A 57,671-nucleotide genomic window follows, 5' to 3' on the forward strand; every position below is an offset into this window, starting at 1 on the left:
AGTGGGGCAACTTCGACGACTACGACGGTGACCTGAGCCGCGCCAATGTGATCGTGGACTACAAGTTCACCGACAACTTCGGCATCTTCGCCGGCTACGACTGGTTCAAGCTGGACGTGGACCAGAGCGGCCGCGATGGCACCATCGGCCTGAAGCAGGAGTTCAAGGGTCCGGTGGCGGGTATCAGCGTTTCGTTCTGACGCGAATACGTCAAGGTCAAACAAAAAACCCGGCTTTCGCCGGGTTTTTTAATGTGTCATGGCCAGCGGCCATGACTTACTTTTTCTTTGGAATGTACAGATCGGTGATGGTGCCGTCGTAGATTTCCGCGGCCATCGCCACCGACTCGCTGAGCGTCGGGTGGGCGTGGATGGTGTGGCCGATGTCTTCGGCTTCGGCACCCATCTCGATGGCCAAGCCGATCTCGGCAAGCAGGTCGCCGGCATGCACGCCGACGATCGCGCCGCCGATGATGCGGTGGGTTTCCTCGTCGAAGATCAGCTTGGTGAAGCCTTCGGTGCGGCCGATGCCGATCGCGCGGCCGCTGGCGGCCCACGGGAACTTGGCCACGCCGACCTTCAGGCCCTGCGCCTTGGCTTCGGTCTCGGTCACGCCGACCCAGGCGATTTCCGGGTTGGTGTAGGCCACCGACGGAATCACCCGCGCCACCCACTCCTTCTTCTCGCCCGAAGCGACTTCAGCCGCCAGCTTGCCTTCGTGCGTGGCCTTGTGGGCCAGCATCGGGTTGCCGACGATATCGCCGATGGCAAAGATGTGTGGCACGTTGGTGCGCATCTGGCGGTCGACCGGGATGAAACCGCGGTCGGTCACGCCCACGCCGGCCTTCTCCGCGCCGATCTTCCTGCCATTGGGCGAGCGGCCCACGGCGACCAGCACGCGGTCGAAGGTGCCCTGCTCCAGGCCCGGCTTCTCGCCTTCGGCTGCGGCTTCGAAGGTCACCGTGATGCCCTTCGCATCGGCGCTGACGCCCGATGCCTTGGTCTTCAGGTGGACCTCGACGCCCTGCTTCTTCAGGCGGTCCGCCAGCGGCTTGACCAGGTCCTTGTCGGCGCCCGGCATCAGCTGGTCCATGAACTCGACCACGGTCACCTTGCTGCCGAGTGCGGCATACACGGTGGCCATTTCCAGGCCGATGATGCCGCCACCGACGACCAGCAGCGAACCCGGCACGTCGGCCAGTTCCAGCGCGTCGGTGGAGTCCATCACGCGCGGGTCGTCCCACGGGAAGTTCGGCAGCTTCACCGCCTGCGAACCGGCGGCGATGATGCACTGCTGGAACCGCAGCAGCTGGGTCTTGCCGTCGTCGCCGACGATCTCCAGCTCATTGGCCGAGACGAACGTGGCCACGCCCTGCACGGTGCGCACCTTGCGCTGCTTGGCCATGCCGGCCAGGCCCTTGGTCAGCTGGGTGACCACCTTTTCCTTGTAGCCACGCAGCTTGTCCAGGGTGATGGTCGGCGCGCCGAACTCCACCCCGAAGTCGCCGGCGTGGGCCACTTCGTCGATCACCGCAGCGGCATGCAGCAGCGCCTTGGACGGGATGCAGCCCACGTTGAGGCAGACCCCGCCGAGGCTGGCGTAACGTTCGATCAGCACGGTGTCCACGCCCAGGTCGGCCGAGCGGAACGCAGCGGTGTAACCGCCCGGACCGGCGCCCAGCACCACCATCTGGCATTCGATGTCGGCCGGCTTGCCCGAGGACAACGCCGGCTGCGGCGCGGCCGGTTCGGCCGGGGCGCGGTGCGACGGGGTCACCGGCGGCTTGCTGGCCGGTGCGGCGGCCTTGGGCGCCTCGGCGGCCGGGGCAGCGGGTGCGGCAGCGGCGCCTTCGGCGTCCAGCACCACCACCACGTCGCCCTCGGACAGCGTGTCGCCGAGCTTGACCTTGATTTCCTTGACCACGCCGGCGGCCGAAGACGGCACTTCCAGGGTGGCCTTGTCCGATTCCAGCGTGACCAGGCCCTGGTCCTTCTTCACCGTGTCGCCCACCGCGACCAGCAGTTCGATCACCGGGACGGCGCTGTAATCGCCAATGTCGGGAACCTTGATTTCAATAGCGGCCATGCGTGTTCTCCTGGTACTCAGCCGGCCTTGCCGGCGAGCAGTTGCTGCAGTTCGTCGAGCGACTCGTCCAGATCCTGCCAGCGACGGTCGAGCTTCTTTTCCTTGGTGTCGCTGGCTTCGATCAGCAGCGCCACCTGTTTCATCATCAGCTTGCCGGCACCGCACTCCCAGCGCGGACCGCTGTAGCGTTCGCCGTCGACCTGGAACGACAGCACTTCGCCGTCGGTGATCGGCGCCTTGCGTTCGGCCGGAACGCCTGCGTCCAGTGCGCTGCGCCAGCTGCGCACCAGGCGCTGGGCCAGGGCGGCGGGGATGGCGACCTGGTACTGGTCCGGCTCCTGGTCCACGCGCAGCTCAACGCCACCACCGCGTGCACTGTTGTTCCAGGTGTACACGCGCTTGTCGGCCTTGCTGAAGCGCAGCGTCCACGCCTGGTCCTGGGTGCCGGGCAGCAGCGCCACGCCGGTTTCCACCCCGCCCTTGGGCAGGGTGACCAGCGACAGCATCGGCTGCGCCTTGCCCACGAACAGGGTTTCCACCGCCTGGCCGTAGTTGCCCACCGCCGGCGGCCAACCGCGCCCCAGCTCGGTGGTGCAGGCCGCATGGGCGGCCGGCACGAAGGCCAGGGCCATCACCAGGGCGTAGAGCTGGGCTCTGCCCCTCACAGCAGCACGCGCCGCATGTCGGCCAGCACCTGCGACAGGTAGGTGGTGAAGCGCGCAGCCAGCGCACCGTCGATGACGCGGTGGTCGTAGCTCAGCGACAGCGGCAGCATCAGCTTCGGGGCGAATTCCTTGCCGTTCCACACCGGCTGGATCGAGGACTTGGACACGCCCAGGATGGCCACTTCCGGCGCATTGACGATCGGGGTGAACGCCGTGCCGCCGATGCCGCCCAGCGAGCTGATCGAGAAGCAGCCACCGCTCATGTCGGCCGGGCCCAGCTTGCCGTCGCGCGCCTTTTTGGCCAGCTCGCCGGTTTCCTGCGCGATCTGCACCACGCCCTTCTTGTCGACGTCGCGGATCACCGGAACGACCAGGCCGTTCGGGGTGTCGGCGGCGAAGCCGATGTTGAAGTACTTCTTCAGGGTCAGGTTCTCACCGGCCGCATCCAGCGACGCGTTGAATTCCGGGAACTGCTTGAGCGCCGCGGCGCTGGCCTTGATCAGGAAGGCGAGCATGGTCAGCTTGATGCCGGCCTTCTCGTTTTCCTTGTTCAGCGCCACGCGCAGGCCTTCCAGGTCGGTGATGTCGGCCTGTTCGAACTGGGTGACGTGCGGAATCATCGCCCAGTTGCGCGCCAGGTTGGCACCGGAGATCTTCTTGATGCGCGACAGCGGCTGGGTTTCAACCTCGCCGAACTTGCTGAAGTCGACCTTCGGCCACGGCAGCAGGTTGAGCCCGCCGCCCGCAGCGACGGTGCCACCGCCCACGGCAGCGCCGCCGGTCAGGGCCGACTTGACGAACTTCTGCACGTCGCCCTTGGTGATGCGGCCGCCCTTCTCGGTACCGGTGAGCTGGTTGAGGTCCACGCCCAGCTCGCGGGCGAACACGCGCACCGCCGGAGAGGCATACGGCACCTTGGCCGGCAGCACGCTGTCGGCGTTGAACTGCACCGGCGGGCTGCTCGGGTTGCCGGCCGAGGGGGCGCTGGCGATTTCGCGGGCGGCCAGCTTGTCCGGCTGGGCCGGCACGGCGACCGGTTCCACCTTGGTGCCGGTTTCGGCGGCGGCCGGAGCCGCAGCAGCGGCGGCCTTGGTCGGGGCCGGTGCGGCAGCGCCGTCGGCTTCGATGATCGCCACGACCTTGCCCTGCGACAGGGTGTCGCCGATCTTGACCTTGATTTCCTTGACCACGCCGGCGACCGACGAGGGCACTTCCATCGTGGCCTTGTCCGATTCCAGCGTGACCAGGCCCTGGTCCTTCTTGACCGTGTCGCCCACGGCGACCAGCACTTCGATCACCGGAATGTCGGTGTAATCGCCGATGTCGGGGACGGTTGCTTCGACCGTGCCACCGGCGGCAGCCGGCGCAGCGGCCGGTGCGCTCTGGGTGGCCGGGGCCGGCGCGGCGGCCGCAGCGGCCTTGGCGGGAGCCGGAGGCGGGGCAGCAGCCGGTGCCGGTGCTGCAGCGGCGTCGGCCACTTCGATCAGCGCCACGACCTTGCCCTCGGACAGGTTGTCGCCGACCTTGACCTTGATTTCCTTGACCACGCCGGCAACCGAGGACGGCACTTCCATCGTGGCCTTGTCCGACTCCAGCGTGACCAGGCCCTGGTCCTTCTTGACGGTGTCACCAACGGCGACCAGCACCTCGATTACCGGGATATCGCTGTAGTCACCGATATCGGGGACAAGTGCTTCCTTGATTTCGGCCATGGGGATAACTCCGGCAATCTGGTGTAGGGAATCGCCTATTGTGAGGGCAGGAGGCGCCAGCGCCAACCGGCTTGGGCAACTTTCACCACCCCCGCTCCGGGACAGCCTGTTGCAGCCGCTTCCAGTCGGTACCGTATTGTCCCGCGGCTGTTCCGCTCAATGGGCCAGGACATCGGCCAGCGGTTGCCATGCCGCCTGCAGCCTGCCCAGCGGCCAACCGGCATTGGCCGGACTGGTCGAGGGCAACGACCACACCGGCAGCGCAGCTGCACGCGGGTCCAGCTGCGGTTGCACCCAGCGCACGAAGGAACGGTGTGCGGTGCCGCCATTGCAGGCAATCGCCGCCAGCCGTGGCAGGCCGGCGATCAGCGCTGGCAGCGGATTGGGGACCTCGCTGCCGCGCACGATCGCCGTGTCCAGGCTGCCCGCGCGCTCGCACTGGCCGATCACATCCCACAAACCGACGCCCGCCGACTGCAGCGCGCGCAGCCGCTCGCGGTACGGCGTGGTGGCATCGATGCCGGTGAGTGCCGCCATCAACGGCCAGAACCGATTGCGTGGGTGCGCGTAGTACTGCGCCGCCTGCAGCGACGCAACACCCGGCATGGACCCCAGCACCAGCACGCGACAATCGGTCGCGACCTGCGCAGGCAATCCGATGCAGTGCATGTAATTCGTCACAGTGTCTCCAGATCGATGAATGTTGCAGCGTGCTTGAACGTGCGACAACACAGGCTTTTCGCGCTGCACGCTGAACAGGACAAACTAAATTTTAACGTGCGTCGGATTCGATTCATGTTGCGGGGACTACGTTTGCCTCGCCCCAACGCATCGGGGCCCAGAACAAAAAAATACCCTGAGGAGATTCCCCCATGCGCTCCATCCGCACCCTGACCCTGGCTACCCTGACTGCCCTTGCCTTCGCACCTGCCGCGTTCGCGCAGGACACCGCTACCGACACTGCCTCGGGCAAGCATTTCGCCGTTGTCGGCGGCGTGGCGCTGCTGCAGCCGAAGAACGATCCGCTGGAAGGCATCAACAAGGTCGACGGTGGCCCGGCACCGACCCTGAGCTTCAGCTACTACATCAACGACAACTGGGCCGTGGAGCTGTGGGGCGCGGCCGACAAGTTCGACCACCGCGTGCGTGGCGCCAACAATGCCAAGCTGGGTACCGTTGAACAGCAGCCGATCGCACTGAGCGGCCAGTACCACTTCGGCCAGGCCGACAACGTGTTCCGTCCGTTCGTGGGCGTGGGCTACTACGAGTCGAACTTCAGCAACGAGAAGCTGGCCAGCGACGTCGGCCACATCGGCCTGGAAACCGCCAAGGGCGCCATCGGCACCGTCGGCGTGGACATGAACATCAACAGTACCTGGTTCGCCCGTGCCGATGCCCGTTACATGCATTCGCGCCCGGAGCTGACCGTGAACGGCAACGGCACCGGCGACGAAGCCAAGCTGGATCCGTGGACCGTGGGCTTTGGTATCGGCGCGCGCTTCTAAGCGGCACCGCAACACCCCCCTGCAACGGGCCCCTTCGGGGGCCCGTTGTCGTTTCTGGCCCGGGTCGTTTCATCCGACCTTGTCGCCTGCGTCTCGATATTCGGCAGACGCACGGCGGGAAGGGACGATGGACGACATCCGGGATGTGCTGGTCGTAGGCGGCGGAATCAACGGCGTTTCCATTGCGCGCGACGCGGCGGGGCGCGGCTGGTCGGTCACCCTGTGCGAACAGGATGACCTGGCCGCGCATACCTCCAGCGCCAGCACCAAGCTGATCCATGGCGGACTGCGCTACCTGCAGTTCGGCCATTTCGCACTGGTGCGCAAGGCGCTGCGCGAACGCAGCGTGCTGCAGCGCCTGGCGCCGCACCTGGTCACGCCCACCTCCTTCCTGCTGCCGCATGCGCGGCACCTGCGCCCGGCGTGGATGCTGCGCGCCGGACTCTGGTTGTACGACCACCTGGCCGACACCGGCCCGGCATTTCCACGCGCACGGCGGGTGGACCTGCGCCGTGACCCGCGCGGGGCGGCGCTGCAGCCGCGCTACCGCACAGCCTTCAGTTATGCCGACGCGCGCGTGGACGACGCACGCCTGGTGATCGCCACGGCAATGGACGCGCGCGAGCGCGGTGCGGATATCCAGGTGCGCACCCGCTGCGAACAGCTGATCCGCCACCGCGACCATTGGCTGGCAGTGCTGCGCCAGGCCGACGGCACGGTGCACCGCATGCGCGTTCGCGCGGTGGTCAATGCCACCGGTCCCTGGGCCGGCAACCTGCTGGAGCGGGCCGGCCTGGACGCGCCGATCGGCCTGCGCCTGGTGCAGGGCAGCCACATCGTGGTGCCGCGCCTGTATGCGCACGACAGCGCCTACCTGCTGCAGCAACCGGACCAGCGCGTGGTGTTCGTGATTCCCTTCGAGCAGGACTACAGCCTGATCGGCACCACCGACGTGGACTATGAGGGCGACCCGGGCCGGGTCCGGATCTCGCCCGCCGAAGTGCTCTACCTGTGCGCATCGGTGAACCAGTGGCTGCGCACGGCGGTGCAGCCCGACCACGTGGTGTGGCAGTTCAGCGGGGTGCGCCCGCTGCTGGCCGACCACCACCACGATGCTGCCCGCGTCACCCGCGACTACCGCCTGCACCTGGACCACCAGCAGGCACTGATGCTGAGCGTGCTCGGCGGCAAGCTCACCACCTGCCGGACCCTGGCCGAAGAAGCGGTCGACCAGCTGGCAACCGCGCTCGGCCGCAGCGACACCGCGTGGACCGCGGGCGGACCGCCGTTGCCCGGCGGTGACGGCGGCACGCTGGCCACGCTGCTGCCGGCGCTGCTGGCCGCCTATCCGCACTTGCCGGAGCCGCTGCTGCACGACATGGCACGTCGCCACGGCACGCGCGTGCGCGCGGTGCTGGGCGAAGCGCACACCGTTTCGCAGCTGGGCGAGCATTTCGGCGCCGGACTGTATGCACGCGAAGTGGACTACCTGGTGGAGCACGAGTGGGTCCGCGAACCCGAGGACCTGTTGTGGCGACGCACGCATTTCGGCCTGCGCCTCGATCCCGGGCAGCAGCAGTCTGTGGCCTCGTACCTGGTCAGCCGCGTAGTGCCGGCCGCCGGCCGGCTCCCCGAAATGCCGGCCACACCCACCTGACCCCGCCCGGCTCCGCGGTTATCCTGCCGAAGGTTCACCAAGGCCACCCCATGGACAAGCACTACGTACTCGCCATCGACCAGGGCACTACCAGCTCGCGCGCGATGCTGTTCGACCGCGGCGGACGCATGGTCGGGGTGGCCCAGCGCGAGTTCACCCAGCATTTCCCGCAACCGGGCTGGGTCGAACACGATCCCCGCGAAATCCTCACCAGCGTCTACACCACGCTGACCGAACTGCTCAACCGCGAACAGGTCGACCCGCGCCAGATCGCGGCGATCGGCATCACCAACCAGCGCGAAACCACCGTGGTCTGGGACAAGGCCACCGGCCAGCCGATCCACAATGCGGTGGTCTGGCAGTCGCGGCAGAGCCAGGCCATCTGCGAACGGCTGAAGGCCGACGGCCACGAACCGCTGATCCACGCGCGCACCGGGCTGCTGGTGGACGCCTATTTTTCCGCGACCAAGATCCGCTGGATCCTCGACCATGTGGAAGGCGCGCAGGCGCGCGCCGAGCGCGGCGAGCTGCTGTTCGGCACGATCGACAGCTGGCTGGTCTGGAACCTCACCGGCGGGGCCGCCCACGTCACCGACTACAGCAATGCGGCCCGCACCCTGCTGTTCAACATCCACACCCTGGCGTGGGACGACCAGTTGCTGGCGCTGCTGGACATCCCGCGCGCGATGCTGCCGGAGGTGCGCAGCTCCAGCGAGGTCTACGGCACCACCCAGGCGCAGTTCTTCTTCGACCAGCACATTCCCATTGCCGGGATCGCCGGCGACCAGCAGGCTGCGCTGTTCGGCCAGGCCTGCTTTGAACCGGGCATGGTCAAGAACACCTATGGCACCGGCTGTTTCATGCTGATGAACACCGGTACGCGCCCGGTGGATTCGCGCAACGGCCTGCTCACCACGATTGCCTGGGGCATCGACGGACGCGTGGAGTACGCGCTGGAAGGCTCGATCTTCGTGGCCGGCTCGGTGGTGCAGTGGCTGCGCGACGGGCTGCGCATGTTCGGCAAGTCCAGCGACTGCCAGGCCTATGCCGAACGGGCGCCGGACAACGGCGGCGTGTACATGGTGCCGGCCTTCGTCGGGCTGGGTGCGCCCTATTGGCGCAGCGACGTGCGCGGCGCGGTGTTCGGGCTCAGCCGCGGCACCACCAAGGAGCACTTCATCCGCGCGGCGGTGGAATCGATGGCCTACCAGACCCGCGACGTGCTGGCCGCGATGCAGGCCGACGCGGGGATCGAACTGACCGGACTACGTGCCGACGGCGGTGCCATCGCCAACGACTTCATGGCCCAGTTCCAGAGCGACCTGCTCGGCGTGCCGGTGCTGCGCCCGCAGGTGGCCGAAACCACTGCGCTGGGTGCAGCCTACCTGGCCGGGTTGGCCACCGGGTTCTGGCGCAGCCGCGCGGAAATTGCCGAGCAGTGGGCGGTGGACCGCCGCTTCACGCCGCAGATGTCAGCCGAACAGCGCGAGGCGCTGTATGCCGGCTGGCAGCAGGCGGTGGAAGCGACGATGGGGTTCCGGGTGGGGTGACCGCGGCCAGCCACGCAGGGCGTGGCTCTACCGGTCAGAACGCCGGCAGCACCGCGCCTTTGTATTTTTCCGCGATGACGGCTTTCACCTCGGGGCTGGTCAGGGCCTTGGCCAGCTGCTGGACGCGCGGGTCGTCCTTGTTATCCGGGCGCGCGACCAGGAAGTTCACGTACGGCGAATCCTTGCTTTCGATCGCCAGCGCGTCCTGGGTCGGGTTGAGCCCGGCGTCGAGCGCGTAATTGGTGTTGATCAGGGCCAGGTCGACCTGGTCGAGCACGCGCGGCAGCATGGCCGAATCCAGCTCACGGAACTTGAGCTGCTTGGGGTTGGCGATGATGTCGCGCTGGGTCGCCAGTGCGTTGCCGGGGTCCTTCAGCGTGATCACGCCGGCCTTGTGCAGCAGGATCAGCGCGCGGCTGTTGTTGCTCGGGTCGTTGGGAATCACGACGTCGGCGCCGACCGGCAGGTCGGCCAGCGACTTGAAGCGGCGCGAATAGGCGCCGAACGGTTCGATATGCACGCCGATGACCTTGGTCAGGTCGGTCTTGCGGTCGCGGTTGTAGGCATCCAGGTAGGGTTCGGTCTGGAAGTAGTTCACGTCCACCTGCTTCTGCACCAGCTGGTCGTTGGGCTGCACGTAGTCGTTGAAGACCTTGACGTCCAGCTCCAGGCCTTCCTTCTGCAGGATCGGCTTGACCACCGCCAGGATCTCGGCGTGCGGCACGGCCGTGGCGGCAACCACCAGCTTGCTGGAGTCGGCAGCGGGCTTGCCGCAGGCGGCCAAAGCCAGCGAAGCGGCCAGCAATGGGAGCAACAGGTACTTTTTCATGGCGGTCGAATCCGGGGGGATGCAGTAGCCCCCAACCATACCGCAGCCGCACGGGGTAGAGCCACGCCCTGCGTGGCTGAAGCCTCACCGGTAATTCGTAAGCGCCAGCTCCAGCAGCGCCTTGGCCTGCTCGCGCAGCATGGCCGGCTCGATGATTTCCGCGTCCGACCCATAGTGCAGCACGTCCATCAGCAGCTCGCGCGAGACGCTGTAAGGCACCTTGAGCTCGTAGCGGCCATCGGCCAGGAAGCGCCCCTGCTGCTTCGAATGCCAATGCTCGTCGGCCACCCAGCGCGCGGCCTTGGCGCTGAACACGATGGTGGCCCAGCCCTTGGGCGGGCCCGAGAAGATCCCGTAACTGGCCCCGAGCTGCTCGTCCAGCTCGCTGTCATCGACGTCGCGGGCGCTGGTGTCGACCACGCGCGCCTTGTAGATGCGGTCCACCGCAAAGCTGCGCAGGCCTTCGCGGCCGTGGTCCCAGGCGTCCAGGTACCAGTTGTCGCGGTAGTGGGTCATGCGCTGCGGCGAGACCGTGCGCTTGGTCGCCTCGTCGGTGGAGCGCGCCCGGTACTCGAACGCCAGCTGCTTGCGCTCCAGCACCGCCGAGGCCACCGCACGGAAGCTGGCTTCGTCGAACTTGCGGCCGCGGTGCGGAATGACCCGGACCCGATCCACTGGCCAGCTGGACACGCCGGCCTGCGCGGCCAGCAGGCCCTCGATGCGCTGCTGCAGCGGTGCCAGCACCGACGACAGCACGCCGCCGCCGGTGCGCGCCAGCAGGTGCTGGGAGGCCAGCAACGCGTGCAGCTCTTCGGAGCTGAGCCACAACCCGGGCAGCTCGAAGCGGGCGCTCTCGTCGTCCTGGTAGCGGAAACCGGCTTCGCCATCGCCCTCGACCGGGGCCATCAGCGCGTCGCGCAGGAAAGCCAGGTCGCGGTAGACGGTGGCGCGTGAACATGCCAGCTTTTCCTGCAGGGTCGCCACCGTGACCGGATAGCGGGCGGACTTCAGCAGACGATGCAGGGCGTTGATGCGTTCATATCGGTCCATGACCCGATTATGTCCGAGTCGCCGCCGTTGTGGCGGCCCCGGTCCGAACTTCCGCTATCGTGAACCCCCTCGCCCACCGTCCCCACCCTTGACCATGCGCCTGCTGCCCGCTGCTGCCGTGCTGTCCCTGCTGCTCTCTGCCTGCGGACAGTCGCCCACGCCCACTGCCCCGGCCCCCACCGCTGCGCCGTCGGTGCCGGCGGCCACCGACCCGGCCCAGGCGGTGCTGGCCGCGAGCCAGCGGTTCGGCCAGCTGCGCAGCTTCCACGCCACCCTGCACATGCAGGGGCCCCGCACGCTGGAGGCGACGATGGACTTCGTGGCCCCGGACCGTTACCGGCTGCAGACCGACGAAGGTGTGCAGACGATCATCGGCGACACCTTCTTCCTGCAGCGCGCCGGCGAACTCCGCCAGGTGCCGGTGCCGCCGGGTCTGCTGGCGCAATGGCGCAGCCCGCTGCCGGCCGATGCGGTGGCTGCCGACCTGGCCGTCGAGGACCTGGGCGATGACCGCGTCGGCGGCGAGACCGCACGCCGCTACCGCGTGCGCCACGCCCGTGCCGCGCCCGATGGCCTGCTGTACTGGATCGGCGCACAGGGCCTGCCGCTGCGGATCGAGCGGCAAGGCGAGACCCAGGGCCAGGCATTCAAGGCCACCGTGGATTACAGCCGCTTCAATGACGACACGCTGCGCATCGACCTCCCCTGAACAGGCGAAAAGTCCGAACGTCGCCTAAAGCACGGGCCTGGAAAGGAAAAACCGCGTGAAGGCATCAAGTATCATCACGCGTTGCTCCTTCCCCGCCTGATCCGGAGAACCGTTGATGTCTTTGCGCGTGACGTTGTTTGCTTCCCTGCTGCTCAGTGCCCCCGCGGCCTTCGCGCAGGACACCACCGACCTGGCCGCGATGACCTCGCCCTGGAGCGGAAGCGGCGGCGAACTCGGCTTCGCCTCGGCACGCGGCAACAGCAACACCGAAAGCGCCAACGGCCGCCTGCGCCTGCGCTACACCGATGACGACTGGGTGCACAGCATGGACCTGTTCGGCCTGCGTTCGCGTTCGGAATACACCGAAACCAACGATGTGGACGGCACCGTCACCAAGCGCAGCAATACCACCGCCAACCGTTACACCGGCAGCGCCGGCAGCGCGCTGCAGCTGGGTGAACACCGCCAGATCACTGCCACGGTGCGTTACGAGCGCGATGATTTCGCCACCTACGACCGCCAGAGCTCGTTCGGTCTGGGTTACGGCACCCGGCTGATGGACCGCGACCGCTTCTACATGGACGCGCAGATCGGCCCCGGTGTGCGCCGCACCCACAACACCGAGAACGATGAGACCCGTACCGGCCTGATCGGCCGCGGACTGTTCGACGTGAAGTACTCGCTGACCCCCAACACCGACCTGATCAACACCCTGCTGGTCGAGTCGGGCTCGTACAACACCTTCGGCCAGAACGACTTCGGCGTGTCGGTAAGCATGAACGAGCACCTGGCGCTCAAGGCCGCCTGGCAGGCCCGTTACAACAGCGACGTCGCCGAAGACAAGCGCAAGACCGACACGCTCACCACGATGAACGTGGTCTACAAGTTCAAGTAAGGCGTCAGCCGGCGAGCAGGTCGCCGGCGCCCCCATCCAGCAACCCCTGCGCCACGGCCTTGCCGAGCGCATCCGGGTTGCCAGCCGGGCCGCGCGCTTCCGCGCGGACCAGGCGGCCATCGGCGACCCCGCCGACCAGGCCCTGCAGGAACAGGTTCTCCCCTTCCCACTGCGCGTAACCGGCGACCGGCACATGGCAGCTGCCGTGCAGTGCGCGGTTCATCGCGCGCTCGGCTTCCACGCAGGCGCGCGTGCGCGCATCGTCCAGCGCTGCGAACAGGGCCATGACCCTGGCATCGTCGCCGTTGCATTCCACGGTGACCGCGCCCTGCGCCGGTGCCGGCAACCACTCGGGTGCGTTGAGCCGCGCCACGATCCGGTGGCCCAACCCCAGTCGCTCCAGGCCGGCCACGGCCAGCACGATGGCGTCGTAGCCGCCGTTGTCCAGCTTGGCCAGGCGCGTGTTGACGTTGCCGCGCAGGTCCTGCAGCTCCAGGTCCGGGCGCAGCGCGCGCAGCTGGGCCTGGCGGCGCAGCGAGGAGGTGCCCACCCGCGCGCCGATCGGCAGCGCATCGAGCGAGGCGTAGAGATTGGAAATGAAACCGTCGGCAGGATCATGCCGGGCCAGCATCGCCGGCAACGCGAACGGCGCATCCAGCTCCATCGGGACGTCCTTGAGCGAATGCACCGCGCAGTCCGCTTCGCCACGCAGCATGGCCAGCTCCAGTTCCTTGAGGAACAGGCCCTTGCCACCAATGGCCGCCAGCGAACGATCCAGCACTTCATCGCCCCGCGTGCTCATCGGCACCAGCACCACCTCCAACCCGGGATGGACCTGGCGCAGGCGGTCGGCAACGTGTTCGCTCTGCCAGAGGGCAAGCGGGCTCTTTCGGGTGGCGATGCGCAGGGTATCCATGCGGGCATTATCGCCTACAGATGCTTCAGATCCTGCTTCAGGCTGGCCACGCAGCGGCGGCTGACTTCCAGCGGCGCCTTGCCATGGCGCAGCACCGCCTGGACCTGGCCTGCGCCATTGCGTCGCAGTTCCACCAGCTCGTGGCGGGCGACCAGGCAGTTGCGGTGGATGCGCACGAAGCGGCTGGCGAATTCCTCTTCCAGCGACTTCAGCGATTCTTCGATCAAGTCTTCGCCACGCGCGTGGTGGACCACCACGTACTTTTCCTCGGCCTGCAGGTAATGGATGTCCTCGACCGGAATCAGGCGCAGGCTGCCACGCAGCCGCGCGCACAGCAGCGTGCGCGCCTGCTGGCTGGGCGCCGCCGGCTGGCCGTTGCGACCGGCCAGGAACATGCGCGCACGCTCGAGTGCGGCGGCCAGTCGCTCGCTGCGCACCGGCTTCATCAGGTAGTCGATCGCCGCCGCCTCGAACGCCGACAGCGCATGCGCGTCGTAGGCGGTGCAGAACACCACCGCCGGGCGCGGCTCGAACGTGGCCAGGTGACGCGCCGCCTCCAGCCCGTCCAATCCGGGCATGGCGATGTCCAGCAGCACCAGGTCCGGCTGCAGCTCGGCGCAGGCATGCAGGGCCTGCTCGCCGTTCTCGGCTTCGGCCACGACCTCGACCCCGGGCTGCTCCGCCAGCAGGCTGCGCAGGCGCTCGCGCGCAAGCGGTTCGTCGTCGGCGATGACCACTCTCAAGCAGGCTTCCTCACTGGACGGGCACGAAGATGTCGCAGGCATAGTAGCCGTCGGCCCATGCCCCCGTCATCCGCGCGGCCGGGCCGAAGCGCCAGGCCAGGCGGTGCGCGATGTTGCGCTGTGCATGGCCGGCGCCCTGCATCAGCGGCAGCGCACGCGCTTCGGGATCGGGCGCCGGATTGCGCACCTGCAGATGCAGCAGGTTGCCTTCGCAGGCCAGTGCGATGACGATCCTGCCACCGTCCGGCAGGCGCGAGATGCCATGCAGCACCGCATTCTCCACCAACGGCTGCAGGACCAGGCGTGGCATCGGCAGGGCCAACGGCAGCGCGTCTCCACGCTGCCATTCCACCTGCAGCCGATCGCCCAGGCGCAGCGATTCGATCGACAGGTAGGCCTCGGCCAGCTCGCACTCGGCCTGCAGCGTGGAATCTCCCTCGCCCGCACCCAGCGCGGCACGGAACAGGTCGGACAAGTCCAGCACCGCGCGCTCGGCCACTTCCGGATCACGCCGGACCAGGCTGGCGATGAGGTTCATGCTGTTGAACAGGAAGTGCGGGCGGATCCGCGCCTGCAGCGCGTCGGCCTGCGCGCGCGCATTGGCCACGGTCTGCGCGCTCCAGCGGTCGCTGACGTAGAAGTAGCGCAGTGCCAGCGCCACGATCAACGCGGTCACCGTCGCGCAGCCCAGGGTGAACCGCCAGAAGCCCACGTCACCGGCGAAGCCGGTCGCGCCGAGCGCGGCAAAGAGTGCGTGCACGATGCCGGTGCACACCGCTGCGATCAGCGCCGTCATCGCCACCGCCACCACTGCGCCCAGCGCTTCCGGCAACCGCGACAACAGCGTGCGCGCGGCGCACAGGCTGACCGTGACCGCCAGCGCCAGCCACAGCGACAGCGCACTGGCCGACAGGAAGTCGGACACGCTCCACTGCCGCGTGCCATCCGGCGCCAACGCCACCACCACAACCACCAGCTCGGCCAGGCCGAGCATCGCGCCCAGCCGCGGCAGGCGGCACAGCTCCGGCAACCACGGCTGCTGGCGCGGGTCGTTCATGGCTCAGGCCACGCCGAAGCGTGCGTCCAGCCAGTTGCCCAGCGCCTGGATTTCCTCGGCGCAGACCTGGTGGGCCATCGGGTAGGAATGCCATTCCATCGGAAAGCCCAGGCTCTTCAACATGCCGGCGCTCTCCACTGCGATGCCCTGCGGGATCACCGGGTCGTGCGCGCCGTGCGCCATGAACACCGGCGGACGGATGCCGTCCGCCACGCGTGCATCGGCGGCGGCCTTCGGGTCCGGCAGATAGGTGGACAGCGCGATCAGCCCGGCGATGGGCCGCGTCCAGCGCAGTGCGGCGCTCAGGATGACCGCCCCGCCCTGCGAGAAACCGGCCAGCAGGATGCGTTCGGCCGGGATGCCACGCGCGATTTCGGCTTCCACCAACGCATCCAGCGCCTGCACCGACGCGGTAACACCGGCCGCATCGGCGCGCGACGCGAAGTCCATGCTGACGATGTCGTACCACGCGCGCATCGGCACGCCGTTGTTGATGGTGATCGGCTGCACCGGTGCATGCGGAAACACGAAGCGGATCGCCGGCCAGCCCGGGCGCAGCAGCTCGGGCACGATCGGCGCGAAGTCGTGGCCATCGGCGCCCAGGCCGTGCAGCCAGATCACGGCCCATTGCGGGTTGGCGGCGGTTTCGTTGACTACGGTTTCCAGCGTGTGCGACATCAAGCGGCTCCAGAACGTTCTGGCCGCATTATGGGGCACGCGGAGCGCCGGATCAGTGTCCGGCGCGTTCGGCCGCCGCGCGGCGCAGTTCCGCAGCGCGTACCAGGATCGTCGGCGGGCTGGTCTCTTCGGGGATTTCCATCAGCCGCAGGCGGTGCAGCAGCTGGCCGGCACGACGGTCGGAGGTCAGCGCAACCACCGGGATCGCCAGCACCATGCCCACCACCACCGGCGCCATCCAGGCGGCCAGCGACGGCGACACCGCATAGGCCAGCACGCCCATGAACAGACCGAACACGCTCAAGCCGCCATAGCCCTTGATCAGCGCCGGCCAGGAAATGCCGCCATCGTCGCGCTGCTGCGCGTCCCAGCCCGAATCCTTGCCGGCCAGCACTTCGGCCACGCCGCGCGACTGCACGTACATCACCACCGGCGCCATCAGTGCGGCCAGCACGGTTTCCAGCAGCATCGACACGAATGCACGGATGCCGCCGCCGCAGCCCCGGCGTTCGGCCGGATCCAGCAGCATGGCGAAGTAGCCCAGCACCTTGGGCAGCAGCAGCACCGCCATGGTGATCGCGAACATGCGGATCACCTGGGTTTCGTCCTGCTGGCGCCAGTACACGCCGGGCGAAAGATGCAGCACTTCGCTGAAGTCGATGCCACCCTGGAACAGCGGAATGGCAATGCCGATCAGCATCAGCATCGCCCACATCGGCGCGGTGAAGTAATGCCCGATGCCGATCATCATGTGCATGCGGCTGACCCAGTGCAGGCCGCGCGAACCCACCACCTTGGCGTGCTGCAGGTTGCCCTGGCACCAGCGGCGGTCGCGCACCAGCATGTCGGTCAGGGTCGGCGGACCTTCTTCATAGCTGCCCTTGAGGTAGGGCACCATGTGCGTGGCCCAGCCGCCGCGACGCATCAGCGCCGCCTCCACGAAGTCATGGCTGAGCACGTGCCCGCCAAACGGCTGCCGACCCGGCAGCGGCGGCAGGCCCGCGTTTTCGGCAAAGGCCTCGGTGCGGATCACCGCGTTGTGGCCCCAGTAGTTGCTCTCGGCGCCGTGCCACCACGCCACGCCACGGCCGATCACCGGGCCATACACACGCCCGCCGAACTGCTGCATGCGTGCGAACAGGGTGCGCCCGCCGATCACCGCCGGCAGGGTCTGGATCAGGCCCACGTCCGGGTTGTGCTCCATGCCGGCGACCAGGCGCACGATGGTGTCGCCGGTCATCAGGCTGTCCGCGTCCAGGATCAGCATCTGCGGATAGCCGGCGCCGAAGCGGCGCACCCAGTCGGCGATGTTGCCGGCCTTGCGCCCGCTGTTGCTGCCGCGGCGGCGATAGAACAGGCGCTCGTGCCCGCCCACGGCCGCGCACAGCTCGGCGAAGGCCTCTTCCTCGGCCGCGCCGATGTCCTCGCGACGGGTGTCGCTGAGCACGTAGAAGTCGAACTGCTCCAGCTGCCCGGTGCTGGCCACCGACTCGTAGATGGCCTGCAGCCCGGCCAGCAGGCGGCGCGGGTCTTCGTTGTAGGTCGGCATCAGCAGCGCGGTGCGGGTATGCACCTGCGGCAGGGGCTCGTCGGGGTCGATGCCCAGCTTGTAGCCCCGGTCGAACACGGCGGTGAGGAAGCCGGCCAGTGCACCGGCGAACGACAGCGCGATCCAGGCGAACAGCGCCACGAACAGCACCAGCAGGCAGCCTTCCAGCACGGTGATGCCGTTGACCGCGAGCACCTTCCACATCATCGCGGTGGCGGCGACGGTCATCGCGGCGGTACCACCAAAGATGTAGAAGCGGCGCAGGGCGATCATGCGCGGCGCGGTGCGCTGGCGCGCTACCTGCAGGCGTCCGTCGACGAAGCTCTGTTCGGGCATGCCCAGCGGGGTTTCGGCAGGCAGCACGGACCGCCCCGCATCAAGGGCGGTATTGACGTCCTGCACACTCATGCGTGGCTATCCTGCGCGGCCGCGCGGCCGTGGGCGGCGGCGGGCTGATGTCTGTGACTGGCGGAACCCACGTACTCTCCAACGGCGCTGAGGCGAAAAATGCGGCCCAGCATAGGGGGGCAAATGTAAGCCGAGCGCGAAGGGCCTTTCGGTCGATTCCCCCCATTCAGCAAAGTGGAGAGGGATCAAAGCGGGTCAGTTGCGACAACGCGCTGCAACCCTTGCGGCACAAGGCTTTGCCTATTCAGGCGGATCGGGGGCGCGCGGCCAGCCGGTTCAAGCAGTGTCGGGGCCACCGCCGGGAACCGGTCGTCCTCGACCCCCGATTGCGCAGATCAAGCCCCCCAGGAGCCGGCTCAGGCCGTGGCAGCGTCAACGGCGACGTCGGTCGCCTGCTGCGGCTGCGCCAGTGCGCGCAGGCCGACATGGGAAAACTGCAGGTGGGCCAACAGGTGCTGCGCCTGGGTGGCAACCGGGCACGGCAGGATGCGCGGGCCGGCCTCGGGGCGCTCAGGGGACATCACTACGCTCGACATGGTCTGATTTTTCTCGGTGCATTCCAGTTCGCCGCAGGGCTCCGTGCCGCGCGGAATGCGCACCCTATATCAATTCATGGACGAATGTGTGACGGCACATCCGCCCGGCCTGGTCGGGCTACGCCGCATGGGCGACCGGCGCCGGGGCGGAGGCGCCCCCGACGGTGCGGAAGATCGCCACGGCGGTGCCCAGGTGCTGCGCCTGCTCTTCCATCGCACGCGCTGCAGCGGTGGCTTCTTCCACCAGCGCCGCGTTCTGCTGGGTGGTTTCGTCCATCTGGGTGATGGTCTGGTTGACCTGCTCGATGCCCGCCGACTGTTCCTTCGACGCGGCGGAGATCTCGGCCATGATGTCGTTGACCCGACTCACGCCGCTGACGATTTCTTCCATGGTGCGGCCGGCGGCCTGCACCAGCGCCGAGCCTTCGGTCACCTGTTCCACCGAGTCGTCGATCAGCTGCTTGATCTCCTTGGCCGCACCGGCCGAGCGCTGCGCCAGCGCGCGCACTTCCGAAGCGACCACCGCGAAGCCGCGGCCCTGCTCACCGGCGCGCGCGGCCTCGACGGCCGCATTGAGCGCCAGGATGTTGGTCTGGAACGCGATACCGTCAATGACCGAAATGATCTCGGCGATGCGCTTCGAGGCCGCTTCGATGCCGGCCATCGTGGTCACCACCTGGCCGACCACCTGCCCACCCTGCGCGGCCACCTCGGCAGCGCCGGCCGCCAGCCGGTTGGCCTGCACCGCATGGTCCGCGTTCTGGCGCACGGTCGAGGTGAGTTCCTCCATGGACGCGGCGGTTTCTTCCAGGCTCGCCGCCTGCTGCTCTGTGCGTCGCGACAGGTCGCTGTTGCCCGAGGCGATTTCACCGGCGGCCAGGTTGATGCTGCCGGTGGCCTGCTGGATACGGCCCACGATGTCGGTCAACTGGCTGACCGTGGTATCGGCGTCGTCGCGCATCTGCGCGAACACCCCATGGAATTCGCCGTGCATGCGCGCGGTCAGGTCGCCGACCGCGATCGCGCGCAGCAGCGTGGAAATCTGCTGCAGGTTGTGGTCGCTGACCTGCATCATGGTGTTGAGGTTTTCGACCATGGCGCGGAAGTCGTGCTTGAAGCGCACCGCATCGCCACGCTGGCTGAAATCGCCCCGCGCAGCGGCACCGGCCAGGTCGCCGATCTGGGAATTGATCGCACGCAGGTTGGCCTTGGTGGTATCCATCGCCTCGGTGAAGGCCGCCTGCTCGCCAGGCAGACGGTCCATGTCCGGCGAGAGATCGCCCACTGCGTAACGCTGCATCACGTCAACCAGTCGACGGGTCACTGCGATGTTCGCCCCCACCAGCTGGTTGGTGTCGGCAACCATGCGCCCGTACTCACCCGGGAACGCATCTGCGTCCATGCGGAAACCGAGCTCGCCCCCCTCGTGGCGGCGTGCCATCTCACCCTGCGCGGCCATCACCGCGCGCAGCTGGCCGCGCATGCGCTGCATCGATTCGAGCAGGCGCCCCACTTCGTCGTCGCGCGCAGCCGGCAGCGCACTGTCCAGCCTGCCGTCGGCAATGTCGGCAGACAACCGCACTGCGTCGGCCAACGGTCGGATCGCCTGCCGGCGCAGCAGCAGGTACACGCTCGCACTGAGCACCAGCGCCGCCCCCAGGCCAACACCCAGGATGATCCACAGCAGCGCTCGCGCCTGCGCCGTGATCAGGGCATACGGAACGATCACGCCCAGCGCGAAGCGCTCCTGGCTGCTGCCCACGCGAAGCGGCACATAGGCCTTCACGTTGCCGGCGGCATCGGGCTCGAAGGCTTCGAAGCGCTTGTCGCTGGCAACTGCCGCCAGGATCCCGGCAGTCAATGCGTCGTCCCGACGCTGCCCGATCTGCTTGGCGTCCCGTGCCGCCAGCACGATGCCGCCCGGCGAAATCAGCTCCACATGACCCTGCCCCATGGGACGCAGCGCCGCCAGTCGCTCCTGGAGCGCGGCAAGCCCGACGTCCACGGTCACCACGCCGAGGAATCCGCCCTGATCCAGCACCGGGGTCGACAAGGTGCTCATCAGCACCTGTTTCCCCCCGATCTCGTACTGGTACGGTTCGCTCACGGTCTGCCGCTTCAGTTCGCGCGGGCGCAGGTACCAGTCACCGTCCCCGGGCACGTCATAGCCCTTCAGCACGTCCTGCACCGGCGTACCGTCCTGCCAGGCCCAGTAGCTCATGAAGCGGCCGGTGGCGTCGTGCGCCTCGGCACCGACGAAATCGGCATCCTTTCCATCAAACGCCTGCGGCTCCCAGAGCATGCCCATGCCGGCCCATTCCGGGTGCGACTGCACCTGCTGGCGCAGCACCTGCGCGGCGGTGGACCGGGTCAGGCCGCCCGCCTGGTGCTGCACGACCAGGCTGTCGGCCAGCGCCTGGCTGGTGGCAAAGGCAGCGGCCAGGTCGGCGCCGACCCGGCGCGATTCCGCTTCCGCCTCGCTTTCCATGGTCCGCTGCGAAGACGCCAGCAGTGCCTGGCTGGCCTCGTGGTAGCTCAGCGCGGCGGTAACGCCGAAGCAGAGCATGGCGATCAGGGCGGTACCCAGCATCAGACGGTTGGCGATGCTGCCGGGGCGCTTGGAGGCAACGGAAGGAGACGCGGACATGCGGGGGAAATCCAGGGGAGTCATCCCCCGGTAACGGCGCTGTGCTACCGATGTTGAGGGCCGAATCCTGACCCGGTTCAGTGACCGCCGGGGGCAGCACCCTCTGACTGCGGCCGGCCCAGGCGCTCCACCAGGGTCTGGCTGGCCGCGTTGAGACCCACCACCTCCACCTGCGCACCGTGCGCGCGCAGCTTGGCCGTGACCCGGTCCAGCGCGCCCACCGCGCTCAGGTCCCAGAAGTGGGCATGGGTCAGGTCGATCACCACCCGCGCCGGGACGTGCTGGTAGTCGATGCTTTCGGCGAACTGGCCGGCCGAGGCGAAGAACACCTGGCCGCTGACCCGGTAGATGCGCACGCCGTCGGCGTCCACCTCATCGGCTACCACCAGCAGCCGGCCCACCTTGCGCGCGAAGAACAGCGCCGAGAGCAGCACGCCGGTCAATACGCCCTTGGCCAGGTCGTGGGTGGCCACCGTCACCACCACCGTGGCCACCATCACCACCGAGGAGCTCTTCGGGTGCAGGCGGAATTCGGCGAACGAGCGCCAGTGGAAGGTGCCGATGCTGACCATGATCATCACCGCGACCAGCGCCGCCATCGGAATCTGCCGCACCCACTCCGCGCCGTACACCACCAGCAGCAGCAACAGCACCCCGGCCCACAGGCACGACAGGCGACCACGCCCGCCGGAGGACACGTTGATGACCGACTGGCCGATCATCGCGCAGCCGCCCATGCCGCCGAACAAACCGGCGGTGATGTTGGCCAGGCCCTGCCCCGCGCACTCCCGGTTGCGCTGGCTGGGCGTGTCGGTCATGTCTTCGACGATCTGCGCGGTCATCATCGATTCGAGCAGGCCCACCACCGCCAGCGTGGCCGACACCGGCAGCAGCAGCTTCAAGGTGTCCCAGGTCAGCGGCACGTCCGGGAACAGGAACACCGGCAGGCTGTCGGGCAGCGCGCCCATGTCGCCCACCGTGCGCACGTCCCAGTGCAGCCCGATCGACAACGCGGTCAGCACCACGATCGCGACCAGCGCCGAGGGCACTGCCCGGGTCAGGCGCGGCAGCAGGTAAATGATCGCCAGGCCGGCGGCGCACACCGCCCAGACCTGCCAGGAGCGGCCGATCAGCTCGGGCATCTGCGCCAGGAAGATCAGGATGGCCAAGGCGTTGACGAAGCCGGTGATGACCGAGCGCGACACGAAGCGCATCAGCGCACCGAGTTTCAACGCGCCCGCGATGATCTGCAGCAGACCGGCCAGGATCGTCGCCGCCAGCAGGTACTGCAGCCCGTGGTCCTTGACCAGGTCGACCATCACCAGCGCCATGGCGCCGGTCGCGGCCGAGATCATGCCCGGCCGGCCACCGGCGATGGCGGTGACCACCGCGATGCAGAACGAGGCGTACAGGCCGACCTTGGGGTCGACCCCGGCAATGATGGAAAAGGCGATCGCCTCGGGGATCAGCGCAAGCGCGACCACGGTGCCGGACAGCAGGTCACCGCGGATGTTGCCGAGCCATTGCTGGCGCAGCGGGTAGGAAACGGACATGAGGGGGCCGGGACGACGTCAGAAGGGCGCCATCATACCGACCCGAACATGCTCCTCACGCTGCGCAGCAGGTCGTGCACGCTGAACGGCTTGGGCAGCAGCGACATGCCCTCGCCCAGGAATTCGTGCCGGACCGCGGCGCTTTCGGTGTAGCCGGTGATGAACAGCACCGGCAGGGCCGGGCGCAGAGCGCGGGCGGCGTCAGCCAGCTCGCGGCCGTTCATGCCGGGCAGGCCGACGTCGGACAGCAGCAGCTGCACCTCCCGTCCGGAGTGCAGCTCCAGCAGCGCCTGCTGGGCGTTGGTGGCCTCCACCACCTGGTAGCCGGATTCGACCAGCATCTCGCGCACCATCATCCGCACCGACTCGGTGTCATCCACCAGCAGGATGCGCTCGGCGTGGCCGCGCTGTACCGGCGCCGGCGCGGCCGGCGCTTCTGCTGCTGCCTCACGGCCTTCCGGCAGCAGCAGTTCGATCTCGGTACCCTCGCCGGGCTCGCTGGCGATGCGGGCGCTGCCGCCGGACTGGCGGGCGAAACCGTAGGTCATCGACAGGCCCAGGCCGGTGCCCTCGCCCTGCGGCTTGGTGGTGAAGAAGGGCTCGAACACCTTGCCGCGCAGCTCCAGCGGAATGCCAGTGCCGTTGTCGATCACCTTGACGCTGATGTAGTCGCCGGGGGACAGCTCGTGGTCGCGGTCGATGTGGGTTCGACTGGCACGCAGCCGTATCAGGCCCTGCCCCGCCAACGCGTCGCGCGCATTGATCACCAGGTTGAGCATGACATTCTCGAACTGGTTGGCGTCGGCCACCGCCACCAGCGGATCGGCGCCCAGCTCCAGTTCCAGCTCGATGTTCTCGCCGATCGAACGGCGCAGCATGTCTTCCAGCGAGCGGACCCGGGCGACCACGTCGAAGGGCTGGGGGTCCAGCGGCTGCTTGCGCGCGAAGGCAAGCATGCGCTGGGTCAGCCCCGCAGCGCGGTGCGCCGAAGCGGTAGCGATATCCACGTAGCGGCTGGCCTTGTCCCACTTGCCGCTGCTGGCCGCGATCTCGATCATGTCCAGGCCGGAAATGATGGTGGTCAGCAGGTTGTTGAAGTCGTGCGCGATGCCGCCGGTAAGCTGGCCCAGCGAGTCCATCTTCTGCGCCTGCATCAGCTCCATTTCGGTGCGCTCACGCTCGGCGATCTGGAAGGCCAGCTCGCTGTTGGCGCTCTCCAGCTCCTGGCGCTGTTCCAGCTCGCGCACATGGCGTTCGGTGATGTCTTCCACCAGCACCAGGCCCAGGCCCGGCGCGCTGTAGGGCGTGACCCGCCATTCGGTCATGCGACGGCTGCCGAGCAACGGCAGCGCGAACGTGCCCTGCCAGCGTTCGCCCTCGGCCAGTGCGACCTTCAACGCGCTCATCGCGCCGACCTGGTGATCCAGCAACGATTCGATCTCGCCTTCACCGAGGTGCCCCCCCAGCAGGCGCTTGAACGCATCGTTGGATTCTTGCACCTGCAAGTGACCATCGAGCACCGCGATCGGCGTGCTGACCTGGCGGAAAATCTCACCGAAACGTGCCTCGGCCTCACGCAGCGCGTCTTCGGCGCGACGGGCACGCAGCAGGCTGCGCAGCGTGGCCAGCAGCACGTCCGGATCGACCGGGTGGATCAGGTAAGCATCAGCGCCTGCGTTCAGACCGGTAATCAGGTCACCGGTGGCGATCGACGCCGCCGACACGTGCACCACCGGCAGCAACTGCAGGCGCGGGTCGGCGCGCAGTTCGCGCACCACGTCGAAACCACTCATATCGGGCAGGTTGACGTCCAGCACCAGCGCGCCGAAATCCTGCTCCCTGAGCTGGACCAGGCCTTCACCGCCGGTCCCCGCTTCTTCCACGCGGAAGCCGTGATGCTCCAGCACCCGGCGCACGGAATAGCGGGTCACCGCGTTGTCGTCGACAATCAGGATCCGGTCACGCGTTGGCATCGGCAGTGTCCTCGGCGGCCAGCTTGATCGGCAGCGTGACATGGAACTCCGAGCCTACGCCCAGCTCGCTGGTCACGCCCACCGTGCCCCCCAGCAGCTCGGCAAAGCGCTTGCACAGCGACAGGCCCAGACCGGTACCGCGCAGGCGCTTCTGCAGCGGCGAGTCGACCTGCACGAAATCCTCGAACAAGGTGGGCAACAGGTCCTGCGGAATGCCGATACCGGTATCGCGAACGCTGAAGCACAGCGAGTGCGCGTCGACCAGCTTCGCCGACACGATCACCTGCCCGTTGGGCGTGAACTTGAGCGCATTCGAAATGAAATTGCGCAGGATCTGCGCCAGCTTCTTGTCGTCGGTGTACAGCATCGGCAGTGCGGGCGGATCTTCGAATACCAGATCCACCTGGTTGCCTTCGATCAGTGGCCGGAACATGCCGCGCAATGCCGAGAACAGGTCCATCAGCTCGAACCATGCCGGCGAAATGGTGATCCGCCCCGCCTCGATCTTGGCCAGGTCCAGCAGGTCGTCGACCATCTCGCGCAGTTCGCCGGCCGAGCCGCTGATGAAGCGCACCTGGCGGCGCTGCTCGTCTGTCAGCGGGCCGTCCATGCCGTCTTCCAGCAGCCGGGTCATGCTCAGGATCGAGCCCAGTGGCGTGCGGAACTCATGGCTCATGTAGGACAGGAACCGGCTCTTCAGCTCGGACACTTCGCGCAGCTGCTCGGCCTGCTGGTCCAGTTCGGCATACAGGGCGAGCACGCCCTGGTTGGTTTCTTCCAGTTCGGCGCGCAGGGCGTCGGCCTCGGCACGCAGCTGGCTGAGTTCCACTTCCGTCGAAGGCGCGTTCAATGCAGGTCTCCAAGCCGCAGGGCGATGATGCCGGTATCGTCGCGGCCCCGATCGAAGTCGCGCTGCAGCACCGCCACGACCAGGGCCGGGTGGCGGTGCAGCAAGCCGGGGTAGTCGCGCAGGTTCCAGCGGGCCTGCAGTCCATCACTGTGCATGAGCAACAGCGTGCCTGCGGGCGCGTGAAAGTGGAATGGTTGCGCCTTGCGGAACTGCACGCCGACGATGCCCGGGTGCGAGGCCATGCCGCGGGTCGCGGTCGGCTCGTGCAGGGCGGCGGCGATGTTGCCGATACCGGCAAACTGCACAGCGCCAGTAGCCACCTCCACGCTGGCCACGGCCACGGCGCCGCCGCGCGTACCGGACATGCCCGCATGCATGGCAGCGATCACTTCTACCGGTGCGGCATTGCCACGCTGGGCGGCGGCGGCCACGCCGGCCTGGGCGGCATCTGAGGCCGACAGGCCGTGGCCAAGGCCGTCGACCAGGGTCACGCCCACCGACTGCGCATCCGCGCGCAGGTGCCAGGCGTCGCCGCAGGCCAGCTCATGCCGCATCGCCAGGCGCAGCGCGCCGTACGGAAGGTCCACGTCGCGCTGCGCGCGGCTGGCGTAGATGCGCGCCACCACCACGCTGCCCTTGTCGTCCGACCAGGCGTCAAGAACGGTGGCCTGGCGCTTGATCGCCCCGAGGCCCTGGCCCTGCGTGCCGCCGGTGGAGTAGCCGTCCGGCAGCGACTGGGCCAGCGAGAAGCCGGGACCTGCATCGAGCGTATGCAGCTCCACCCCGTCGCCCCCGCGACCGCACACCACCGACAGGTACATGCGGCCGCCGCGCGCGTGCTTGATCAGGTTGGTGGCCAGCTCGGTGGCGGCAAGCGCCACGCGGCCGGCGTCGACCTCGTCGAACCCGATGGCGTCAGCCAGCGACTGGGCGGTGCGGCGCGCCTGCCCCACCTGCGAGACTTCCTCCACCACCACGACCTCGGTGACGCGACCGGAGAAGTTCAGATCCATTTGGTGATGGCAATGCGCGTGCCCTTGCCCGGCGCACTGTCCAGTTCGAACACGTCCACCAGACGGCGCGAGCCGGACAGGCCCAGGCCCATGCCGCTGCCCGACGACCAGCCATCGGTGAGTGCCTGGGCGATATCGGGAATGCCCGGTCCGTTGTCCGAGAACACCAGCTTGAGGCCGCGGCGCAGGCCTGACTCGTCGATCGACCAGTCCATGCTGCCGCCACCGCCGTAGATCACGGCGTTGCGGGCCAGCTCGCTGGCCGCGGTGACCAGCTTGGTCTGGTTGATCAGGCTCATCTTGTTTGCAACCGCAAACTGGCGAACCGCCTGGCGGGCCAGCACCACGTCCTGTTCGACGCGGATCGGCAAGGATCCACTGGTGCCGCTCATGAAGCGTCTTCGGTGGTCTGCCGCAGCAGTGCCATGCCGCGCTCGACATTGAGCGCTGTACGCACGCCGTCGAGCGTCAGGCCCAGCTCCACCAGCGTGATCGCCACCGCCGGCTGCATGCCCACCACGACCGTGGAGGCATCCATGACCTTGGCCATCGCGGAGATGTTGGCAATCATGCGGCCAATGAACGAATCGACGATATCCAGCGCAGAGATGTCGATCAGCACGCCGTGGGCGGATTCGCGCTGGATGCGCTCGCTCAGATCGTCCTGCAGGGTCAACGCCAGCTGGTCATGCATGTCCACCTGGATGGTGACCAGCAGCAGCTTTCCCATCTGCAGGATAGGGATACGGTCCATTTCAGTGGGCCGCCTTGGTGACCACCTGCCCGGTGCGCTTGAGCGCCAGCGCCAACGCGTCGGCCAGGTTGGCCTTGGTGACGATGCCCTGCAGGTCCAGGCCCAGGTGCACGATGGTCTGCGCGATCTGCGGACGGATACCGCTGATGATCGCGTCGGCGCCCATCAGGCGGATCGCAGTGACGGTCTTGAGCAGGTGCTGGGCGACCAGGGTGTCCACGGTGGGCACGCCGGTGATGTCGATGATGGCGATTTCAGAGCCGGTCTCGACGATCCGCTGCAGCAGCGACTCCATCACCACCTGGGTGCGCTGGGAATCGAGCGTGCCGATCATCGGCAGCGCAAGGACGCCTTCCCACAACTTCACCACCGGGGTGGATAGTTCCAGCATTTCTTCCTGCTGGCGCTGGATCACTTCCTCGCGGGTCTTCTGGAACGCCTTCACGCTGTGCAGGCCGAGGTCGTCAATCAGCTCCGAGACCGCCCAGAGCTGCTCGCCGAGGACCCCGGCGTCTTCGGCAAAGCTGTTCTGGAGCAGTTCGAAGACGGGCCGCTTCAAGGAGAAGAGGAAGCTGGCCGTTTCCGAAGAGCTGAAGCCTTTCAACACGCGATCGCGCGACAACTGCTCCAGAAAGTGACGGATCTCCTGCCACTCCTTTCCGCCCACGCCACCGGCGCTGGAGGTGGACAACGCAGCCTGGAACAGGCGCCAGAATTCCCGGGTCTGGCTCTCAAGCTCGCGGGCGCCGATCCGGCCATCCTGGGTTTGGGCGGCCAGCTGCCCGGCCCACTGTGCCAGGACCGCTTCCTGATGTCCGCGAAGGAGGTCGATGGTGCGTTGCTGCAATGCCGCCATGGGGGGTAGTTCCTCGAGGGAAAGTGAGAAAGCCCCGACGCGAAGGCGCGTCAGGGCTCGAGTTCGCCCGAGCTTAAATGAATTCAGGTAGAGGCACCATCAAGAACACCGGGAATGCGTGAAGGGTTACTGCACGAGACTGACTGATTCAGCTATTCCGGGGTCTCACTCCGGCGCTATCCCTAGTGGCAGCAGGCCCGCGCCGATCACCTCACGTTCCAAAGCGCGCAGGAAACTGCTGAATCCCTGCTCGGCACGGGCGGTCCGCCGCGCACTGGTGGCCACTGCGGGCCGGGCGAGCCAGGCAATGCGTGCACCGCTGCGAGCGATTGCATCCACCAGCGCTACGTCTTCGCCGGTGTGCAGGTCCGGGAAACCACCCGCCGCTACATAGGCGGCGGCACTCATGCCGAGGTTGGCGCCGTGGATATGCCGATGCCCGTCCCTCGCCGCTTCCCGTTCGGCAAACGCGCTGCGCACCCGTTCCGGGTAGTCCAGCCAGTCCGCGACGCCGACTACCCCGCAGAACGCGTCCGCACCGCAGGTGACCTGCCTGGACAGCCAGTCTGCTGGCACCACGGTGTCGGCGTCGGTGCTGGCGATCCAGCGCGCACCGCGCGCCAGCGCGAAGGTAGCCGCCGCCGCACGGGCACTCCCTACGCAGCGGGCTTCGACCGCTACCGTCGCCACGCCGTGCTCCAGGCAGACCGCCGCAGTGCCATCACGGCAGTCGTCCAACGCCACCACGACGACGACCTCTTCTCCCTTCAGACGTGGATCGGCCGCCGCAGCGGCGATCGATGACAGGCAATGGCCAATGGCCAGTGCTTCGTCATGGGCGGGCACGATCACCCCGATCATCGCAGGCCTTCCGACTGCGCCACGCTCGCCAGCCCGGTGCCCCAGCCCTGCATCAGCAGATCGGCATCCTGGTAGCAGAACGCTTCCTCCAGCCCTCGCGCAAATGCGCGGTGGACCTGCACGGCCGAGCTGCGTGCTTCGTTGAAGGGATGCAGCCAATGGCAGGCCAGCAGCAGACCGTCGTCGGTGAGGTTGCCGCGGAGTTTCGCCGCCATCTCCACCACCGCCTGCGGCGGCAGGTAGTAGCCCACCTCGCTCACCACGATCAGATCGAAGCGGCCTTCCGGCCACTCCTCCGGGTGACGGGCCTGCGCAAGGCGTACGTTGGGTCGGTCGCAAGTGCTCGCCGCCGCTTCGACCAGCGTCGCCGCGTTGAGATCGGTGGCCAGGAGTGCGTCGCAACGCCCGGCCAGCTCGGCGGTAAGCACGCCGTTGGAACAGCCAAGTTCCCACGCATTGCGATACCGATGCCGGGGCAGGCAGGCGAGGGTCAGCGCGCGTTTGCGCGCCTCGTACCAGCGATTGCGGTACTGGAACGGGTCCGGTTCCTGGTAGATCTGCTCGAAGTATTCGGCAACGCTCATCCGATCAGTACCTCGTAGGGGCGGCGGAAACGCGCCAGGACGTGTTCGGGCAGGATCGGCTCGCACTCCAGGTCGCCCACCGTGCCGGTCTGCGTGGCGAAAGCCGCCATCGCGCGTTGCTTGCGCGCCTGTGAATCGGCGCACAGGGAAATGCGCTGCGCGCTGGGCCAGGGCGCTGCTGCGGGCGCAGGGTCCAGCCAGTGCCAAGCCCACACCGGGTACTGCAGCGCACGCGCGCCGCAACTGCCCGCCGCTGCCAGCGCCGCCCGTCCCACCGCTTCATGGTCCGGATGCGCATCGCGCACCCATGGCGCTACCACCACATCACCCGGCAGCAAGCGACCCGCCAGATGCGCGGCGAGGTCGGGTTCGTGCAGTGCAACCGTGCCATCGGGAATGCCGAGCGCGCTGACATGGGTTGCGTCCATGCCCAGCGCCTGCATCGCGCTGGCCAATTCGCGGCGGCGGGCATCGCGCAGCCGGGCCTGCGTCCAGCGCGGGTGGTCCGGATAGCAGGCCTCGCCGTCGGTCACCGACACCACCAGCACATGGCATCCCTCAGCCAGTGCCGCCTGCATCAACCCACCGCAGGCCAGAACCTCATCGTCAGGGTGTGGTGACACCACGATCAACCGCCGCGCTCCAAGCAGCACCGTATCGGCCTGCACCGACGGCAGTGCCTTCAGCCAGGCGCAGGTTTCCCAGTCGGACTCGGGTGTGCCCCGTCCCTCGATACGCGTCGCTACAGCGTCCACGGTTCCTCCTGGCGCTGCACCGCCCTGCCCAGCTCGGCCCAATCGCGATCCGCATGGCTCTGGCGGATGAACACCGTGAGGTCGGCCCAACGCTGGGCGTGGTCCGGATCCAGGCACATCGGCGCCGGTCCCAAGGCGCGACCGACAACGTCCAGCACCTGGGTGCAGGTCCGCTCGACCACGCTGCGCACGCGGATGACGTCTGGCTGGTGCGGCCGGGCAGGCATCGCATCGATCCACGCGGCAAGCTCACGCAGCAGCGCGGCAGAAGACTGCAGTGCCATGTCGATCTGCCCGAGCAGTGCCGCCGTCTGTGCATCGCCCTCGACCCGCGGCGAGCGCTGCAGCGGCGACGCCAGGGCTACTGCAGCGCCATACCAGCATGCGGCGATCCCGGCGCCGCCATGCCAGAAGCCCGGCCGCGCCAGGTACGCACCCTGCGCACCGACCGGTTCGGCATGCACGTGGTCGAACTGCACGGTGCCACTGGGAATCCCGCCCATGCCGGTGGCATGCCAGCTCTGCGGCTGCAGCAGTACGCCCGGCGCGTCGGTACGGATGCACACCAGCCGGGAACCCTCGCCGTGGCGCGCGGTCACGAGTGCGACATCCACCAGACCCGCACCCGAGCACCACGGTTTGCTGCCCATGACCGTACCGGTGTCCTCATCGAAACGAAGCGTTGCCTGCGGTCCCTCTGCGGCCCACACCGCCGCCAGCGTGCCGTCGCCCAGCAACGAGGCATCCAGGTCCGCCAGGATTGCCTGTGCGTCGTAATGCGCTTCCAGCACCTTGGCAATACACAGGTCGCGCCCGGCCAACGCGGCCAGCAATCTCCAGCGCTCCAGCGTGTGGCCGCGGCCGGGCAGCGGCAGCGAAGGCTGGCGGGTCAATACCTCCCGCGCAGCGGCTTCAAGCGCGGGGGCAGCGTGGTCGGAGAGCCTGTCCATGCCCAAGGGATACCCTCCCCTGCGTCTCGGGTCGGTGACCGGTGTGTGTGGGTGTCGTGCAATCGGTACGGACGCTGCCCTCACCCTCACAGGGTTGAAGCCGCCGATATGAGAAGCTAAGGGGTGGCTTCTTGATTACGGTACCCGGCGGGGGTTGAACGAATGTCGTCCTGGAATGTGAGTGACCGCGCGCTGGATGTGTCCGGCTGCGCCCGAGAGCCGATCCGCACACCAGGTGCCATCCAACCCTACGGCCTGATCCTTGTCCTCTGCCCGCAGACGCTCGTGGTCAAGGAGCGCGCGATAGCACGTGCGGACCTGCTGGAGGCATTCGGCGATCCACTGGGACGCCCGATCGACGAGATACTGGGTGGCGCCCTGGCCCGCTGCAGGCCGTCGCTGGAATCCATCAAGCCCGACACCACGCAGTTCCTCGGCGCGCACCCCATCGGTCCCCATGGCGGGCACCAGACCCTGGCCCACCGGCTCGGCGATGACCTGATTGTTGAACTGGAAGCACCCGTGCCGGGCGAACCGGGTTCGCTGGAAGACCTGTACCCGGCCATCCGCCGCTTCATGGAAGCGATCGAGCGGGTGGAGACCACCCGCGAGCTGTGCGAGCTGGCCTCGGTGCAGATCCGCGAGCTGACCGGGTTCGACCGCACCTTGGTCTACCAGTTCGACAAGGACTGGAACGGTGCGGTGGTGGCCGAAGACGGCAACGGCGTGCTGCCCAGCTACCTGGACCTGCGCTTTCCCGAGTCGGACATCCCGGCACAGGCGCGTGCGCTGTACCGGCAGAACCGCGTGCGCCTGATTGCCGACAGCAACTACCAGTCGGTGGCTCTGGTGCGCAGCGCCGACCACACCGCTACGGGGCCGACCGATCTCAGCCCGGCGATGCTGCGCAGTGTGTCGCCGGTGCACCTGCAGTACATGCGCAACATGGGCACCGGCGCCTCGATGTCGGTGTCGCTGCTGCGCGAAGGCGAGTTGTGGGGTTTGATTTCCTGCCACAACGCGCAGCCCAAGCGCGTGCCTTACCACGTACGCACGGCCTGCGAGTTCATCGGACAGATCCTGTCGCTGCAGATTTCACTGAAGGAACGCGCTGCGGTGGTAGAGGCAAGGATCGCGCGCCGCGCCATCCAGGTCCGCCTGCTGGGCCGCATGGCGGGCGACACCGACTTCATGTCCGCGCTGGGCCGCGACCAGCACAACCTGCTCGCGCTGACCCACTCCAGCGGTGCCGCCATCGTGCACCGGGGCGAATGCCTGCTGCACGGGGAATGCCCCAGCCGCGCACAGGTCCTGGAGCTGGTGCAGTGGCTGAGCGTGCAGCAGCACGAAGGCGACCTGTACTGCACCGACCGGTTGCCGCTGCTCTGGAAACCTGCCGAAGCCTTCGCCGACGTCGCCAGCGGCGTGCTTGCCATTTCAATTTCGCAGATCCACGACAGCTTCGTACTGTGGTTCCGCCCGGAAGTGGTCCGCACCGTGCGCTGGGGCGGTGACCCGCGCAAGGAAGAGACGGGCCTGCCGCTCTCGCCACGCACCTCGTTCGAGGGCTGGAAGGAAACCGTGCAGCTGCAGTCGCTGCCCTGGGATGATGTCGACCGCGATGCCGCGCTGGAACTGCGCACCGCCATCGTCGACATCGTGCTGCGCAAGGCCGAGGAGATGGCCGCATTGAACGAACAGCTCCTGCGCAGCAACAAGGAGCTGGAGGCATTCTCGTATTCGGTCAGCCATGACCTGCGCGCGCCGTTCCGCCACATCGTCGGCTACTCGGAACTACTCGGGTCCTCGGCCGGCGAAAGACTGAACGAGTCAGAAAAGAGATTTCTCGCCACCATCGTGGAGTCCGCACAATCGGCCGGAACGCTGGTGGACGACCTGCTCAGCTTCTCGCAGATGGGCAGGTCCACGATGGGTCAGATCTCGATGGACATGACCGCGCTCGTCGAAGACGTGCGGCACAAGCTGGACATGGAATATGCCGGGCGCTCGATCCGCTGGCAGCTCCCCCATCTGCCGCGCGTTCAGGCAGATCCGGGCATGCTGCGCCTGGTCTGGCAGAACCTGCTGTCCAACGCGATCAAATTCACCCGCGACAGTGCCGAGCCCACCATTGAAGTGGGCCACCAGCGCGGCGAGACGGAAGACGTGTTCTTTGTGAAGGACAACGGCTGCGGTTTCGACATGCGTTACGTGGACAAGCTGTTCGGCGTGTTCCAGCGCCTGCACCATGCCGACGAGTACGAAGGCACCGGCATCGGCCTGGCCAACGTGCACCGCATCGTCACCCGCCACGGCGGCCGCACCTGGGCCGAAGGCCAGGTCGGCGAAGGCGCCACTTTCTTCTTCACGATTCCCTTTGTTACTGGAGACAACGCATGAGAGACCTGCGGCCGATTCTGCTCGTGGAAGACAATCCGAAGGACGCTGAGCTGACGATGGCCGCCCTGGCCCGTTGCCAGCTCCTGAACGATGTCACCCATGTGCGGGACGGCGTCGAGGCGCTGGAGTACCTGCGCGGCCAGGGTCGTTACGAGGGTGCCCAGCATGGCGGCCCGGTGGTGGTGCTGCTGGACCTGAAGCTGCCCAAGCTCAATGGGCTGGAAGTGCTGAAGGAAATCCGCAGCGATTCGTCGATCAGCAGCACCCCGGTGGTGATGCTCACCTCCTCGCGCGAGGAACCGGACCTGGTGCGCAGCTACGAACTGGGCGTGAACGCGTTCGTGGTCAAACCGGTGGACTTCAAGGAGTTCCTGGAAGCCATCCAGGGCCTGGGCATGTTCTGGGGCATCACCAACCAGCCACCGCCGCACGGCACCCTGTTCGGCGCCAAGAGTCATCGCGATGTCTGAACGGTTGAACGGCGCCTCGATCCGCATCCTGATGGTCGAGGACAGCGCGCTGGATGCGGAGTTGATCACGCTGCAGCTGCGCCGCGCCGGTATTGCGTTCACCGCTGACCGCACCTGGTCCGAGCAGGGCATGCGCGACGCGTTGGCCACCGACGCGTTCGACGTGATCCTGGCCGACCACGTGCTGCCCGGTTTCAGTGGCGACGCCGCCCTGGTGCTGGCGTGCGAGCTGGCACCGGAGGTGCCCTTCATCTTCGTTTCCGGCACCCTGACCGAAGAACTGGCGGTCGAAGCGTTGAAGCGTGGCGCGCGCGACTACGTGGTCAAGGCGCGCCTGCAGCGCCTGCCCGAGGCGGTGATACGTGCCATCAAGGAAGCGCAGGAGCGACGCCATCTGCAGCAGGTGGAAAGCGACCTGCGCGACAGCCAGCAGCGACTGCACATGTATGCGATGGCCCGCGACATCGGCGAACTCAAGCAGGCCCAGGCGCAGCTGACCGCCAGCAATGAATCGCTGGAGCGCCAGGTCAGTGAGCGCACCTCGGCCCTGCACCGCAGCGAAAGCCGGCTGCAGGCGCTGTTCGAGTCCAGCTTCCAGCACCAGATCCTGCTGACCCTGGATGGCCGCATCATCGACACCAACTCCGCCGCGCTGGACGCGATCCTGGCCGGCAAGGACGACGTACGCGACGCGATCTACTGCGAGTCGGCCTGGTTCGCCGATACCGACGGCGTACCGGCGATCGTGTCCGGCGCGGTGCACGACGCCGCCGCCGGCACCGCCTCGCGGCACGAGCTGGACCTGCGCCTGCCCACCGGCAAGCGCAGTTTCGAATTCTCATTCCGGCCGCTGCTCGACCACCAGGGCAGCGTGACTGCCGTGGTCGCCGAAGCGGTCGAGACCACCGCCCGCCGCCAGGCGGAGGAAGCCCTGCGCCAGAGCCAGAAGATCGAAGCGGTGGGCCAGCTCACCGGCGGCATCGCGCACGACTTCAACAACATCCTGACCGTCATCGCCGGCAACGTGGAGTACGCCAAGCTGCTTACCGACCGTCTCGGCGACGCCGCCGGTGGCCCGGCACGCGCCCTGGACAACGCACTCAAGGGCGTGATGCGCGCGGCCAACGTGACCCAGCGCCTGCTCGCGTTCTCGCGCCGGCAGCCCCTGCGCAACATGCCGGTGGACCTCAATGCGCAGGTGCGCGACATGGAAGACATGCTGCACCGCTCGCTGGGCGAACTGGTGCAGCTGGAAATGGTGCACCACCCCGACATCTGGTGCGTGGAGGTCGACCCCAGCCAGCTCGAAGCCTCCGTGCTCAACCTGGCGGTCAACGCGCGCGATGCGATGCCCGACGGTGGCCGCCTGGTCATTGAAGTGGACAACGCCCACCTGGATGACGACTTCACCGCGCAGAACCCCGACGTGCCGCCCGGCCGCTACGCCATGCTGCGGGTCCGCGATACCGGCCACGGCATGACCGCGGAAACGCTGACCCGGGTGTTCGAGCCGTTCTTCACCACCAAGGAGGTCGGGCGCGGCACCGGCCTGGGTCTGTCGATGGTGTACGGCTTCGTCAAACAGTCCGGCGGCCACGTACTGGTGGATTCCACGCCGGGCAGCGGCACCGCGATCACCCTGCTGTTCCCGCGCTCGGATGCGCCCCTGCCGCAGACCGGGCAGGCCGAACAACGCGGCCTGGGCGGCTATGAGATGCAGGACGAAGCGACGGTACTCGTGGCCGAAGACAACGACGACGTACGCGCCTACACCGTGGACACCCTGCGCCAGCTCGGCTACCGCGTCCTGGAAGCGCACGACGGCCCTTCCGCCATGCGCCTGCTGGAACGCACCGACGTCAGCGTGGACCTGCTGTTCTCGGACATCGTGATGCCCGGCATGTCCGGCTGGGAACTGGCCAAGCGCGCGTTGTCGCACAAGCCGGCGCTGCGCGTGCTGTTCACCTCGGGCTATCCGCGCGACATCGACGCCAGTGGCACAGTGGGGCGCAGCATTCCCATCCTGGCCAAGCCGTTCACCCGCACCGACCTGGCCGGCGCGATCAAGGGTTCGCTGCAGGACGCGGTAGAGCAGTCACTTCATTGATTTCGTAGCGGGTGCTACGACCGCCTCCCGGGAGGCGGCGCAGGCAGCCCTTCTCCACCAGATCGGCCAGGTGGCGCGACGCCGTGGCGCGTGAGACCCCGGCCACGGCGCGGTACTGGCTGGCACTGATTCCGGCTTCGAAGGCGCGCTCGCCGCCATCCAGCAGCCGGTTCAGCACTTTCACCTGCTCGGCGGCCAGCGCGTACTGCGGATGCTGCCGCCAGAAGCGTGCCTTGGCCAGCACCGAATCGATCCGCGTGGTGGCCTGGAGCAGGCTGTGCAGGAGCGTTTCCAGGAACCACTGCAGCCACGCGGTGATGTCCATCCCCCCCTTCTGGCTCTCTTCCAGCACCCGGTAGTAACCCGCGCGGTCATGCAGGATGCTGGCTGACATCGCATGGAAGCGGATCACGTGGGGCTGCTCCTGCGCCAGCGCCAGGTCGGTCACCGCCCGCGTCAGGCGACCGTTGCCGTCGTCGAACGGATGCAGGGTGATCAACCAGAAGTGTGCGACACCGGCTCGCAGCAAGGGGTCCAGGTGCGGGTCATGGCGGGTGGCGGAAAACCAGTCGAAGAACGCGTCCAGCTGAGCCTCAAGCCCATTACGGGGTGGCGCCTCGAAATGCACCGTGGGCCGGTCGACACGCCCCGAGACCACCTGCATGGGTTCGTCGCCGCGCAGGGCACCCACCCGGATCCGGGAGGGAAGAAAGCTGTCGTCGGCGGGGAACAGCCACTTGTGCCACTGGAGCATGCGCTGCAGGTCCAGCGGGCGCTCAATCTGCGTAACGGCGTCCAGGGTCAGGTCGGCCAGCCCCTCGCTACGGGCGCTGATGGCGACCTGCGCGTCCATGCCCAGCCGCCGTGCAAGGGAGGAGCGCACCGACGCCACGTTCAAGCGCTCGCCTTCGATCGCCGACGAAGTGATCACGTTGGCCAGCAGGGCATCGAGCGCGTCTTCGGCGCGCTCGGCGTCGTTCTCGGCGTCCACCATCCCGGTCAATTGTCCTTGGGCCTGGGCACACGCCCGCAGCAGCGGCGCCAGCTCAGCCTGCTGCCACTGGAACGAAGGCCAGTCGGGGTTCTGCCATATCCAGCGGGAAGCCATGACGTTTCCTCAGAAGGGCGGTGAGCCGAATAACACCTCTATTCGCCTCATGTAATGAGGCGAATACTACCGCTATTCGCCTCACGATGTGCTCTGCGTCCCGTAAGTGAGACAAAAACGAAAGATACGTTGCAGTACTGTTTACGTTCTGTTAATTCTTTGTGCAGCGCACCAGCCCCTCTGGCACGCAAGGAGAACCAACCGGATGAGTACCTACGAGAACGACTAAACCCACAATCTGACTGCAAGGTGCATGCATGGACTACCGCATTGGCAAGTGTGTTCACGCTCCGAAAGCAATTTCGCCATTGGCATCTGCAGTAAAGGCGGCACTGGCCGCCGCGCTGCTGGTCACCAGCTCCATCGCGGTGGCACAGGACAGCAGCCCTCCGGGCACCCCTGAAACATCCACCCTGGACACGGTCTCGGTCCTCGGCAGCCGTACCAAACCCCGTACCGTTTCATCGTCCGCGGTCCCGATCGACATCATCAGCGGGGAAGAATTCCGCAACCAGGGTGCCACCGACGCACTCGACCAGCTCCGCGTACTGGTTCCCTCGTTCAACGTCAGCACCATTCCCATCGACGACGCCGCCAGCCTGATCCGCCCGGCGAACCTGCGTGGCCTGCCGCCGGACAACACCCTGCTGCTGGTCAACGGCAAGCGCTTCCACCGCGCAGCCGTCATCACCTTCCTGGGCCATGGGCTTTCCGACGGTGCGCAGGGCCCCGACCTCTCGGTGTTCCCCTCCCTCGCGCTGGAGCAGGTAGACGTGCTGCGCGACGGCGCTGCTGCGCAGTACGGCTCGGATGCGATTGCAGGCGTAATCAACTTCGGCCTGAAGAAGATCCGCGAAGGCGGCACTGCCGAAGTGTTCGCCGGTCAGTTCTACAAGGGCGACGGACTCACCACCCAGTACTCGGCGCAGATCGGTCTGCCCCTCACCGAACGCGGCTTTGCCACCCTCACCGCCGAGTGGCGCAAGGCTGACGACACCTCGCGCAGCGTGCAGCGCGACGACGCCGCTGCCGCCATCGCCGCCGGCTACCCGGGCGTAGGCGATCCGGCCCAGGTATGGGGCTCCCCGAAGATCGACGACGACCTGAAGCTGGTCGCCAACCTGGGCCTGAGTACGGATGCGGTGGACTTCTACCTGTTCGGCAACTACGCCAAGCGCGACGTGGACGGCGGGTTCTACTACCGCGACCCCACCTCGCGCTCCGGCGTGTATTCCAACGATGGCGGCGAGACCCTGCTGATCGGCAACCTCACCGGTGCAGGTGCGTGCCCAACCATCGCGCTGCGCGACGGTGCCGGCAACCTGCTGCCGTACAGCACGGTCAGCGGCGCGGTAGCCGCGCTGCCGGCCAACTGCTACACCTTCCTGTCCGGCCTGCCCGGCGGCTTCACCCCGCGCTTTGGCGGAAAGCTGGAAGACAGCTCGATCTTCGCCGGCGCCAAGGGCAACTGGGGCGACTGGTACTGGGACGTGAGCGGCTCCTGGGGCCGCAACGACATCGAGTTCATCATCTATAACACCGTCAACGCATCGTTGGGCCCGGACCAGCCCGAAGGCTTGTACTTCCGCCCCGGCGGCAACACCCAGACCGAAAAAAGCGTCAACGTGGACGTGACCCGCGACTTTGAAACAAGCTTCACCTTCCAGCCCCTGCGCCTGGCCGCCGGTGCCGAATGGCGCGAAGAGAGCTTCAAGATCAGCCCCGGCGACGGCCCCTCCACCGCCATTGGTCCACTGACCGAACAGGGCTTCGCGCTGGGCTCGAACGGCTTCAACGGGTTCAGCACGCGTACCGCCGGCACCTTCGACCGTCGCAACTGGGCGGCCTATGCGGACCTGGAAGCGCAGGTCACCGAACGCTTCCTGCTGGCCGGTGCACTGCGCTTTGAAGACTACGACTCCTTCGGCAGCACCACCACCGGCAAGATCACCGGGCGTTTCGACTTCAACGAACGCTTCGCCCTGCGTGGTGCGTACAACACCGGCTTCCGCGCGCCCACGCCCGGCCAAGCCAACATCAGCCAGATCAGCACCGTGTTCGGCGGCACCGCACTGGAAGACATCGCCACCCTGCCGCCGACCAACCCCATCGCACAGCTCAAGGGCGCGCGGCCGCTGACCCCGGAGGAGTCGAAGAACGTGTCGCTGGGTGCGGTCTGGACCGAGGGCGACTGGCTGTTCACCCTGGATGGTTACCAGATCAAGGTCGAAGACCGCATCGCGCTGAGTACCAGCTTCGCGGTAACCCCGGAAGAACGCGCAGCGCTGGTGGCAGGCGGCAATCCCGAAGCTGCTTCGATCTCACAGGTGACCTATTTCGGCAATGCCTTCGACACCACCACCACCGGCGTGGACCTGGTCACCAGCTATCGCAGCGATCACTTCGGTGGCACTACCACCTACTCGCTGGCGGCGAACTGGAACAAGACCGAAGTCGACCGCTTCGACACCGATTTCATCGACGAAGCCCGCGTCTACAAGCTGGAGAAATCGCTGCCCAAGACCAAGGGCTACTTCAGCGTCCATCACCAGCGGCAGATCTTCAACGCCAACCTGCGCTTCAACTACTACGGTTCCTTCTACGAAGACCATCTGGACAGCGGCGTGATTTCGGCGGCCGACGGCGGCCTGCCGATCTACGGCGGAAGTGCGCTGATCGTGGATGCCGAAGTAGGCTGGAAGTTCGACTCCGGCCTGTACTTCAGCCTCGGCGCGCAGAACCTGTTCGACCGCGTACCGGGCAAAAACCCCTGGTCCGGCGTAGCCGGCGCGGAGTACCCCGTGCACACCCCGTACGGCTTCAACGGCGGGTTCTATTACGCGCGGGTGGGTTGGAAGTTCTGACCCACGCACAGAAAACCACCCCGCCGTTGCCGGCGGGGTGGCTGCGCGTTCGGTGATCACGTGCGCTTGCGTGAAATCAGGCAACAAGCAGTTCTTTCTGCTCGATCTGATTGTAGTAAGGGTCATTAGCCTTTACTTGGTTTTGCGCCGATTTCGTCGGTCGCCTCTCGGGCTGTCCACATTGACTGCTCGCCACGTCGAAACCAGTGCAGCCCCTTCAGCTGGGCTCCATGCGGGTGCACAGGTGGTGGAGCTGGCGGGAATCGAACCCGCGTCCGCAACGCATCCTCTCTGCTTCATACAGCCATAACCCGTTGCCAACGACTGCATTCGGGGGTTCTCGCCACACACGGCGATGGCGTATTGAAACGCGGTGCGCTGCCACCCGCTTTCAGGAATCGCTCACCGCTGGCCGACTGCGTCGACGCCCGAGCCATTTCGCCGCCTCGCGTGCCGGCACCAGCAGCGCGATGCCCAACACGATGCCGCTCAGTCGCGCCCAGCCCGGGGCGCTGGCGAGCTGATGGATGTCATCGGGGACAACCACCACCAGCAGGACGACCGCGAACTGGGTGCCGATGTACGCGAAGGACTTGCCGCTGTTCTCGATATGGCGGCCCGCCCAGACCCCCAGGCACAGCAGCGCCACCGCCAACGGCAGGTGATGATGTGAGACCACAAGTGCACCTGCGGCGGCCAGCGCGCCCAGTGCACAGCCGGCAAACCGGTGTGCGATACGCGTGCCCACCGCGTTGCCCTCCCCGTCGAGCGACAACAACGGCACCGTCATGACCGCCATGATCGTGATCGCAGCCTGCACCAACGCGCTTGCACCCAGCAGCGGCGACAACAACGGCAGCACGCCCAGCACGACCCCGGCCAGCAGCGCATGCGCGGCCGCCGCCTTCTGCCATCCCGGTGGTGCGTTCTCCACTCTATCCGCGAACAGGTGCTGGGCGCCCTGGATGCGCGGCCGCACCGTCCAGGCAGACGCCAGGTTGACCAGGATGCCAGCCGAGGTTCCTGCAGCCACCTCCAGTACCCGGGTCAACGCGAACGCATGCACCGCGACCTGCGGCTGCTTGAGGCTGTCCAGCGCGACCATTGCGAAGGTGAGGCCGGTAAACAGCCACGCATGGCTGTGCCGGCGGGTGATCGCCGCGTACAGCGTAACCGTGCCCACGAAAAGCAGCGCCAGCGCCACCACCACCGGCGTATCTGCCACGCGCGTTATCAAGGCCCAGCCCATCGCGGCGCCCACCGCCGTACCCAACATCCGAAGCACGCCGCGTGACAACGTCTCGGCCAGCTGCGTGCGCATCACCATGAAACCGGTGAACGCGGCCCAGCCGATGTTGGTCGCACCGATGGCATGTGCAATCACGATGGCGAGCAGCACCGAAAGCAGTGCTTCCACCTCGTCCAGTCCACGCTGGCGCCAGCGCACGCGCGAGCCCAGCTCACGCGCCATGGCCCCCAGCAGTGACGCGGCGCTATGCGCGACCCTGGCGGTGCGCATGGCGACAGGCCATCACAACAAGGTGGACGCGGAACCAGTGCATACCGATCAGCCTGCCTGCAGGGGTCGTGTGCCGTGCCCCCAGTATCGCGCAACGCACGGCGCCCCGGTGGCCCGGCGCCATTGCTGCCTGATCGGCAACACCGTGTGCCCCCTCGCGGATCTACTGCCCGCTGCCCGGCTTTCCTACGCTGATCCTGCACGGCCACCCTACCGCGCCTGCACGGCGACTCCCCCCTGCCCGGCACGCCTCGTCCTGCCCGCGCAGCGCCAGCCACGCATTCCTGCCAGCCCGCCCCTATCCAGGAGATTCCCTCATGTTCAGTCTTGATGAAACCGTTGCACCACCGGCTCCCGCGCTCGACGAACTGGTTCCGTCGCGTTACGCACTCAAGGTCGGCGACATCGACGTACTGGTGGTCAGCGACGGCGTGCTGCCGCTGCCTACCCAGATGCTGGGCCACAACGTTTCGGCCGCCGAGCGCGCGCCGTGGTTCAAGGACATGTACCTGCCGCCGGATGCGCTGGACTGGGCCTTGAACGTGATGGTGGTACGCAGCGGCGACCGCAACATCCTGATCGACGCCGGCCTCGGCATGGACCCCGACCTGAACCTGCCACGTGCCGGCCAGCTGATCCGCCGACTGGGCGCGTCCGGCATCGACCTGCGCGAGATCACCGACGTGGTGATCACCCACCTGCACATGGACCATATCGGTGGCCTGCTGGTGGACGGCGTAAACGCGCAGCTGCGCCCCGACCTTCGCATCCACGTGGCCGCTTCCGAAGTGGAATTCTGGAAGGCGCCCGACTTCACCCAAACCAACATGCCGCCGGGCTTCCCGGATGCGCTACGCGCCACGGCCACGCACTTCCTGGCCGAGTACGGCAGCCAGGTGCGCACCTTCGAAGATGTGCAGGAGATTGCACCGGGCGTCACCGCGCGTCGCACCGGCGGCCATACCCCCGGCCACAGCGTGGTGCGGCTGAGCTCGAAGGGCGAAGCGCTCACCTTTGCCGGCGACGCGATCTTCGCGGTCGGCTTCGAGCAGCCCAACTGGTACAACGGCTTCGAGCATGACCCCGCAGAGGCCGCAACGGTGCGCATCGCCCTGCTCAACGAACTGGCCGGCACCGGCGAAATGCTGGTCGCCACCCACCTGCCGTTCCCCTCGGTGGGCCGCGTCTCCGCTGACGGCGACGCCTTCCGTTGGGTGCCGGTGTTCTGGGACTTCTGAGTCCTCCCCCACGTCGTTCCCCTTCCCTTTGCAGGAGATAGTCCGATGAACACGATCACCCGCACCCTCGCCGCTACCGCTCTGGCCATGGCTGTCCAGGCTGGCAGCTCCGCTGACGCCGCCAACCCGACGCGCCCGGCGCCGGTTGCCACCGCGTACACCCCCAGCACCATCACCACCGCCGATGGCGTGCAGCTGTACTACAAGGACTGGGGCCCGAAAGACGGTCCGGTGGTGACCTTCAGCCACGGCTGGCCGCTGGACTCGGACAGCTGGGACCCGCAGATGATGTTCCTGGCCAGCAAGGGCTACCGCGTGGTCGCCCACGACCGCCGCGGCCACGGCCGCTCCAGCCAGCCGTGGGACGGCAACGACATGGACCACTACGCCGACGATCTGGCCACGGTGATCAATACGCTGGGCCTGAAGGACGTCACTTTGGTGGGCTTCTCCACTGGCGGCGGTGAAGTGGCGCGCTACATCGGTCGCTACGGCACCGACCGCGTCAAGAAGGCCGTGCTGATCAGCGCCGTGCCGCCCTTCATGCTCAAGACCGCAGACAATCCGGGCGGCGTACCGATCGATGTCTTCGACGGCATGCGCAAGGGCCAGCTGGAGAACCGCTCGCAGCTGTTCAAGGACGTTCCCAGCGGCCCGTTCTACGGCTACAACCGGCCTGGCGCGAAACCGAACCAGGCCTTGATCGATGCCTGGTGGGCGCAGGGTATGGCCGGCGGTTTGAAGAACACCTACGACTCGGTTGCCGCGTTCTCCGCCACCGACTTCCGCGATGACCTGAAGCGCTTCAACGTGCCCACCCTGATCATCCATGGCGACGACGACCAGGTGGTGCCGATCGACGTGGGTGGCCGGCAGTCGGCCAAGCTGATCAAGGGTGCGAGGCTGATCGAGTATCCCGGCGCACCGCATGGTTTGACTGAGACGCACAAGGACAAGGTCAATCAGGATTTGCTGGCATTCCTGCAGGAAAAGTGATCCTTCATCGGATCAAACAATCCCTCACGCGCGGACCCGGGTAGCGTGCCCGGGTCCGCCCAGTTCGCAGAGAGCGAGGCGATGTTCGCACGCAACTTCTAACTCCTGCTGCTATTGCTGCACAGCGCCCGCCGCGCCCTGCTGGTCTTGGTGTACATGGAAACTTGCGGTGGGTGGTCAGGCCGGTGCTCCCAATGGGCCGGCTTCTGACAAGCATTCATCCGCAGGCACCGCCTGACGTTGACTCGATGTAGTCCACTACGAGCTCTGCCCTGCTTGCACGGACGAGAGCAGCAGGCGTCTGATCGGCGAACTCTTGGAGTGGCTCATTCAAGAACCAGAACATCGCGCGGCTTCGGTCACCACCGGCCGCGATTTCGGCAGCCACCAAGACCCGCTCCACCTGTTCAGTGTAGTGCTGGCGGCCGCCATCCCCGGATAGCGCCGGCGAGAACGGGACGACAGCACCAGAATCATGTTCCTGCACGTAACGCACCTCCAACCATGGCGCCGCACTCGCTTGTCGAGATTGCTCCAAGGTCAACCATGGGCCTCAACGAAGCCCGCAGTGTACGGGCTTCGTCGTGCTCAGGAACCGCTAATGCACGCATTCCGAAGCGGCCTTGATCGCTTCAGCCACCGGGTCCGGCGTCAGAGGAATGGCAGCCGTATCAACGATCGAGATCAGCCCGAGCAGATTTCGCACGCTCAGATCCTCCACCGAGCCCGGGCAGCGGTCCAGGATGTCGACAAGCGCCAGCAGCTCAACCACGCTCAGGTCGAATACTCTCAGTAGTCGCCGGATGACGCTGAACAGTTCCTTCCTCGAGACGTCGTCGGGTCCAAGCAGGCGGTTCACGAAGGTGCCGGGCAACTCGGGGTGAACATCGCGGGTGGCGGAAATGGCACGCAGCACCGCACCCATCGTGAGTGACTCAAAGGGCTCCTGGATGGCGTTGAGGTGCTTCTCAAGCGTGCACCACTGAGGGCTTCCCCAGTCCAGCGTACCGGCGATGTAGCTGAAGTAGGAGACGAAGTTGACGGTGGTGCGCTCTGGCGCGCCTAGGGATTCGTGGGACATTGGGCGTTCCTCAGTTGGACTTGGGTCCAGCGCCCTACGGCAGTTCCGACGGACGCTGGTGCGCCTCACTTGTCGGGCTGCAAATCCCGGTCGCCGACTGTACGGCGACAGCGGGATCTTCTGCGGTACGTGCCGTGGTCGTCAAAGGGTCAACAGTCGTTCTGCACACTGGGTCCCGGAAAGGCGCTCGAACTGTGAGTTGGACCACGTTAGCCGAAGCCAAACGCGACAAAGACAATGTCTCACTGCGAATCCAGAGGCAGCAGATATAGGTCGCAATCGGCCCGCGAGGCCGAATTCGAACTCCAGTGACCATGCCCGCGACAAAGGTTACCTTGCGTCAATCATCGCTACACCCAGACGCACGTCACACGTCGGTCCAGATCCGACCTCCAACATCCACCAGCCAATAAACCCCTGAACGAAGTAACGCTTTAGGAGCTCACGATGGTTGACCCGGACGGGGGAGCGACCGTAAGTTTTCCGCGCCGGGAGCATTCCACCTACGAGACTCTAACGATTCTCTGGATTCCAGAGCGCTAGTTGCAGCAGGCCGGCGGGTGATGACAAGCCCCTCATAACCTTAGAATCAGCCCTCGGCAGCTTGCTGCCGGGGGCATTGTCTTTCCATGTAGGTCCTCCCATGAGAGTTCCCGTCGATCCGCCAAAGCTGGGCCAAGTGTTCGAGGAAGTCGCACGGGCCGGCATGCTCATGGATGTCTACATGGGCAACTTCTCGTCCGAAGTTCAGGATGATTACATTCACTGGGACAAGCTCCGGCACAAAACACCACCGAAGGGGCTGACGCCGCGCACTTGGTGGGCAGCAATCAAGTTCGCGAGGCTTGCTCTCAGGCAAGAGCTTGCCCTTCAGGACAAGCACGGCCAGAGCTTCTCGGTGTCCATCAGTACCAGGCTACTGAAGAGTCTCCACTACATCGACCTCGAAGCTTCAGGCGCGACTCGGAAGAGTAAGGGCCTTGGAAAGTCCGGACGGCGCTTCATTCGCTCACTGATCGAAGAATCGATTGCGTCATCCCAGTTGGAGGGCGCCACCACAAGTTGCGCGGTAGCAAAGGAAATGCTGATCACCGGTCGACCTCCGCGCGATCAAAGCGAACGGATGATCTACAGCAACTACCTGGCCATGAAGCTGGTGAGGGAGAGGGGGAAGCGGCGCTTCACCGTTGATGAAATCCTGGAGCTGCACGCGTTAATCACCGCCGGGACCATGGAGTCAGAGGGCGACTGTGGACGGTTGCGCGATGCCGATGACAACGTCCTGATCTTCGACCGTGGCTCAGACACCATGTTGCATACGCCCCCACCCGCCAGGGAAGTCAGGGAGCGGCTGGAAAGGCTGTGCGAGTTCGCCAACGGTCAGAACGAAGACCCGTTCATTCATCCAGTGGTTCGAGCAATCGCCATCCACTTCCAGATCGGCTACGACCACCCGTTCTGCGACGGTAACGGGCGCACTGCCCGAGTGCTGTTCTACTGGTCGATGATGAATTCCGGCTACTGGCTTACCGAGTACCTGTCCATCTCAAGTGTTCTGAGGAAGTCGCAAGGCAACTACATGCGCGCCTACCTCTACACCGAGCATGACGATTCGGACATGACCTACTTCATCTCTCAGCAGCTCGATGCGATTGAGCAATCGATTGCGGGATTGCACGCCTATATAAAGAGCAAGAGCGACCAGAAGCGCCAAGTGCACCGCACACTGGGTACCTCACGGGTTGCCGGGATCGAGCTTAACCACCGGCAGCGTGCGCTTCTCGCGAACGCACTGAACGATCCAGATCGCGGCTACACCGTGGCCACCCACCGTGCTGCCCATCAGATTTCTTACCCGACGGCTCTCGGCGACCTGACGGCCTTGGTGCATGCAGGGCTGTTCGAGACGCAAAAGGCAGGAAGGGCGTACGAGTACTTGCCAGCTTCAGACTTCGCAGACCGTCTTAGAACGTAGGCAACCCCACGCAGGTGAGGCGACCCACCTCCCGACCCACACTAGGGACCGGATCTTGCCAGTCCCTGGCGCCCTATTTTTAGACCCGTCTAGCGCGCAGGGTTCTGCAAGGTGGGTCCCCCAAAGCGGAGGGCCACCAGCGTTAACAGGGACGCCACGGGGCGCTACCGCAGTGGTGCACAAATGGGGGGGGGGCCGAAGAGCGCAGGCAGGGCGGAGAGAAGACTGAGCGGGCGAGGTCCGGACAGGCGACGCACGTCCGTATTTTCGCATATTCGCGCAGCATGCGATTGTGCAGGCCTGAGGACATCGGTCAGAATGCGCATCTCTAAGGAACGGGGATGGCGAGATGGGAATTCTGGAATGGGTACAGTTCGGCAAGGTATCGGCGGAGAGAGATGAAAACCTGTCTTCGTACTTCTATGACAACGGCGCCCTCACTGGGGCAATAAGCAATTCCACGGCGTTCTTGGTCCTCGGTCGCAAAGGCGCAGGAAAAACGGCTCTGTTCAAGCACTTGAACTCAAACAAGGCCGACTTCCTTCAGGACGACGACATCCTCCTGTCGCAATCTTTCGAAGACTATAACTGGAATATCCACGCAGTCTTGGCCGACGAGACCAAAGCTGCCTCGATGGTCTACAAGCAGTCCTGGAAGTTCGTGATCTACGCCGAGTCGGTGCAGTCAATTGCCAAGCACTACGCCGATAAAGGAGAGAAGGCTCCTAAGGATATCGCGGCTGCGGCGAGGCTCCTTGAAAGGCTGTTTGATACACCAGCACCCTCGGTCATGCAGTTGATAGGACGCAAGATGCTTCAGCTATCAAAGCTGAAGCTGCCATCTGCCGGCGTTGATGTAACGGCTGGTGAGATAGGTGACCTCAGCGCGGATGCAGGTGAGATAACGTTTGACAACGTTAGAGATGACTCTTCCCTTCGGCACCGGCTTACGGAGAACGTTGCGAACATCACTGATCTTCTTGAGAAGGCACTCAAAGCCGATACAAGTTGGCCAAGAACATTCGTCTGTTTTGATCGCGTCGATGAGGCTTGGGACAGCTCTTCGATTAGTTCTTCGATGCCTGTCGTGGCTGGCTTGGTCGCTGCCGCAGAATCGATTAACGCGGATTTCGGTGGCAGGTTACGGCCACTGGTGTTTCTGAGAGAGGATATCTTTGAGACATTGAGCATCAATGATCTCAATAAGTTGAGGTCGGATTGCGGAGCGCTTCTGCACTGGAGCAAGGAGGGACTTAGCGCAATGATCCTACGACGGATTAATTTCTTCGCAGCGGCCAAAGGTGTTGCATCCGTCGCGTCACTGGATTCGCTGTTCGATAAGAGTGAAATGCGCCAGCGGCAGAAGCCCTTCGCATACATTCTTCGGCGAACCATGATGAGGCCCCGCGACCTTATTGCCATTCTGTCGAAGACTGCCGAGGTAATGAAGGAGAAGGAGAACGACCCCTTCGCGGACGAAGCTAGGAGCTTTGAAAAGCTCGAGTGCGAGAGCGTGTACGACGCCGAGCCGGGATACTCCGAGTGGCTCAAGAATGAGATCCTCGATGAGTGGCGCGTTCAAAAGCCAATCATCGATAAGCTATTCCAGGGAATCCAGAACATCGGATCAACAAATATTACCAAGGAAAAATTCTTCGAAAGCGTACAGCTTCTTGAGCCGTCTACGGATGAGGGAGCGATCGTTGGTCACTTGAAGTTCCTGTTCGACAACTCCATCATCGGCTTCAAGTTGGGCGACTCAACGCAGTGGCGATTCAAGTGCTTCTACCCTTCTCAAGGCTTTGTCGAGTCTGATGAGTATCGGGTACACGATGGACTGGTGCGGGTGCTCAACCTCAGAGAGCCTAGGTCTTAACGCGACGAGATCGCTTCGCCCTCCCGAGCCTCCACATTCGACTAGGGCGGCTCGATCGTTCGCACCCCAAGCCTGTCTGAGGGCGGGCTTGGGATCCCGCGTGGGCCGAGATCTGCACGCTGAATGATGCTCACAGCCTGCAGGAAGGCGCCCTCGGGGAGCGAAGCAAAGGTTGCCCCGACTCGGTAACGAATGGCATGAAGCTATGATGGCCGCCTAGGGAAAACCACCCGCGCCGCAGCGCTGTATAGAATCGGAAGGGGCGAAGCTTCGCTGTACCCATTCGGCCGGATAGCCGCATGCTGCCAGTGAAGCGGACCGACAACCTAATGGCAAACTCAACCTTGGAGAGCTTCTGACAGCGCTTCATCACGACGGGATTGTGCGAGGGTGTCATCGAAAAGCGGGGCCGCTTTTCGCTTCATGGCCAGAAGCATCCTTAGCATTGCCGACAATGCAGGCAATCGCGTCGACAAGCGTGATGCAGCCGGGCATCAGTCGCATGTAAAGGCGTATCGCCACGACCACCAAACTCGGCGGTTGGCCCGCCCCGAAAGCGGCAGCCAATGAACGAACTTCAAGCACTACCTTTGGTCGCAAAGCAACACGTAGCCTCAAGCCAGTCTTTCGGAAATTCTTCATACGGGGCATCGTAAAGATCAGCGAGTGCGTGTGCGCTCTCCTTCCACAACGATACCTGCGCACTTATCCACCATTCGAGCGACTGAAATTCACAAGCAACTCGACCGAAACTCTGCTCACTGACGCGAAACACACTCTGGCCTGGCTCACCTTCTTTCACTGCTATTTGGAACGACCAAGTTCCGTCCATCAAGGCCCAAGCTGTCAAACGCTGCTCGGCCAGCGAACGCTTGATCACCAATGCGTCAATGATGACGGCGACATGGATCGACCTATGGATGGAAGGAACAAGATTGGAAGGCTCAAACGACAGGGTGAATGGGTACGCGGGCAACCACGACTCATCAGGGCTAAGAACATAAATAACCGTGCCATGCCCGGCTACTCTCCCGATTAGCGCATCGACTCTCGACAGATCTTCTGCGAATTGATCGTTAAATGCCACGTAGGTTAGCCCTACCTCTGGATGCCGAACCGCGCAGCCGCCGGCCAAGGCGTCGCGCATGCATTCATTCATTGATGCCGAATGCTCTATCTGGCTTGGCGTGATTTCGACTCGCCGAACGTACCGCATCCCGCGAAAGGAATGCGCGCAGTCATCCTTTAAAAACTGAGCAATTTCCTGCATACCAGAGATTTGCCGTTCCATTCGAGCGTTCGAATTTTCTGACGATTTCATCTCGACGATTAGGGGCTCCTGACCGGCGAGCGCGCATAGATCGCCGTGCCTTATTACGTTTGTAATATCGGAAAGGACGACTGGCACGCTCATATCGATCCCCTTCCTCAAGAGCTTGTACTCTTTGCGGAAGCCAGTCTTACCCGAGATGAACCCCGGCCCTTGCTTAGGCCTGTAATCGCTGTCGTAGAACAGATGCTTGAGTGAGTACTTCGACTGATATATGAAGGGAATTCCATCGCCAAGACAGCGCCACAGAAAAATCCTGTGGTGCAGGAATTTAATCCTCTCATCAATTGCGATGATCAGGTCCTTGACCGCCCTGGCTTTCTCTTTGCTCACTCGGTTACGCGACAGATATCTTTTGCAGCGCGCTCGCGCTTTCCGCAAGCGCGGCACACGCTTCTCACATTGGGCAATGCTCCGGATGAGGTAGCGTTGTAGAGCAAGGACCAAGTCCAATCGGCCGCTGTCACGTTTAACCGACCAAAGAAGCTCGGCTGCCTCCGCGTAGTCACCGCGCGCTTGCCGCTGACGGCTGCTCATTCCCAGCTTGCTCCCTTCCCTAGTCTCCCACTTGTAGGCAGTGTCCACTGCAAATCAACAAGCTGCAAACCCGTGGAGGCATGCGGTCGCATCGCAAATTTTCCGGAAAATTTTACGGCGCTGCGAAGAGATGCCCGGCAAACCGGCTAAGTGCCTGATTTGATTGGTGGGCCCAGAAGGATTCGAACCTTCAACCAAAGGATTATGAGTCCTCTGCTCTAACCGTTGAGCTATAGGCCCTGCGCGGGTGCACAGTGTAGTGGACGCCTGCGGGGCCTTGCCACTCATGAAGAAGCCTGCACGATCGCCGCCGCCCGCCAGGCATTCCGCTTGGCCATGGCGCGCAGGGCCTTCGAGCGCAGCAGGCCGGAAGCCGCCACCCGGTTCCAGTAGTCCATTGCCAGCGGGGCGGCCCAGCGGAGAGGGTCGCAGCTGCCTCTAAAGGCAGGCGAGATGGGCGCGATCGGTGCGAGCGCAGGCAGCGCGCCGCTACGGCACGGGGCCAGCGAGCTGGGCAGCATGTCGTACACCGGCACCAAGGGCAGCGGGCCGCAGTCGAGCAGCTGGAAGCCGAGGTTGCCTTGGTGCATGTGGTCGTTGCCGATCAGCCGCCCGAAGGCATGGAGCTGTTCCATGCGAAGGGCTGTGTCGGCCGTGATCCAGCCCAGCGCCTGCAGGTGTTCACCCGCCGCGCCCCAGTCACTAGGGGTCTCGCGGGCCAATGCTGATAGCGACATCAATGACACGAAGCCGCGGCGACCGGGGACCACGGGGGTCCGGTCGAAGCGGTCCACCTCGAGAAAGGTGTAGCCGCGACTCTGGATGAGCTGGGAGCTGCAGGCCGCCACGCCGGCGTCGCGCAGGCATTGCAGGGCGAGGTGCTCGCATACCAGCAGGTCCGCCCAGCGTTCGGCCGCCGGGCCGTCACCGGCCTTGGCGAACTTCACCAGCACGGCCCTGCGCTGTTCGTCAGCTGCGATGGTGGCGGTGAATTTGGGCTGCTCGCCGCCTGGTCCTGAGGAGATCCCTTTGCCGATTGCCAGGTTTTGGGCGCTCTCCGGGTAGGCGCGGTTGCGGTCCGCTTCGTGCACGTGGTCAGGCGAGCATTCGAGCGCAGTCAGTGCGGCGTGGAGTGCGGGCTCTCCGGGAATGATGTCGCCGACGCCGGTTCCTCCGGTTAGGGCGAGGTGGTTGAGCAGGGTCGTCGGTGAGGCGTGGTCGCCTGGCAAGCCAAGGCCCGGCTGGTGCGCGTGACGCTGGGCGTACAACCTGCCCAGGAAGCCTTGGGGCCGGAGGTCGTCGAGGTACCAGGGCAGGCCGGGGAAGGTGTCGCCGTCCGGGCATCTGGCGAGGTTGGGTCGCGTGGAGGTGAGATGCGCCCTGAAGGCGTCGCCTGGCAAGGATTCGAGATGGCCCAGGCGCTCGACGGTGGCGTCTTCTTTCAGGCGAAAGAGGGGGAAGAGTCTGTTGGGGGAAGTGGCGGCCATGTGGGCAGCGTGGGACATACGCACCGGGGCTGGAACGCAATTTGTTGCATTCGGGGGAAGGGCCCTCCTCCGCCTGACCTTGAACACAAAAAACCCCGCCGAAGCGGGGTTTTTCGATCAACGCACCAACGCTGGAATCAATCGATGTCCAGGAAGCTGCGCAGCTGTTCCGAACGGCTCGGGTGACGCAGCTTGCGCAGGGCCTTGGCTTCGATCTGGCGAATGCGCTCGCGGGTGACGTCGAACTGCTTGCCCACTTCCTCGAGGGTGTGGTCGGTGTTCATGTCGATGCCGAAGCGCATGCGCAGCACCTTGGCTTCCCTCGGGGTGAGGCCGGCCAGCACGTCGCGCACGGTTTCAGACAAGTTGATGTTGGTGGTGTTCTCGATCGGGGACTCCACGTTGGTGTCCTCGATGAAGTCGCCCAGATGGGAATCCTCGTCGTCGCCGATCGGGGTTTCCATCGAGATCGGCTCCTTGGCGATCTTCATCACCTTGCGGATCTTGTCTTCCGGCATGTCCATTTCCTTGGCCAGCTCCTCCGGCGTGGCCTCGCGGCCGTACTGCTGGAGCATCTGGCGGGAAATGCGGTTCAACTTGTTGATCGTTTCGATCATGTGCACCGGAATACGGATGGTGCGCGCCTGGTCGGCGATCGAACGGGTGATGGCCTGGCGGATCCACCAGGTCGCATACGTGGAGAACTTGTAACCGCGGCGGTACTCGAACTTGTCCACGGCCTTCATCAGGCCGATGTTGCCTTCCTGGATCAGGTCGAGGAACTGCAGGCCACGGTTGGTGTACTTCTTGGCGATGGAGATCACCAGGCGCAGGTTGGCTTCGACCATTTCCTTCTTGGCCTTGCGCGCCTTGGCTTCGCCGTAGGCCATGGCCCGGCTGATTTCCTTCAGCTCTTCCAGCTCCAGCGAGGTGCTCTTCTCGATGTCGATGGTGGACTGCTGTTCGGCAATGATCTGGTCCTTGACGTCACGCAGCGCCGACGACCACTTCTGCTTGCGCTTGAGTGCGTCTTCCACCCATTCCAGGTTGGTCTGGTTGCCTTCCCACGAACGGATGAAGTCCTTGCGCGGCATGCGGGCGGTGACCGTGGCCAGGTTCAGCACGCGGCGCTCGTGGCCCTTGATGTCGGCCATGACGTCGCGCAGCTGCTTCACCAGCACGTCGGTCAGCGGCAGCGGCAGCTTCAGGGTGACGAAGATGGCGGCCATGTCGTCGCGCAGCTTGGCCAGCGGCTTGCGGTCGGCCTTGGCGGCCGCCTTCTTGAAGGCGGCGTAGGCAGCAGCCAGCTCGCCCATGCGGCGTGCGACTTCTTCCGGGTCCGGACCGGTCGGGCCGGCTTCTTCTTCGACGTCGTCGCCGTCGTCTTCGTCTTCGTCGCCTTCTTCGTCGGCGTCGTCGCTGGTGTCTTCAGCCACGGCCGGGGCCGGGGTTTCTTCCACCAGGTCGTTGAAGCCGACGATCACTTCGGCCAGGCGCTTCTTGCCTTCCTTGTGGGCTTCGTAATCGGACAGCAGCGATTCGACCGACACCGGGAAGGTGCCGAGTGCGGCCTGGACCTGGCCCAGGCCTTCTTCGATACGCTTGGCGATGGCGATTTCGCCTTCGCGGGTCAGCAGCTCGACGGTACCCATTTCGCGCATGTACATGCGCACCGGGTCGGTGGTGCGGCCACCTTCGGTGTCGAGTGCGCTCAGCGCGGCGGCAGCTTCTTCGGCCGCGGTGTCATCGACTTCGCGGTTACCGGTGTTGCCGTCGTTGAGCAGCAGGGTTTCGGCATCGGGCGCCACTTCATGGACATCGATGCCCATGCCGTTGATCATGCCGATGATGTCTTCGATCTGCTCCGGGTCGACAATGTCGTCGGGCAGGTGGTCATTGACTTCGGCGTAGGTCAGGTAGCCCTGTTCCAGGCCCTTGCTGATCAGAAGCTTGATGTCGTTTTGCTGGGCAGGACGTTCGTTGGCCATGTAGTGCTCGCGCCACCGGCAGGGATGAGGAATAGAACCTAGCATTATACCAGCCCAGCGCCCCCTCGGGCCCGGGCGGTGGTCCCGGGGTCAGGGTCTGAGCAGGAAAGTCACTGGACCATCGTTGACCAGGCTGACAACCATATGGGCGCCGAACTGCCCGGTTTCCACCCCCGAACCATGCTTTTGACGACAGATCTCCACCAATCTGTTGAATCCACGTTCAGCCTCGGCGGGCGGCGCGGCGGTACTGAAACCCGGTCGCATCCCGCTGGAGGTGTCCGCCGCCAGGGTGAACTGGCTGACCAGCAGCAGCCCGCCCCCTGTCTCCCCCAGGGATCGGTTCATTTTTCCGCTGTCATCTGCAAACACACGGTAACCAAGCAGCCGATCGGCCATCCGGGCGATCTGGGCGTCGGTGTCGCCCGGCTCCATGCCGACCAGGGCCAGCAGGCCCGGGCCGATCTGGCCGACCACGGCCCCGTCGACGCTGACGCTGGCCTGGGTAACGCGCTGGATGAGGACAAGCATGGCAGGGGGCATTCCGCAGGAAGGGCGGCCTACCTTAGTAGTTGGGCGCGCGCACCGGCTAGACTTTGACGCGATGAAACCGCAAACCACCGCCCGCCTGGCCTACCGCGCCGCTGCCCTGTTCACCCGCCTGCCCTGGTCCTGGCTGCGCGGTTTCGCGCATGCGCTGGCCGGGCTGTGGATCGCCCTGAACGCCCGCGAGAGCCGGGTGACCCGGCGCAACCTGGAGCTGGCCTACCCGGAGCTGTCGGTCGAGCAGCGCGCGGCCCTGCACAAGGCGGTGCTGCGCTCGACCGCCCTGCAGGCGGTGGAAACCCTGCGCCTGTGGACCCGCCCGCGTGAGCAGAACCTGGCCCTGCTCACCGAGCGCCACGGCGAAGCGCTGTACGACGCGGCGCTGGCCAGCGGCAAGGGGGTGATCGTGGCCGCCCCGCACTACGGCAACTGGGAGCTGCTCAACCAGTGGCTGGCCTCGCGCGGGCCGATCGCCATCGTCTACAAGGCGCCCGATGAAGCCGTGGGCGACGAATTCCTGCAGCTGGTGCGCGGCGGCAGCAACGTGCAGCAGGTGCGCGCCGAAGGCCCGGCGGTGCGGCAGCTGTTCAAGGTGCTCAAGGACGGCGGCGCCACCGGGATCCTGCCGGACCAGCAGCCCAAGGCCGGCGACGGCGTGTTCGCGCCGTTCTTCGGGGTGGAAGCGCTGACCATGACCCTGGTCAACCGGCTGGCCGAGCGCACCGGCGCCACCGTGCTGTACGGGTGGTGCGAGCGCGTGGGCCCGGGCATGCAGTTCGCGCTGCACATCACCCCGGCCGCGCCGGCGGTGGCCGACCCGGACCCGCGTACCGCCGCCAGTGCTCTGAATGCCGGGATCGAGGCGATTGCCCGCCGCGACCCCGCCCAGTACCAGTGGACCTACAAGCGCTATACGCTGCGCCCGCCGCACAGCGACGAAGTGGACCCGTATGCCACCGAGGAACACCCGCACTAGCCGCCCCACCGACTGCGACGCTGTGTCGCGCGGCGCGCAATTGAATCGGCGCCTTCCGACCCCACTGTGAAACCACGATGTCCCCCACGGCCCCCGCCATGTCCCCAGCTGCTTCTTCCCCGTTCGGCGATCCGGCCGCGATCCGCTGCGAGCGCGCGGTGGCCGAACTGCGCGCCGGCCGCCCGGTGGTGATCGACGACAGCCATGGCCAGCGCCTGGCCTTCATCGCCCTGGACAGCAGTACCCGCAGCAGCTACACCGCCTTTGCCGAGGTCGCCGCCGGGCAGCATTACCTGTTCCTCACCGCGACCCGCGCGCGGGTGCTGGGCGTGGCCGCCGAGCAGGGCGCCCGGGTGCCGCTGGCCGGGATCGACTTCGATGCCCTGCCCTCGCTGAGCTACCTGCGCGAACCCGAGCCGATGCCGGCCGGGTGGACGGCCGGGCAGGCGCTGGACGATGGCGCGGTGGAGATCGCCCGACTCGGGCTGCTGCTGCCGGCCATGGTCGGGGTGCTGCTGGCTCCGGGCGATGACCGTTTCGACAGCTGCGCGCAGGTGTCGCTGTGCGACCTGGCCCAGGGCGCCGAGCAGGCCGCGCACGCCTACGAACTGGTGGCGCGCTCGCCGGTGCCGCTGCGTGAGGTGGGCATGACCGAATTTGCGGTCTTCCGCGGCGGGGTCGCCCAGCGCGACCAGGTCGCGATCATCGTGGGCAACCCGGACTTTGCCGGGGTGGTGCCGGTACGCGTGCACTCCTCGTGCCTGACCGGCGACCTGTTCGGCTCGCTCAAATGCGACTGCGGCGACCAGCTGCGGCGCGGCCTGCGCAAGCTCAAGGAGCTGGGCGGTGGCGTACTGCTGTACCTGGACCAGGAAGGGCGCGGCACGGGCATCGCAGCGAAGATGCGTGCCTATGGTTACCAGCATGACGGGCTGGACACGATCGACGCCGACGCGCAACTGGGCTTCGGTGCCGACGAGCGCCGCTACGGCAGCGCGGTGGCGATGCTGCAGGGCCTGGGCGTGCAGCGCGTGCAGCTGCTCAGCAACAACCCGACCAAGGCGCAGCGCCTGCGCCACGCCGGCATCGAGGTGGTGGACTGCGTGCCGGTGACCGGCGACATCACCGCCGAGAACGAACATTACCTGCGCACCAAGGCCGAGCGTGCCGGCCACCTGCTGGACGTGGACGCGCTGATCCAGGCCGCGCAATAGCGCGCGCCAACCTGCTACCGTCGTCGCGACGGGCGCAGCCGACCTGATACGGACGCCCGGCATGTTTCCTCCTGCCGAGCGCCCGCCTTGTCCGACCTGTCCCTGTCCCCGCCTCCGTTACCGTCTCCCCACCCCCTGCCCGAACAGGGCCACTGGCAGCCGTTGCCCAAGCGCGCGGCCACGTTGGCCGGCATTGCCGGCGCCATCACCGGCGCGCTCGTGATCGGCGGCGCGCTGGGCACGCTGTGGGTGGTGCTGGACATGCCGATGCGCTGGGTCGGCGCGGCGGCGATGCTGCTGCCCGGCGCGCTGATCGGTGCGGTGTTCGGCTACCGCCGGCAGCGCCGAACCTGGTGGCGGCTGGACGCGCAGGGGCTGGGCGTGCGCCGCGATCTGATGTGGCAGCTGGAAACCCGGGTACCACTGTCGCGGGTACAGCACCTGGACCTGCGCCGGGGCCCGATCGAGCGCACCGCGCAGCTGGCCACGCTGGTGGTGCACACCGCTGGCAGCCGCTTCAGTGCGGTGTCGCTGGGTGGCCTGGACCAGGCCGATGCCGAACGCCTGCGCGACACGCTGGGCCGGCAGCTGGACCAGGACGATGACGCACTGTGAGTAC

General features: G+C 66.1%; 50 protein-coding genes and 1 tRNA gene (2 of these 51 running past the window's edge). 18 read left to right on the forward strand and 33 right to left on the reverse strand.

The window, feature by feature from the left end; all coding sequences use genetic code 11:
* On the forward strand, positions 1–200 hold the 3' end of the coding sequence (locus HGB51_RS08300) for a TonB-dependent receptor (RefSeq protein WP_070208718.1). It extends 616 nt beyond the left edge of the window; the window shows 200 of its 816 coding nt (coding positions 617–816); its start codon lies off the left edge, out of view; it ends in the stop codon at positions 198–200.
* A 76-nt stretch (positions 201–276) separates the two neighbouring features.
* Here HGB51_RS08300 and lpdA read toward each other — a convergent pair whose 3' ends face one another.
* The 4 genes from lpdA to HGB51_RS08320 all read right to left on the reverse strand — a co-directional run bounded on the left by lpdA (position 277) and on the right by HGB51_RS08320 (position 5,131).
* Positions 277–2,085 carry a dihydrolipoyl dehydrogenase gene (lpdA, locus tag HGB51_RS08305; protein ID WP_070208717.1) on the reverse strand — a complete coding sequence of 603 codons (1,809 nt, stop codon included), beginning with the start codon at positions 2,083–2,085 and terminating at the stop codon, positions 277–279.
* Positions 2,086–2,102: 17 nt separating this feature from the next.
* Positions 2,103–2,750, reverse strand: a complete 648-nt coding sequence (locus HGB51_RS08310; protein WP_256123619.1) for a hypothetical protein — start codon at positions 2,748–2,750, stop codon at positions 2,103–2,105.
* A complete protein-coding gene (gene aceF, locus HGB51_RS08315; RefSeq protein ID WP_070208715.1) occupies positions 2,747–4,462 on the reverse strand; it encodes a dihydrolipoyllysine-residue acetyltransferase in 1,716 nt (571 codons plus the stop codon). The genes HGB51_RS08310 and aceF overlap by 4 nt, the downstream gene beginning before the upstream one ends.
* Before the next feature lie 156 nt (positions 4,463–4,618).
* A complete protein-coding gene (locus HGB51_RS08320) occupies positions 4,619–5,131 on the reverse strand; it encodes a DNA-deoxyinosine glycosylase (protein WP_070208714.1) in 513 nt (170 codons plus the stop codon).
* A gap of 203 nt (positions 5,132–5,334) precedes the next feature.
* On the opposite strand from HGB51_RS08320, the gene HGB51_RS08325 reads away from it, so the two are divergent.
* The 3 genes from HGB51_RS08325 to glpK all read left to right on the forward strand — a co-directional run bounded on the left by HGB51_RS08325 (position 5,335) and on the right by glpK (position 9,174).
* Positions 5,335–5,967 (forward strand): OmpW/AlkL family protein, encoded by a 633-nt coding sequence (locus HGB51_RS08325; RefSeq protein WP_070208713.1) that lies wholly within the window; start codon positions 5,335–5,337, stop codon positions 5,965–5,967.
* Positions 5,968–6,094: 127 nt separating this feature from the next.
* Positions 6,095–7,624, forward strand: a complete 1,530-nt coding sequence (gene glpD / locus HGB51_RS08330; RefSeq protein WP_070208712.1) for a glycerol-3-phosphate dehydrogenase — start codon at positions 6,095–6,097, stop codon at positions 7,622–7,624.
* Between the two features lie 50 nt (positions 7,625–7,674).
* The gene (gene glpK, locus HGB51_RS08335) at positions 7,675–9,174 is read left to right on the forward strand and encodes a glycerol kinase GlpK (protein WP_070208711.1); all 1,500 of its coding nucleotides are present in this window, start codon (positions 7,675–7,677) and stop codon (positions 9,172–9,174) included.
* 34 nt (positions 9,175–9,208) lie between these two features.
* Here glpK and HGB51_RS08340 read toward each other — a convergent pair whose 3' ends face one another.
* Both HGB51_RS08340 and HGB51_RS08345 read right to left on the reverse strand, forming a co-directional pair.
* Positions 9,209–10,003, reverse strand: a complete 795-nt coding sequence (locus HGB51_RS08340; RefSeq protein ID WP_070208710.1) for a MetQ/NlpA family ABC transporter substrate-binding protein — start codon at positions 10,001–10,003, stop codon at positions 9,209–9,211.
* A gap of 84 nt (positions 10,004–10,087) precedes the next feature.
* Positions 10,088–11,053 carry a helix-turn-helix transcriptional regulator gene (locus HGB51_RS08345; RefSeq protein WP_070208709.1) on the reverse strand — a complete coding sequence of 322 codons (966 nt, stop codon included), beginning with the start codon at positions 11,051–11,053 and terminating at the stop codon, positions 10,088–10,090.
* A gap of 94 nt (positions 11,054–11,147) precedes the next feature.
* Between HGB51_RS08345 and HGB51_RS08350 the strand changes: the two genes are divergently transcribed.
* Both HGB51_RS08350 and HGB51_RS08355 read left to right on the forward strand, forming a co-directional pair.
* Complete coding sequence (locus HGB51_RS08350; protein WP_070208708.1) at positions 11,148–11,762, forward strand: LolA-like protein; 615 nt, start codon at positions 11,148–11,150, stop codon at positions 11,760–11,762.
* A gap of 115 nt (positions 11,763–11,877) precedes the next feature.
* Positions 11,878–12,657, forward strand: coding sequence for a DUF481 domain-containing protein (locus tag HGB51_RS08355; RefSeq protein WP_070208707.1), 780 nt, complete (start codon positions 11,878–11,880; stop codon positions 12,655–12,657).
* A gap of 4 nt (positions 12,658–12,661) precedes the next feature.
* Here the strand turns inward: HGB51_RS08355 and hemC are convergent, their stop codons facing one another.
* The 18 genes from hemC to HGB51_RS08445 form a co-directional block, all read right to left on the reverse strand.
* On the reverse strand, positions 12,662–13,573 hold the full coding sequence (hemC, locus tag HGB51_RS08360) for a hydroxymethylbilane synthase (RefSeq protein WP_070208706.1): 912 nt from the start codon (positions 13,571–13,573) through the stop codon (positions 12,662–12,664).
* A gap of 14 nt (positions 13,574–13,587) precedes the next feature.
* Positions 13,588–14,316 (reverse strand): LytR/AlgR family response regulator transcription factor, encoded by a 729-nt coding sequence (locus HGB51_RS08365; RefSeq protein WP_070208705.1) that lies wholly within the window; start codon positions 14,314–14,316, stop codon positions 13,588–13,590.
* A 10-nt stretch (positions 14,317–14,326) separates the two neighbouring features.
* Positions 14,327–15,373, reverse strand: a complete 1,047-nt coding sequence (locus HGB51_RS08370) for a sensor histidine kinase (protein ID WP_171966785.1) — start codon at positions 15,371–15,373, stop codon at positions 14,327–14,329.
* Positions 15,374–15,376: 3 nt separating this feature from the next.
* A complete protein-coding gene (locus tag HGB51_RS08375) occupies positions 15,377–16,051 on the reverse strand; it encodes an alpha/beta hydrolase (protein ID WP_171966786.1) in 675 nt (224 codons plus the stop codon).
* Positions 16,052–16,103: 52 nt separating this feature from the next.
* On the reverse strand, positions 16,104–18,008 hold the full coding sequence (mdoH, locus tag HGB51_RS08380; RefSeq protein WP_070207473.1) for a glucans biosynthesis glucosyltransferase MdoH: 1,905 nt from the start codon (positions 18,006–18,008) through the stop codon (positions 16,104–16,106).
* Positions 18,009–18,364: 356 nt separating this feature from the next.
* Positions 18,365–18,529 (reverse strand): hypothetical protein, encoded by a 165-nt coding sequence (locus HGB51_RS08385; RefSeq protein ID WP_171966787.1) that lies wholly within the window; start codon positions 18,527–18,529, stop codon positions 18,365–18,367.
* Between the two features lie 133 nt (positions 18,530–18,662).
* Positions 18,663–21,191, reverse strand: a complete 2,529-nt coding sequence (locus HGB51_RS20390) for a methyl-accepting chemotaxis protein (protein ID WP_070207471.1) — start codon at positions 21,189–21,191, stop codon at positions 18,663–18,665.
* A gap of 77 nt (positions 21,192–21,268) precedes the next feature.
* Positions 21,269–22,744: a SulP family inorganic anion transporter gene (locus tag HGB51_RS08395; protein ID WP_070207470.1), complete on the reverse strand. Its 1,476-nt coding sequence runs from the start codon at positions 22,742–22,744 to the stop codon at positions 21,269–21,271.
* A 32-nt stretch (positions 22,745–22,776) separates the two neighbouring features.
* Positions 22,777–24,717: a response regulator gene (locus HGB51_RS08400; protein ID WP_070207469.1), complete on the reverse strand. Its 1,941-nt coding sequence runs from the start codon at positions 24,715–24,717 to the stop codon at positions 22,777–22,779.
* On the reverse strand, positions 24,704–25,567 hold the full coding sequence (locus tag HGB51_RS08405) for a sensor histidine kinase (protein WP_070207468.1): 864 nt from the start codon (positions 25,565–25,567) through the stop codon (positions 24,704–24,706). The genes HGB51_RS08400 and HGB51_RS08405 overlap by 14 nt, the downstream gene beginning before the upstream one ends.
* Positions 25,564–26,580 carry an ATP-binding protein gene (locus HGB51_RS08410; protein ID WP_070207467.1) on the reverse strand — a complete coding sequence of 339 codons (1,017 nt, stop codon included), beginning with the start codon at positions 26,578–26,580 and terminating at the stop codon, positions 25,564–25,566. Before HGB51_RS08410 ends, HGB51_RS08405 begins: the two co-directional genes overlap by 4 nt.
* Positions 26,571–26,972 carry an ATP-binding protein gene (locus HGB51_RS08415; protein WP_070207466.1) on the reverse strand — a complete coding sequence of 134 codons (402 nt, stop codon included), beginning with the start codon at positions 26,970–26,972 and terminating at the stop codon, positions 26,571–26,573. The genes HGB51_RS08410 and HGB51_RS08415 overlap by 10 nt, the downstream gene beginning before the upstream one ends.
* Positions 26,969–27,334, reverse strand: coding sequence for an STAS domain-containing protein (locus HGB51_RS08420; protein ID WP_070207465.1), 366 nt, complete (start codon positions 27,332–27,334; stop codon positions 26,969–26,971). Before HGB51_RS08420 ends, HGB51_RS08415 begins: the two co-directional genes overlap by 4 nt.
* Position 27,335: 1 nt before the next feature.
* Positions 27,336–28,190, reverse strand: a complete 855-nt coding sequence (locus HGB51_RS08425; RefSeq protein WP_070207464.1) for an STAS domain-containing protein — start codon at positions 28,188–28,190, stop codon at positions 27,336–27,338.
* Positions 28,191–28,355: 165 nt separating this feature from the next.
* A complete protein-coding gene (locus HGB51_RS08430) occupies positions 28,356–29,051 on the reverse strand; it encodes a glycosyltransferase family 2 protein (RefSeq protein WP_070207463.1) in 696 nt (231 codons plus the stop codon).
* On the reverse strand, positions 29,048–29,635 hold the full coding sequence (locus tag HGB51_RS08435; RefSeq protein WP_070207462.1) for a methyltransferase: 588 nt from the start codon (positions 29,633–29,635) through the stop codon (positions 29,048–29,050). Before HGB51_RS08435 ends, HGB51_RS08430 begins: the two co-directional genes overlap by 4 nt.
* Entirely contained in the window at positions 29,632–30,390 is a 759-nt protein-coding gene (locus HGB51_RS08440) for a PIG-L deacetylase family protein (protein ID WP_070207461.1), read from the reverse strand. The genes HGB51_RS08435 and HGB51_RS08440 overlap by 4 nt, the downstream gene beginning before the upstream one ends.
* Positions 30,378–31,340: an acyl-CoA dehydrogenase family protein gene (locus tag HGB51_RS08445; RefSeq protein WP_070207460.1), complete on the reverse strand. Its 963-nt coding sequence runs from the start codon at positions 31,338–31,340 to the stop codon at positions 30,378–30,380. The genes HGB51_RS08440 and HGB51_RS08445 overlap by 13 nt, the downstream gene beginning before the upstream one ends.
* Positions 31,341–31,502: 162 nt before the next feature.
* Between HGB51_RS08445 and HGB51_RS08450 the strand changes: the two genes are divergently transcribed.
* The 3 genes from HGB51_RS08450 to HGB51_RS08460 are packed head-to-tail and all read left to right on the forward strand — an operon-like array spanning position 31,503 to position 36,317.
* Positions 31,503–33,740, forward strand: a complete 2,238-nt coding sequence (locus HGB51_RS08450; protein WP_070207459.1) for an ATP-binding protein — start codon at positions 31,503–31,505, stop codon at positions 33,738–33,740.
* Positions 33,737–34,210, forward strand: coding sequence for a response regulator (locus tag HGB51_RS08455; RefSeq protein WP_070207458.1), 474 nt, complete (start codon positions 33,737–33,739; stop codon positions 34,208–34,210). Before HGB51_RS08450 ends, HGB51_RS08455 begins: the two co-directional genes overlap by 4 nt.
* Positions 34,203–36,317 carry a response regulator gene (locus HGB51_RS08460; RefSeq protein WP_070207457.1) on the forward strand — a complete coding sequence of 705 codons (2,115 nt, stop codon included), beginning with the start codon at positions 34,203–34,205 and terminating at the stop codon, positions 36,315–36,317. The genes HGB51_RS08455 and HGB51_RS08460 overlap by 8 nt, the downstream gene beginning before the upstream one ends.
* On the opposite strand, the gene HGB51_RS08465 is transcribed toward HGB51_RS08460, so the two are convergent.
* Positions 36,274–37,425, reverse strand: coding sequence for a Fic family protein (locus tag HGB51_RS08465; RefSeq protein WP_070207456.1), 1,152 nt, complete (start codon positions 37,423–37,425; stop codon positions 36,274–36,276). The two genes, HGB51_RS08460 and HGB51_RS08465, sit on opposite strands and share 44 nt — an antisense overlap.
* 308 nt (positions 37,426–37,733) lie before the next feature.
* Between HGB51_RS08465 and HGB51_RS08470 the strand changes: the two genes are divergently transcribed.
* Positions 37,734–40,289: a TonB-dependent receptor plug domain-containing protein gene (locus tag HGB51_RS08470; RefSeq protein WP_246233414.1), complete on the forward strand. Its 2,556-nt coding sequence runs from the start codon at positions 37,734–37,736 to the stop codon at positions 40,287–40,289.
* A gap of 391 nt (positions 40,290–40,680) precedes the next feature.
* On the opposite strand, the gene HGB51_RS08475 is transcribed toward HGB51_RS08470, so the two are convergent.
* Positions 40,681–41,808 carry an FUSC family protein gene (locus HGB51_RS08475; RefSeq protein ID WP_070207454.1) on the reverse strand — a complete coding sequence of 376 codons (1,128 nt, stop codon included), beginning with the start codon at positions 41,806–41,808 and terminating at the stop codon, positions 40,681–40,683.
* A gap of 317 nt (positions 41,809–42,125) precedes the next feature.
* On the opposite strand from HGB51_RS08475, the gene HGB51_RS08480 reads away from it, so the two are divergent.
* Both HGB51_RS08480 and HGB51_RS08485 read left to right on the forward strand, forming a co-directional pair.
* On the forward strand, positions 42,126–43,046 hold the full coding sequence (locus tag HGB51_RS08480; protein WP_070207453.1) for an MBL fold metallo-hydrolase: 921 nt from the start codon (positions 42,126–42,128) through the stop codon (positions 43,044–43,046).
* Between the two features lie 45 nt (positions 43,047–43,091).
* Positions 43,092–44,042: an alpha/beta fold hydrolase gene (locus HGB51_RS08485; RefSeq protein ID WP_070207452.1), complete on the forward strand. Its 951-nt coding sequence runs from the start codon at positions 43,092–43,094 to the stop codon at positions 44,040–44,042.
* 217 nt (positions 44,043–44,259) lie between these two features.
* Here HGB51_RS08485 and HGB51_RS20520 read toward each other — a convergent pair whose 3' ends face one another.
* Both HGB51_RS20520 and HGB51_RS08495 read right to left on the reverse strand, forming a co-directional pair.
* Positions 44,260–44,538, reverse strand: coding sequence for an antitoxin Xre/MbcA/ParS toxin-binding domain-containing protein (locus HGB51_RS20520; protein ID WP_425505374.1), 279 nt, complete (start codon positions 44,536–44,538; stop codon positions 44,260–44,262).
* A gap of 102 nt (positions 44,539–44,640) precedes the next feature.
* Positions 44,641–45,123: a hypothetical protein gene (locus HGB51_RS08495; protein ID WP_070207450.1), complete on the reverse strand. Its 483-nt coding sequence runs from the start codon at positions 45,121–45,123 to the stop codon at positions 44,641–44,643.
* Positions 45,124–45,766: 643 nt separating this feature from the next.
* Between HGB51_RS08495 and HGB51_RS08500 the strand changes: the two genes are divergently transcribed.
* Positions 45,767–47,098 carry a Fic family protein gene (locus tag HGB51_RS08500; protein WP_070207449.1) on the forward strand — a complete coding sequence of 444 codons (1,332 nt, stop codon included), beginning with the start codon at positions 45,767–45,769 and terminating at the stop codon, positions 47,096–47,098.
* 349 nt (positions 47,099–47,447) lie between these two features.
* Complete coding sequence (locus HGB51_RS08505; RefSeq protein ID WP_070207448.1) at positions 47,448–48,974, forward strand: P-loop ATPase, Sll1717 family; 1,527 nt, start codon at positions 47,448–47,450, stop codon at positions 48,972–48,974.
* A 577-nt stretch (positions 48,975–49,551) separates the two neighbouring features.
* Here HGB51_RS08505 and HGB51_RS08510 read toward each other — a convergent pair.
* The 5 genes from HGB51_RS08510 to dtd form a co-directional block, all read right to left on the reverse strand.
* Positions 49,552–50,841 carry a hypothetical protein gene (locus tag HGB51_RS08510; protein ID WP_141739095.1) on the reverse strand — a complete coding sequence of 430 codons (1,290 nt, stop codon included), beginning with the start codon at positions 50,839–50,841 and terminating at the stop codon, positions 49,552–49,554.
* Positions 50,842–51,005: 164 nt separating this feature from the next.
* Positions 51,006–51,081, reverse strand: a tRNA-Ile gene (locus tag HGB51_RS08515).
* Between the two features lie 44 nt (positions 51,082–51,125).
* Positions 51,126–52,328 (reverse strand): HipA domain-containing protein, encoded by a 1,203-nt coding sequence (locus HGB51_RS08520; protein WP_171966788.1) that lies wholly within the window; start codon positions 52,326–52,328, stop codon positions 51,126–51,128.
* A gap of 137 nt (positions 52,329–52,465) precedes the next feature.
* Positions 52,466–54,316, reverse strand: coding sequence for an RNA polymerase sigma factor RpoD (rpoD, locus tag HGB51_RS08525; protein ID WP_070207445.1), 1,851 nt, complete (start codon positions 54,314–54,316; stop codon positions 52,466–52,468).
* A gap of 90 nt (positions 54,317–54,406) precedes the next feature.
* Positions 54,407–54,847 (reverse strand): D-aminoacyl-tRNA deacylase, encoded by a 441-nt coding sequence (gene dtd, locus HGB51_RS08530; protein WP_070207444.1) that lies wholly within the window; start codon positions 54,845–54,847, stop codon positions 54,407–54,409.
* A gap of 73 nt (positions 54,848–54,920) precedes the next feature.
* Between dtd and HGB51_RS08535 the strand changes: the two genes are divergently transcribed.
* The 4 genes from HGB51_RS08535 to HGB51_RS08550 all read left to right on the forward strand — a co-directional run.
* Entirely contained in the window at positions 54,921–55,838 is a 918-nt protein-coding gene (locus tag HGB51_RS08535) for a lauroyl acyltransferase (RefSeq protein ID WP_070207443.1), read from the forward strand.
* A 77-nt stretch (positions 55,839–55,915) separates the two neighbouring features.
* Positions 55,916–57,052 (forward strand): GTP cyclohydrolase II RibA, encoded by a 1,137-nt coding sequence (ribA, locus tag HGB51_RS08540; protein WP_070207442.1) that lies wholly within the window; start codon positions 55,916–55,918, stop codon positions 57,050–57,052.
* Between the two features lie 87 nt (positions 57,053–57,139).
* Positions 57,140–57,667, forward strand: a complete 528-nt coding sequence (locus HGB51_RS08545) for a PH domain-containing protein (protein ID WP_070207441.1) — start codon at positions 57,140–57,142, stop codon at positions 57,665–57,667.
* Positions 57,664–57,671: the 5' end (the start) of a PH domain-containing protein gene (locus tag HGB51_RS08550; protein ID WP_343034358.1), read on the forward strand. 1,516 nt of this gene lie beyond the right edge of the window; 8 of the gene's 1,524 nt are visible here — the first part of the coding sequence; it begins with the start codon at positions 57,664–57,666; its stop codon lies beyond the right edge, outside the window. Before HGB51_RS08545 ends, HGB51_RS08550 begins: the two co-directional genes overlap by 4 nt.

It is taken from the genome of Stenotrophomonas bentonitica, from assembly GCF_013185915.1.
Classification (GTDB): Bacteria; Pseudomonadota; Gammaproteobacteria; order Xanthomonadales; family Xanthomonadaceae; genus Stenotrophomonas; species Stenotrophomonas bentonitica.

Bases quoted from the DNA above. Each gene is read 5' to 3' on its own strand.
- HGB51_RS08350 (WP_070208708.1), top strand. From the start codon at position 11,148: ATGCGCCTGCTGCCCGCTGCTGCCGTGCTGTCCCTGCTGCTCTCTGCC.
- HGB51_RS08395 (WP_070207470.1), bottom strand. From the start codon at position 22,744: ATGTCCGTTTCCTACCCGCTGCGCCAGCAATGGCTCGGCAACATCCGC.
- HGB51_RS08455 (WP_070207458.1), top strand. From the start codon at position 33,737: ATGAGAGACCTGCGGCCGATTCTGCTCGTGGAAGACAATCCGAAGGAC.
- HGB51_RS08460 (WP_070207457.1), top strand. From the start codon at position 34,203: ATGTCTGAACGGTTGAACGGCGCCTCGATCCGCATCCTGATGGTCGAG.
- mdoH (WP_070207473.1), bottom strand. From the start codon at position 18,008: ATGAGTGTGCAGGACGTCAATACCGCCCTTGATGCGGGGCGGTCCGTG.
- HGB51_RS08355 (WP_070208707.1), top strand. From the start codon at position 11,878: ATGTCTTTGCGCGTGACGTTGTTTGCTTCCCTGCTGCTCAGTGCCCCC.
- HGB51_RS08485 (WP_070207452.1), top strand. From the start codon at position 43,092: ATGAACACGATCACCCGCACCCTCGCCGCTACCGCTCTGGCCATGGCT.
- HGB51_RS08445 (WP_070207460.1), bottom strand. From the start codon at position 31,340: ATGGACAGGCTCTCCGACCACGCTGCCCCCGCGCTTGAAGCCGCTGCG.
- HGB51_RS08385 (WP_171966787.1), bottom strand. From the start codon at position 18,529: ATGTCCCCTGAGCGCCCCGAGGCCGGCCCGCGCATCCTGCCGTGCCCG.
- HGB51_RS08480 (WP_070207453.1), top strand. From the start codon at position 42,126: ATGTTCAGTCTTGATGAAACCGTTGCACCACCGGCTCCCGCGCTCGAC.
- HGB51_RS08500 (WP_070207449.1), top strand. From the start codon at position 45,767: ATGAGAGTTCCCGTCGATCCGCCAAAGCTGGGCCAAGTGTTCGAGGAA.
- HGB51_RS08520 (WP_171966788.1), bottom strand. From the start codon at position 52,328: ATGGCCGCCACTTCCCCCAACAGACTCTTCCCCCTCTTTCGCCTGAAA.
- glpD (WP_070208712.1), top strand. From the start codon at position 6,095: ATGGACGACATCCGGGATGTGCTGGTCGTAGGCGGCGGAATCAACGGC.
- HGB51_RS08370 (WP_171966785.1), bottom strand. From the start codon at position 15,373: ATGAACGACCCGCGCCAGCAGCCGTGGTTGCCGGAGCTGTGCCGCCTG.
- HGB51_RS08420 (WP_070207465.1), bottom strand. From the start codon at position 27,334: ATGGACCGTATCCCTATCCTGCAGATGGGAAAGCTGCTGCTGGTCACC.
- lpdA (WP_070208717.1), bottom strand. From the start codon at position 2,085: ATGGCCGCTATTGAAATCAAGGTTCCCGACATTGGCGATTACAGCGCC.
- HGB51_RS08320 (WP_070208714.1), bottom strand. From the start codon at position 5,131: ATGCACTGCATCGGATTGCCTGCGCAGGTCGCGACCGATTGTCGCGTG.
- HGB51_RS08475 (WP_070207454.1), bottom strand. From the start codon at position 41,808: ATGCGCACCGCCAGGGTCGCGCATAGCGCCGCGTCACTGCTGGGGGCC.
- HGB51_RS20390 (WP_070207471.1), bottom strand. From the start codon at position 21,191: ATGTCCGCGTCTCCTTCCGTTGCCTCCAAGCGCCCCGGCAGCATCGCC.
- HGB51_RS08340 (WP_070208710.1), bottom strand. From the start codon at position 10,003: ATGAAAAAGTACCTGTTGCTCCCATTGCTGGCCGCTTCGCTGGCTTTG.
- HGB51_RS08375 (WP_171966786.1), bottom strand. From the start codon at position 16,051: ATGTCGCACACGCTGGAAACCGTAGTCAACGAAACCGCCGCCAACCCG.
- HGB51_RS08505 (WP_070207448.1), top strand. From the start codon at position 47,448: ATGGGAATTCTGGAATGGGTACAGTTCGGCAAGGTATCGGCGGAGAGA.
- HGB51_RS08450 (WP_070207459.1), top strand. From the start codon at position 31,503: ATGTCGTCCTGGAATGTGAGTGACCGCGCGCTGGATGTGTCCGGCTGC.
- HGB51_RS08345 (WP_070208709.1), bottom strand. From the start codon at position 11,053: ATGGACCGATATGAACGCATCAACGCCCTGCATCGTCTGCTGAAGTCC.
- HGB51_RS08415 (WP_070207466.1), bottom strand. From the start codon at position 26,972: ATGAGCGGCACCAGTGGATCCTTGCCGATCCGCGTCGAACAGGACGTG.
- HGB51_RS08535 (WP_070207443.1), top strand. From the start codon at position 54,921: ATGAAACCGCAAACCACCGCCCGCCTGGCCTACCGCGCCGCTGCCCTG.
- glpK (WP_070208711.1), top strand. From the start codon at position 7,675: ATGGACAAGCACTACGTACTCGCCATCGACCAGGGCACTACCAGCTCG.
- aceF (WP_070208715.1), bottom strand. From the start codon at position 4,462: ATGGCCGAAATCAAGGAAGCACTTGTCCCCGATATCGGTGACTACAGC.
- ribA (WP_070207442.1), top strand. From the start codon at position 55,916: ATGTCCCCCACGGCCCCCGCCATGTCCCCAGCTGCTTCTTCCCCGTTC.
- HGB51_RS08410 (WP_070207467.1), bottom strand. From the start codon at position 26,580: ATGGATCTGAACTTCTCCGGTCGCGTCACCGAGGTCGTGGTGGTGGAG.
- HGB51_RS08510 (WP_141739095.1), bottom strand. From the start codon at position 50,841: ATGAGCAGCCGTCAGCGGCAAGCGCGCGGTGACTACGCGGAGGCAGCC.
- dtd (WP_070207444.1), bottom strand. From the start codon at position 54,847: ATGCTTGTCCTCATCCAGCGCGTTACCCAGGCCAGCGTCAGCGTCGAC.
- HGB51_RS08435 (WP_070207462.1), bottom strand. From the start codon at position 29,635: ATGAGCGTTGCCGAATACTTCGAGCAGATCTACCAGGAACCGGACCCG.
- hemC (WP_070208706.1), bottom strand. From the start codon at position 13,573: ATGGATACCCTGCGCATCGCCACCCGAAAGAGCCCGCTTGCCCTCTGG.
- HGB51_RS08325 (WP_070208713.1), top strand. From the start codon at position 5,335: ATGCGCTCCATCCGCACCCTGACCCTGGCTACCCTGACTGCCCTTGCC.
- HGB51_RS08430 (WP_070207463.1), bottom strand. From the start codon at position 29,051: ATGATCGGGGTGATCGTGCCCGCCCATGACGAAGCACTGGCCATTGGC.
- HGB51_RS08465 (WP_070207456.1), bottom strand. From the start codon at position 37,425: ATGGCTTCCCGCTGGATATGGCAGAACCCCGACTGGCCTTCGTTCCAG.
- HGB51_RS08495 (WP_070207450.1), bottom strand. From the start codon at position 45,123: ATGTCCCACGAATCCCTAGGCGCGCCAGAGCGCACCACCGTCAACTTC.
- HGB51_RS08425 (WP_070207464.1), bottom strand. From the start codon at position 28,190: ATGGCGGCATTGCAGCAACGCACCATCGACCTCCTTCGCGGACATCAG.
- rpoD (WP_070207445.1), bottom strand. From the start codon at position 54,316: ATGGCCAACGAACGTCCTGCCCAGCAAAACGACATCAAGCTTCTGATC.
- HGB51_RS08400 (WP_070207469.1), bottom strand. From the start codon at position 24,717: ATGCCAACGCGTGACCGGATCCTGATTGTCGACGACAACGCGGTGACC.